Here is a 57671-nt window from a genome sequence, read left to right as displayed (position 1 = left end):
TACCCGTTCGACTATGTACTGTACTGATATCGCGAAGATGGTACAGGCTCCAATTTTCCATGTTAATGCTGATGACCCAGAAGCGGTTGCATTCGTAACGCGCATTGCATTGGATTATCGCAACACGTTTAAGCGCGATGTAGTGATTGACCTAGTTTGCTATCGTCGTCACGGACATAACGAAGCCGATGAACCAAATGCTACTCAGCCTTTGATGTATCAAAAAATCAAGAAGCATCCAACCCCACGTAAGCTATACGCTGATGTGATGATGGAGCGCGAAGAGATTGGCATCGATACCGCGACGCAGTTGGTCAATGAATATCGTGATGCCCTCGATCATGGTGAAGTGGTGGTCAAAGAGTGGCGTCCAATGGCGATGCACTCGGTTGATTGGTCTCCATATTTGGGCCATGAGTGGGATATCGAATGGGACAATCAAGTTGAAATTGGGCGTCTAACTGAGCTAGGCAAACGCATATGCCAGTATCCAGATAGCCACCAGTTACAAAGCCGTGTAAACAAACTGTATAACGACCGTATATCGATGGTTGCCGGAGATAAACCTCTAGATTGGGGTATGGCTGAGACATTAGCTTATGCAACATTGGTCGATGATGGTAAGCGAGTGCGTATCTCTGGTCAGGATTCTGGTCGCGGAACCTTCTTCCACCGTCATGCCGTTCTACACAACCAAGAAGATGCCAGTACTTATGTACCTTTAGCGCATGTGCATGATAAACAAGGTCCTTTCCAAGTCTTTGATTCAGTACTATCTGAAGAAGCGGTATTGGCATTTGAGTACGGTTATGCAACTGCCGAACCAGGCGGTTTAACGCTTTGGGAAGCGCAATTTGGTGATTTTGCCAACGGCGCTCAGGTTGTTATTGATCAGTTTATTTCATCGGGTGAGCAAAAGTGGGGCCGTTTATGTGGCATTACTATGTTGCTTCCGCATGGGTACGAAGGACAAGGCCCTGAGCACTCATCAGCACGTTTAGAGCGCTACCTGCAATTGTGTGCTGAGCAGAATATTCAAGTGGTGGTGCCATCAACGCCAGCTCAGGTATATCACATGCTACGTCGCCAAGTGGTTCGCCCAATGCGTCGTCCATTGATTGTTATGTCGCCTAAGTCGCTACTGCGCCATCCAATGTGTACTTCTAGCTTAGAAGACTTAGCGCAAGGCAACTTCCAGCCATGTATCAATGAGATTGATGCGCTTGATCCAGCTAAGGTTCGTCGCGTGGTATTTTGTTCGGGTAAGGTCTATTACGACTTGCTTGATGAGCGCCGCAAGCGTGAGATTGATGATGTCGCGATCGTGCGAATCGAACAGCTGTACCCATTCCCATTGGCAGATGTTCGAGAAGCTATCTCCATCTATACCGAAGCGAAGCAATTTGTGTGGTGTCAGGAAGAGCCTCAGAACCAAGGTGCTTGGTATTCTAGCCAACACAACTTCCGTGCGGCTACACCATTTAACACAACCCTAAGTTATGCTGGACGCCCTGCTTCAGCATCACCGGCGGTAGGTTATATGTCTGTGCACTTGAAACAACAAAAGGCGCTTATCGACGAAGCGTTAACTATTGATAAAGAACTAGAAGAATAAGGAATCCCGACAAATGACAATTGAAATTCTGGTTCCAGATTTACCTGAATCTGTCGCAGACGCTATGGTTGCAACTTGGCACAAGCAACCTGGTGAAAGTGTTGAACGTGATGAGATCTTGGTTGATATCGAAACCGATAAAGTAGTGTTAGAAGTACCGGCTCCAGAAGCGGGTGTTTTGGAAGAGATCATTGAACAAGATGGCGCAACGGTTCTTAGTAAGCAATTGATTGCCAGACTAAAACCAGGCGCAGTTGCTGGTGAGCCAACCAAAGATACTACCGAGCAAACCCAAGCGTCTCCAGACAAGCGCCATAAGGCTGCTTTAACGGAAGAGAACAACGATGCACTAAGCCCAGCTGTACGTCGACTTTTGGCAGAGCACAGCCTGCAAGCGTCAGATGTAAAAGGTACTGGAGTGGGCGGTCGTATCACTCGTGAAGACATAGATGCACACCTGAGTAATGCCGCTAAGCCAGCGAGTAAGGCCGAAGCACCTCTACAGCAAGACCTCGCAACGCCAGCGCGCAGTCAAAAACGTGTGCCGATGACACGCCTTCGCAAAACAGTAGCTAATCGCCTATTGGAAGCGAAAAACAATACTGCGATGTTGACCACGTTCAACGAAGTAAACATGAAGCCAATCATGGAGCTTCGTGCGCAATATAAAGACTCTTTTGAAAAGCGTCATGACGTGCGCCTAGGCTTTATGTCTTTTTATGTGAAAGCGGTAACAGAGGCTCTAAAACGCTTCCCAGAAATCAACGCATCGATCGATGGCGATGATATCGTTTATCACAACTACTTTGACATCAGTATGGCGGTTTCAACCCCACGCGGCCTTGTTACTCCAGTACTCAAAGACTGTGATACGCTAGGTTTTGCAGATATTGAGAAAGGTATCAAAGAGTTAGCGATAAAAGGTCGTGACGGAAAATTGACAGTTGATGAGCTAATTGGTGGTAACTTTACCATTACTAATGGCGGTGTGTTTGGCTCTCTAATGTCAACACCAATCATCAACCCACCACAAGCAGCCATTTTAGGCATGCATAAAATCCAAGACCGCCCAATGGCAGTAAACGGTAAGGTTGAGATTTTGCCAATGATGTATCTGGCACTTTCTTATGATCACCGCTTGGTTGATGGCAAGGAGTCAGTGAGCTTCCTAGTAACCGTTAAAGAGTTACTTGAAGATCCAGCTCGCTTATTGCTAGACGTATAAAAGGGTCTTAAGACCCTAAAAATTGGGGGAGTTACTTCCCCCAGTTGAACCTTTAGGTTCACAAGCTCGAGAGTACCCTACACCTGTTAAAGGTTTGCCTTTAGCTCAAGGATAATCTGTGTCGGAGTTGTCTGATACAGGATGAAGATGGAAGAAATCAATGAATTTGCATGAATATCAAGCGAAGCAGCTCTTCGCAGAGTTTGGATTGCCAGTACCAGAGGGTTATGCCTGTGATACTCCACAACAAGCTTTTGAGGCTGCTGGTCGTATAACTACCCCCAAAAAAGTTGTTAAGTGTCAGGTTCACGCTGGTGGCCGTGGCAAAGCTGGTGGTGTTGAACTGCATGACACTAAAGATGGTGTTAAAGAGTTCGCGCAAAAGTGGTTAGGTAAAAACCTAGTGACTTACCAAACAGACGCTAACGGTCAACCGGTAACTAAGATCCTGGTTGAAGAAGCGTCTAATATTGCCAACGAATTATATCTTGGTGCGGTCGTTGACCGTGCAAGTCGTAAGATCGTGTTTATGGCGTCTACTGAAGGCGGCGTTGAGATTGAAAAAGTAGCTGAAGAGACCCCTGAGCTCATTCACAAAGCTGCAATCGATCCACTAGTTGGTCCTCAAGGTTATCAAGGTCGTGAGTTAGCATTTAAGCTGGGTCTTAAAGGTGATCAAATTAAGCAGTTTGTGAAGATCTTCATGGGTCTTGGCAAGATGTTTGAACAGTACGACTTAGCGCTACTTGAAATCAATCCACTGGTTATTACTGCCGAAGACAACCTTTTGTGTCTAGATGGCAAGATTAACATCGATTCAAATGCACTATATCGTCAGCCTAAATTACGCGAAATGCACGATTTGTCTCAAGAAGATGAGCGTGAAGCGTATGCTGCGAAGTGGGAGCTGAACTATGTTGCTCTAGATGGCAATGTTGGCTGTATGGTTAACGGTGCGGGTCTGGCGATGGGCACAATGGATATCGTTAATTTGCATGGTGGCAAACCGGCAAACTTCCTAGACGTAGGTGGCGGTGCAACTAAAGAGCGCGTTGCTGAAGCCTTTAAGATCATCCTATCAGATGACAATGTAAAAGCGGTTCTAGTCAACATCTTTGGTGGTATTGTACGCTGCGATATGATTGCAGAAGGCATCGTTGGCGCAGTTAAAGAAGTCGGTGTGAATGTACCGGTTGTAGTACGTCTAGAAGGTACTAATGCAGACCTAGGTCGTAAGGTACTAGCGGGTTCCGACGTTGATATTATCGCGGCGGAGTCACTTACAGACGCGGCACAAAAAGTTGTAGCTGCTGCGGAGGCTAAATAATGTCAGTATTAATTAACAAAGACACTAAAGTAATCTGCCAAGGCTTCACTGGCGGTCAAGGTACCTTCCATTCAGAGCAGGCAATTGCCTACGGTACGCAGATGGTTGGTGGAGTTTCTCCTGGCAAGGGTGGACAAACACATCTAGGTCTACCTGTGTTTAATACTGTGCGCGAAGCAGTCGAAGTAACAGGTGCAACGGCAACCGTAATCTATGTTCCAGCCCCTTTTTGTAAGGATGCCATCCTAGAAGCTATTGATGCAGGCATCGAGCTTATTGTGACGATTACCGAAGGTATTCCAACAATAGATATGATCGATGTGAAGGTTAAGTTAGACGAAGCAGGCGTACGCATGATCGGTCCTAACTGCCCAGGTGTAATTACTCCGGGTGAATGTAAGATCGGTATTATGCCCGGCCACATTCATAGAAAAGGCAAGGTAGGGATCGTATCTCGCTCTGGTACGCTAACCTATGAAGCGGTTAAGCAGACAACAGATGAAGGTTTCGGTCAGTCAACTTGTGTTGGTATCGGTGGTGACCCTATTCCGGGTTCAAACTTCATTGATATTCTTAAGCTATTCCAAGAAGACCCAGAAACTGAAGCTATTGTTATGATTGGCGAGATCGGTGGGACTGCAGAAGAAGAAGCGGCAGAATATATCAAGCAGCACGTCACTAAACCGGTTGTGTCGTACATTGCAGGGGTGACAGCACCTCCTGGAAAACGTATGGGCCACGCGGGCGCGATTATCTCTGGTGGTAAAGGTACTGCTGAAGATAAATTCCAAGCTTTGGAAGCAGCTGGCGTTAAAACGGTGAAGAGTCTGGCCGAGATTGGTCAAGGCCTTCGTGAGATAACCGGCTGGTAATAATCCGCCTCCGTATAGTAAAAAGGTTCACATTAGTGAACCTTTTTTTATGTCCAAATTGTGCGGTTAGCTGACACAGTGCAGCAAGCGTTTACCGCTTAGACCTTTTTAAACTGAGCCAATATAAAGCAGAAAGTTGCGCTAACCACCACCGATGGACCGGCTGGTGTATCATAAAACCACGATAAACTAAGCCCACCGAGAACACATAATGCACCGATTGCGGCGGCGAGGATAGCCATCTGTTCCGGCGTTCGTGCAAAACGGCGCGCCGTTGCGGCTGGAATGATGAGCATAGAGGTGATGATTAACGCACCAACAAATTTCATCCCTACCGCAATCACTAGGCCAATCATTAGCATAATAATTAAACGCATTAGATGAATATTCGTTCCCTCAATTGCAGCCAGCTCTTCATTGACGGTACTAGACAGAAGCGGTCGCCAAAAAGCGACCAGGGTTATCAAGATTGCAAATACACCAAGGTAGATAAACATAACATCTTGATTGGATACCGACAGCAGATCACCGAATAGATACCCCATGAGGTCTACGCGAATATTATCAAGAAAGCTTACGGCGATTAAACCTAACGATAGGGAACTGTGGGCTAAAATGCCGAGTAGTGTGTCAGTTGCAACGAGCTGTTGCCTTTGCAATGTCACTAAGATAATTGCAAGACTCAGACAGACAACAATTAGCGCAAAATATAGATTGATATCTAATAAAAAGCCTAGCGCTAATCCCATTAATGAGGCGTGTGCAAGGGTGTCACCGAAATACGCCATCTTGCGCCATACTACAAATGAGCCTAAAGGCCCTGCAACGATGGCGATACCAATGCCCGCAAGAATAGAGGGTAATAAGAACTCAATCATGTTTGTGTCCGTGTGAATCATGTTGACACCCATCACTTTCATCCTCGACTGTATCGCCAGAGAGGTCATGGTGGTGATGTTGATGCTGATGTTGATAAAGGGCGAAGCTGGATTGGTCGATATTTTTTTGGCCAAACATTGCTATGTAGTTTGGGTGTTCAGCGATAACGGTAGGAGTGCCTGAGCAACAGATATGATGCTGTAAGCAGATAACATTATCTGTTTTTGCCATCACAAGGTGCAGGTCATGGGACACCATAAATATGGCGCAGCTAAATCTGTGTCTAAGGGTATCGATGAGATTATAGAGTTCAACTTGTCCTTGGACATCAACCCCTTGTGCGGGTTCATCTAATACCAACAGTCCGGGACGACTCAATAGTGCTCTGGCCAATAATATGCGCTGGGTTTCGCCCCCTGACAGGCTATGTACGTCTGAGTGAATTAGATGGCTTGCACCGACTAAATTTAATGCATCTTGTCGCTCTTGTTGGCTGTATTTGCCAGCAAGTTGCAAAAATTTATTCACATTAAGTGGCAACGCATCATTGAGATGGAGCTTTTGTGGTACATAGCCAACACGGAGTTTTTTGTCGCGAACTACCTTGCCACTGTATTGGGTATTTAGCCCAAGAAGCACCTTAACTAAGGTCGACTTACCTGCGCCATTAGGGCCGATAAGGGTGGTTATTTCAGATTGTTTGATTGTTATGCTGACGTTATCTAGCACCTTTCGTTGGCCAAATTGAACGCTAATATTTTGCAGTTCGATGAGTTGTTTCATAATTGTTTCTATAAATGCCGTTTGTGGTTTTTATGTGATAGATAGGTTTGCATTAGCGAAGTGTTATAATGTAACATTTGCATCCCGTTATCTCTATAGTCAAGGTCAGTGGTTTAATGAAACGTATTTTATTGTGTTTAGCATGTTTGGGGTTTGTGTCTTCTGCTCAAGCTATTGAAGTACTTAGTAGTATTAAGCCTATCCAGCTGATTACTCAAGAAATTACCCAAAATTCAGCAAAATCTCAGGCATTAGTCGGCTCCGCTATGTCTCCCCATGACTATGCATTACGCCCTTCCGACTTAAAGAAGATTCGTTCTGCTGATCTTGTTATTTGGTACGGCAACGACCTAGAAGCCTTTATGGCAGCAACTGTCGAAGGGCAACAAAATGTGCTTACTATTAGCGAAATTCCGCAATTAGAGCGTAGGGCGTTTGCCGAAGAACATGCTCACGCACATGAAGGGCATGACCATGGTACACACGATCCACATGTGTGGTTAGGGCCAAAACAAGTTGCTGTGATCGCCACAGCCATCGCACACAAGCTTTCCGCTATGGACCCAGACAATGCGGTGCATTATCAGCAAAATCTAGATCAATTCTTGGTTCAATTACATAAAACTGTACTCGATATTGATAGTCGCCTGTCCCCTCTAAAAGCTAATGGCTATTATGTGTTTCATGATGCATATGGATACTTTGAAGAGTCTTTTGGCTTGAATCATCTTGGTGCATTCACGGTGAGTCCAGAGAGAAAGCCTGGCGCACGAAGCCTGATACAGATTAAGACCCGTCTTGCTAAAGGTGACGTAAAATGTGTGTTCAGTGAGCCGCAGTACCAACCTGCAATTATTGAAACGGTAACGCGAGGTAGCGCGGTTAATCGTGGTGAGTTAGATGCGCTTGCCTCTCGCATTGAGGTTAAACCCGGAGCGTATTTTGATTTTCTTAATCAGCTAAGCCGCCAGTTTGAGACTTGTCTAAAATAACCTTTCATTTATGGAAAGTAATTTCCCACAAAAGCACCTGTAGAGGGTGCTTTTTTTTGTCCCATTCGAGGTTTGTGTAGGGTACAGTATGCTACATTAACTCAAATGATAATTATTGGCATTTAGATTATGAAACTGGCAGACATCCCTTTAGGGCAACAAGCAACCATAGTATCCATGCAGCAATTGGATGGACAAACGCGTAAAAAATTAATGGTTATGGGGTTATTGCCTAATACCCAAGTGACCGTTGTTCGTGTTGCACCCTTTGGCGATCCCCTGCAGATTCGCGTGCGTGATGTGAGTGTCGCATTACGCCAATCTACTGCAAAACAAATCGATGTAGAGGTTGCATAATGAACTATTCAATCTTAACCGTAGGCAACCCTAATAGCGGAAAGACGACACTATTCAATGCCTTCACCGGTTCTAATCAAAGAGTTGGTAACTGGGCTGGTGTAACAGTAGAGAAAAAGACAGGTTATTACTCACTAGCTGGCGATGATTTTGATCTAACGGATCTGCCGGGTATCTACGCGCTAGATAGTGGTAACGATGCCAACAGCTTAGATGAAACCATTGCAGCTCGAGCGGTGTTATCTTCGCCAGCTGATTTGATAATAAACGTTATTGATGCAACCTGCTTAGAGCGCAGCCTGTATGTCACCCTCCAGTTGCGTGAACTTGGCCGCCCTATGGTAGTGATCCTAAACAAAATGGATTCGCTGGAAAAAGAAGGGCAAAAGATAAACCTTAAGGGGCTTAGTAAGGCGATTGGTTGTCCTGTCTTAGCGGTAAGCGCAACCAAGCAGCATGAGGTCGATACCCTTAAATCTGATCTGCACAAGATGCTTGCTCAAGGGGTGAAAGTTGAACCTTTGAACCTGGATTACGGTGAAGAGTGTGAGCGTTACCTTGATAACATCGCAAGCCTATTTGATTATGATCTAGTGGCTAATCGCGCGATTGCGATACGTGCACTTGAGCAAGACCAGTTGGTGTTAAATAACGCGTCTGGTGAAGCAAGAGATGCAGTTATGGCAACCTGCCGTGGTAGCGATCTAGATATAGAAATGCACACCGCTGATGTAAAATATTCATTTTTGCATCAGGTAACAAAAGCCAATCGTGCTCAGGTTGGAAGAGTGACGCGTAGTGTAACTGAGCGCATTGACGCAGTTATCCTAAACCGCTGGTTAGGTGTGCCTATTTTCTTCGCCGTTATGTATTTGATGTTTATGTTTTCCATCAATGTTGGTACTGCGCTACAAGACTTTTTCGATATCTCATTTGGCGCAGTATTTGTTGGCGGTACACACCATCTTTTAGATGGGGTTCTCCCAGCTTGGATAGTGACGATCCTTGCAGACGGTATTGGTGGAGGCATACAACTTGTTGCTAGCTTCGTGCCTATTATCGGCGGTCTATATCTGTTCTTGACCCTGCTCGAAGGGTCGGGCTATATGTCTCGCGCAGCGTTTGTGCTTGATAAAGTGATGCAGAAAGTAGGGCTTCCGGGTAAGGCTTTTGTACCCTTGGTGCTTGGTTTTGGCTGTAACGTCCCAGCAATTATGGCAAGTCGTACCCTAGATCAAGAGCGCGAGCGCCGCTTAGCCGCTTCTATGGCACCTTTTATGTCCTGTGGTGCTCGCCTGCCGGTTTATGCCTTATTCGCAGCCGCATTCTTTCCTGAATCGGGACAGAACGTAGTATTTGCGTTGTATCTATTGGGTATTGTAGCGGCGGTCTTCACCGGCCTAGTGCTGAAGTACACCATCTATCCAGGTAATAGCGATAGCTTTATCATGGAAATGACAGACTATGAAATACCACAACTAAAGAATGTAGTTATTAAAACCTGGCACAAGCTAAAGCGTTTTGTATTTGGTGCGGGTCAAACCATCGTAGTGGTAGCGGCTATCTTGACCTTTATTAACTCAATCGGTGTTGATGGAAGTTTTGGCAACCAAGACAGTCAAAATTCTGTTCTTTCTAAAGTTGCTCAGGTGGTTACACCGGTATTTGCGCCAATGGGAATTGAACAAGATAACTGGCCTGCGACGGTAGGTATTGTGACGGGCATCTTCGCCAAAGAAACAGTGGTTGGAACACTAAATAGTCTCTACATGACCACAGCTGAAAAGTCAGATGAAGAATACGATTTGATGGGAAGCTTGCAAGAGGCTGTGATGTCTATCCCTGAAAATCTAGCCGGTATTAACCCAACGGACCCATTAAACCTTCAGGTTGGTGATGTTAATGATGCTGGTGCTGCAGCGCAGGAGCAAGATGTAGATGTATCGGTGTTTGCTAACCTGAGAAGTAAGTTTGGCTCAGCGCATACCGCATTTGCTTATTTGATTTTCATCTTACTATACACCCCATGTGTGGTAGCTATGGGCGCATATGTTCGTGAGTATGGCGCTAAATATGCTCGCTTTATTGCAGTATGGACCTTTGGTTTAGCGTACAGCGGTGCGGTGCTATATAACCAGGTGGTGCACTTTGCTGATAACCCTGCTTATAGCTCAATGTGGATCGCTATTATTATCGGGTTTGGGTTAGCTGTCTTCTATAGCTTGAAGCGACAAGCCAAGAAACAACAACTGCTTGATGCTGAAAACTTAGCCTAGCGAGTGCGATTATGATTTTACAGCAGTTAAAGCAATACCTAGAAACAAATGGTACCTCTGAGCGCAAGGTATTAGCCAATCACTTCGGTCTGTCTGAAGATGGGGTGGATGCTATGTTTGAGCGTTGGATTCAGCGTGGAGAGGTAATGCGTATCGAGGACACCTTAAATGGAAAACTGTCGGGCGTACGATACGCACTTAATAAAGGAATTGGCATCTCAGTGAAGATGTAATTCAATTTAGCTAAAATTAGCTTGGTGAGAACTGTGCGTTTTCATCAAGCTTTTGTTTTATCTGGGCTAGCATAAATTGCTGCTCTTCATTACTGCGTTCTATGCCAGTGGTGTTTCCCCATACTGGTCCAGGCCAAGCGGCATCATCTTTAAAGCGTGCAATATGGTGAATGTGAAGCTGCGGAACCATATTGCCTAGTGCGCCAAAGTTGAGCTTATCTGGGCTATATAAGGCTTCTAAACACTCCATTACCGCTTGAGATTCAATAAGAAACTGCTGCTGATTTGCACCTGTCATATGGTGGATTTCGGCTAGACTCTCCAAGCGCGGCACTAAGATAACCCAAGGAACCGTGCTGTCTTTGTGCAATAGCGCGACCGATAGCGGAAAGTGACCAATAACATCGGTATCTTTTTGTAGTTGGTGGTGCAAAGCAAATGTCATATAGGCTCCTATTGAACTGCATTGGTAGTTTGTGAATTATGAGTATTGGGCTCACGACTTAGCATTAATGCACCGCCGATTAGCATAATAGCACCGAACATCTGCGGAATAGTTAAGGTGGCATCAAATACGTACCAGTTGATTGCCACAGCAGAGACAGGGAAGAATAGCTCTGCTATGGTGCCGTAGCGCGCAGGAATGCGCTCCAGCCCTTTATAATAGATAAACATACCCAGCAGACCTGACAGCAACACCATATAAACCAAAGAGCTTAAACTGCCTTCTGATAGTGAGACCTGCTCTGTGCTATATCCCATCGCAAAACATAAGAAAATCAACCCAAGAGCAAAGCGGCCCGACATGATTTGCACACTACTGTAACCTGTTAGCGATAGCTTACGGCCATAAACGGTTGACGCGCCCCATGCAATAACAGCAAGTAGTGCACAGCCGTACCCACTTAAGATTGCAATTACCTCTGGCGTATAATGCCAGGTTGCTTCTTCATGGAGTAGAGCCAGTATATCGGGCGCAATCATCACGATACTTCCCAATAGGCTTACTGAAGACCAGAGTAAGAAGTGCTTTTGCAGTTTCTCTTTGAGCAATATAACCGACAGTGATATTGCCACTATCGGCTGCAATTTCTGTATCAAGATGACAATAGTAGGGTTCATTAAGCTAAAGGCTTTGGTAAAGGCTAAGGTGCCGATTGCCGAGCCAAATATGCCAATTAGAACAAAACCAAATAGGGTTCCTTTAATGTAGCTAAAGCGCCATTTAGGAACAAAGATCTGAATTGCAGCGAGTATCAGCACTAGAATTAGGTGCTCATAAAATACAATCTGTAGGGTGCTGTTATGTTCTAACAGCGGATAACGAAATAGGGTGTCAGCGGCCCATAGGGTAGCTGCTAGCATAACGAGTATGATTCCTGTCACGATGATCTCCGAGTATTAAGTCAATTCGTAGCAGGGGCAAAAAAGAGGCACAGCTTGCTGCACAGAAGATACTATCCAGTAGATACTGAATTGAATGTTTCTGCTCAACAATACTTACGCTAGCTTGAGGCTAGTGTGATTTACTTCTTTCATCCGGACTATAACCGTCGGCTCTGGGTTTACACCAGATCTGCTGACCCTTCGGTATTCGAAGGCGCTCGTGGGCTCAAGCAATGCTTTTACCACCGGTGGGGAATCTCACCCCGCCCTGAAGTGTGTCTTGCGACGGGCATACGGTATCAAATTGGTTACACAGTGCAAGTCTAATTCATATTAATAATAGATGTATTGCAGTGCTCAGCTCATGCATATGAATGATGTTTGTTATGTTTTTTGGGGTGGCGTAATATCGTATAGCGATAAGCCATAGGTTTTGGTAGATCTAGCGATTCAAACTGCCTGAGTTGGTGTTTGAGTGGGGAGATGGGTTTTTGTCTGGTGAAAGCCCCTAACTACTGGCTGGATGGCCGTATATTAGGGGCTTTTTGATTGGTATCAGGTTTCTAGCATCAGCCAAGTGAAATTGCTTAGCATAGCGAGAGCCTTTTTAGTTAACCCTTAGTTTAAAAGCGCTTAGAAAAGACCGCGGTCAATCCGATAATCGCAATAGCAAGGATCATGATTGGTCCCTTGCCGCTATCAAAGCCGCTTAGGATACCCGCACATGCAACAACTGCAACCGCAACTGGAATGACGAATTTAACCAGGTTGTACCAAAGGCCGAATAGTGGAAATGAAATCTTACTGTTATTGGTGATCTCTTTCTCAAGGTCAACACGGTTTAGACGCCAGCCAGCAAAGATACAGATAAGCATACCGCCTACAGCAAGGAATACTTTATCGGTTAATAGGTCAAAGATATCAAATACGCCAGTATCGAATAGCTTAGGACCAAGCCCACCTAGAGATAGTGAAGCAAATACACACATTACTGCCATTACCGCACTTGCACTAAGAACAGCGTTGACGCGTTTCATGCCTTTCTCATCGATAAGGTAAGAAACCACAACCTCTAGCAGAGATACAGACGAGGTCAGAGCTGCCACAGTTAGGCCGATAAAAAACATCATCGCAAACACTAGCCCAATGCCACCCATTTCAGCAAATAGCTGCGGAACAACCACAAACACTAAACCAGGACCTGCGGCAGGTTCCATATTGAAAGCAAACATAGCCGGGAACATAGCAATACCAGCTAGAAGAGCAACTGCTGTGTCCATACCTACAACCATACCTGTAGTTTGAACAAGGTTTTCTTTCTTCTTCAGGTAGCTACCGTATGTGATCATACAACCCATACCCAAGCTAAGAGAGAAGAAAGCTTGCCCTAGAGCGGCCAGAACCACATGGCTATCGACTTTTGTGAAATCTGGTTTGAATAGGAACTCAAGACCGGCACTTGCGCCTGGAAGTGAAAGCCCTTTTACTGCCACCACGATTAAAATGATAAACAGCAGTGGCATAAGGATCTTGCCTGCTTTTTCTATACCACCAGAGATACCTTTGCTCACAATGATAATATTTAGCACTAGGTAAGCGGCCATCCACATAAGTGGTTGAATTGGATTAGAAATAAAGCCACCGAAGCTGTCACCAATCGCGTCTGGGGTATTTAGAAGACCAGAGGCTATCTTAGGAATATAAGCCAGAGCCCAACCACCAACAACAGGATAGAATCCCATAATTAATAGGCCACTCAATACACCAATTACACCAACAAAGGTCCAGCGCTTGTCTGTAGTCTTGAAAGAGCCAACAGCGGCACGACTGGTGTGTCGACCAATAGCAAACTCAGTTAGCATGACACTAAAACCAATTACAATCACAAATGCTAGGTAGATAAGAACAAACGCACCGCCGCCATTTTCACCCGCTGTATATGGAAATTTCCAGATATTACCAAGACCGACAGCCGATCCTGCCGCTGCCATTACAAATCCTAATCTTGAGCCCCAATTATCACGAGGGGATGCTGTTGGGTTACTAGTCGCCACAATTACTCCGTTAATTTATATTGCTTATTTCTTTTAAGTGCTATGTGTATAGATTCATATACACTTTTGAAATGTTTGATTTATGTCTTAATCAGGGGAGTTAAACAATTTTTTATGCAAGTTAAAAGACTATAAAAGTGATTAGTGAGGGGTAGATCAATCTATGAAATTTAACTGTTGTTAAATTGAGCAATACGGCCAGTTCTCCCTGCAAACTAATCGTTACATCTAACATCTTAATAACATTGATTTATTGCTAGCATAAATGAGATTTGCGACTTGAAATAAAAATTAGACATAAAAAAACCCACGCGAGGCGTGGGCTATATAAAGCGAATTAAGCGATGAATTACATGCGCTCTAGGGTATTAATACCGAGTAGAGATAGGCCTTGCTTAATTGTTTTTGCAGTAAGGGCTGCCAGTTGCAAACGGCTTTGCTTAGTGGCTTCTTCTTCGGCGACTAAGATAGGACACGCCTCATAGAAGCTAGAGAATTGACCTGCAAGCTCAAATAGGTAGCTACACATAATGTGTGGCTGGCCTTCACGAGCAACCGCTTGAACTGCCTCTTCAAATTGAAGTAACTTAGCGATTAGCGCTTTCTCTTTCTCATCAGTAATGATGATGTCGCCTTTAAGCTCATCCATATTGATGCCAGCTTTAGCAAATACTGATGCTACGCGAGTGTATGCGTATTGCATGTAAGGTGCGGTGTTACCCTCAAATGCCAACATATTGTCCCAATCGAACACGTAGTCGGTTGTACGGTGTTTAGAAAGGTCAGCATATTTCACAGCTGCCATAGCTACTGTGTTCGCGATCTTGCTCTTCTCTGCACTTTCTAGATCTGGGTTTTTTGATTCAATAAGCTTAGCTGCACGCTCTTCTGCTTCATCAAGAAGGTCAGCTAGACGTACTGTACCACCGGCACGGGTTTTAAATGGGCGACCATCTTTACCCAGCATCATACCGAATGCATGGTGCTCAAGAGAAACCTCTTCAGGTACATAGCCTGCTTTGCGGACAATGGTCCAAGCTTGCATTAGATGCTGATGCTGGCGTGAATCAATGAAGTAGAGCACACGGTCTGCGCCAATTTTTTCAAAGCGGTATTTTGCACAAGCGATGTCGGTTGTGGTGTATAGGAAGCCACCATCACGTTTTTGGATGATAACACCCATAGCGTCGCCATCTTTATTCTTATATTCCTCTAAGAATACAACCTGAGCACCGTCATCCTCTACTGCTAAGCCTTGTTGTTTAAGGTCTGCAACAATACCAGCAAGCATGTCGTTGTACATGCTTTCACCCATGACGTGCTCACGAGTAAGTGAAACGTTTAGACGGTCATAGTTGCGCTGGTTTTGTACCATAGTGATATCAACCAGTTTTTTCCACATTTGCGCGCAGTATTCATCGCCACCTTGCAGTTTAACTACGTAGCTACGTGCTCTAGCCGCAAAATCTTGGTCTTCATCGTAAAGCTTTTTGGATTCACGATAAAAAGCTTCTAGGTCAGAAAGTTCCATAGAAACTTCACCAGATTCTTTTTGAACGCGCTCAAGGTTGGCAATCAACATACCAAATTGAGTACCCCAATCACCGATATGGTTGGCGCGAACTACTTTGTGGCCTAGAAACTCTAGGGTACGAACTACCGCATCACCGATAATAGTTGAGCGAAGGTGACCTACGTGCATCTCTTTGGCAACGTTTGGTGCAGAATAGTCAGCCACAATAGTTTGTGGTGCTTCTTGCGCCACACCTAAGCGTGAGTCAGCTAAAGCCAGTTGCGCTGATTTTGCTAAGAATTCTTCGCTAAGGAAGATGTTGATAAAGCCTGGGCCTGCAATCTCAGTCTTGCTGGCGATCCCGTCTAGGTCTAGGTTTTCAATAACTTTTTGCGCGAACTCTCGAGGGTTAGTTCCCAGTCGTTTTGCTACGCCCATTACGCCGTTAGCTTGGTAATCACCAAATTGTGCTTTTGCTGATTGACGTACTGCGGCAGGGCTTCCTGCTGGTGCGCCCGCAGCTTCGAGTGCTTGGGAAACTTTGTCGTTAATAAGTGCTTGGATATTCACGCGCTAATCCTTCATTCAAGGAGTGTCATGAAGGCGATGCTCGCCTTCTTGTCTAAAATTAGAAAATGGCGTTTATAATACCAATTAAACGGCGATGAATCGAGAGTCTTGAGCTATTCATATTTGCAGTTACAATCACGCAGTTAATTACAATAACTAGGCAAGGGTAAGATTCCGTTGAACAGATTACAGCAAGAGAAGTTACATCCGGTTCAGATGCTACAGCGCGTTAGTGATTTTATGCATAAGGTCGAAGCCTTAGCTCAGGAGTTAGGGCTCCCGATTGACGCGTTTCAAGCCGATCACCTTGCACTGCGCATTAACGATTGGGAGGTGGCTAGCTTAGCTCATCAGGCGTGGAAAGATTATGGACGCACTATCTCAGAGGCCAATATCAATGGTCGTCCAATTGTGGTGATGTTGCTTGAGAATCCGATTAAGTATAAAAACTGGAACATTGAATGCCTTGAGTTGCCTTACCCGGCTAAACCCTATCCCAATCAAGATTGGGAGCATGTTGAGTTTGTTATTCCATCAGATGCGCTGGTGGCAGAGGATTATCTAGCAGAATTATGTCAGCGGTTTTGTGGCCTAGCAGGCGCGTTAGACAATCAAGGTTACAAGGTTAAGCTTTCAAGCCCAAAAGGGGAGGGAGAGCGCCTAGCAAACCCAACTGTCGCCATTAAAAAGCAAGGGGTGTGCATTAAGCTTCACCCCCATCCATTAAAAGCTGTAGTTGAGTCAGAACAAGGACTATAAGATAACGGTCTTATTACCGTTAACAAATACATTGTCATTAACGACTTTATTTAGTGCTTTACTGAGAACGTTTTTCTCTACGTCGCGTCCTGCTTGTGCCATGTCTTTTGCACTGAAGTTATGGTCGACTGGGATAACGTCTTGCTTAATGATTGGGCCTTCATCAAGATCATCGGTAACAAAGTGCGCGGTGGCACCGATGATTTTAACGCCACGCTCATATGCCTGCAGGTAAGGTTTAGCCCCAATAAAGGCAGGTAAGAAACTGTGGTGAATGTTAATGATGCGATGCCTATATTGAGCCACAAAGCCTGGATTTAATATGCGCATGTATTTTGCTAACACTAAATAGTCAGGTGCATATTGGTCAATAGCGGCGGTGATCTTGGCTTCGTGTTGTTCGCGGGTTAACCCTTCATGGCTAACATGACAAAATGGGATATCAAATTTTTCCGCAAGGGGTTGCAGGGTGTCATAGTTGCCTATAATAGCGGCAATATCGATATTGAGAGAACCATCGAAGGCCTTGATTAGGATGTCACCCAAGCAGTGAGCTTCTTTGGTGACTAATATAACTACCTTCTTTTTGGAAGAATCTACTAAGGATTTACTCGCGCCTTTAGGCAGCGCTAACTCTAAGTCTTCGAGTAATACGGCATCATTGAAGTTACCCTCAAGTTCCGTGCGCATAAAAAAATGACCGCAAGTATTATCAACAAACTCATTGTTATGGATAATGTTTAGCTGATGCTTGTAGCAGATATTGGTGATCTTGGCGATAAGACCCGGCTCATCAGAGCAATGGGTTAGAAGTGTTTTTCTTTCCATGAAAAGGATTCCTTTAAAGAACTAATGCCACCACTATACTCAAGAATAGTTTTGATTCCAGCCGAAATGATGGAATTTTTAGGGAAATTAACATCCCATTAAAGGAAGTAAGTTGAAGATTAATAAGGTGTTTTCTGTTGATGGTGCGCTTGGTAAAACCATTCAAGGCTTTTTACCACGTGATGCCCAAACAGAAATGGCGCAAGCAGTTAGTGATGCCATTACCCAGCAACAGCAACTTGTGATCGAGGCGGGTACCGGAACGGGAAAAACCTTCGCTTATTTAGCCCCGGCGCTGCTTAGTGGCAAAAAAGCAATTGTGTCTACTGGTTCTAAGAATCTGCAAGAGCAATTGTTCCATCGTGACCTTCCGTTAATGGTGGACGCTTTAGGCTTTACTGGGCGAGTAGCTTTGTTAAAAGGGCGCTCTAATTATTTGTGCTTAGATAGATTGAGCCGCCAGATGATCGAGAGCCATGGACAGCATGCTGATCCTCTATTGCTCAGTCAGTTAGTTAAGGTTCGTAACTGGTCATCTTCTACAAAATCGGGTGACTTGGGCGAGTGTGAGTCACTGCCTGAAGACAGTCCTATAATCTCCGACATAACCTCTAATAACGATAATTGTTTAGGTAAAGAGTGCCCGAGCTATCAAGAATGCTTTGTATTTAAAGCCAGAACCAGAGCCCTAGAAGCGGATCTGGTGGTGGTGAACCATCACCTTTTTTTAGCGGATTTAGCCGTAAAAGAAACCGGGTTTGGGGAACTGCTTCCTGAGGCGGAGGTATTTATTTTTGATGAGGCGCACCAGATCCCAGATATTGCCAGCCAATATTTTGGTCAGTCTTTAAGTTCGCGCCAGATAAACGATCTAGCCAAAGATATAGAGATTGCGTATCGCACCGAAGCCAAAGACATGCGTCAGCTGCAAAAGGTGGCAGACAGGCTAGTCAGTTGCGCTGCCGAATTGCGCATAGCGTTAGGTGAACCCGGCTTTCGAGGTAACTGGCGCGAGAGCTTAAAAAGCAGTGATGTGCAGCGCAATGTGACGCGTCTTTCTGAAGGGTTACAGCTTACCCGAGAGGTGTTAAAGGTTGCCTTAGGTCGCTCGCAACTACTCGATACGGCTTTTGACCGAGTTACGCTATTACAGAATCGCTTACAGCGGGTATGCGATACTGCAATTATGGGGTACTCCTATTGGTTTGATTGTACTCGGCGCCATTTCTCTTTGAACATCACTCCGCTTTCGGTTGCAGATAAATTCAAGCAACAGGTTGATGAGCAAGGAGGTAGCTGGATATTTACCTCGGCTACGTTATCGGTTTCTGACGACTTTAGCCATTTTACCTCTCGCCTCGGATTGATACCCAAGCAGCAAATGGCACTTAACAGTCCCTTTGATTATCAAACTCAAGCTACGCTATGTGTGCCGCGTTATTTACCTGAGCCCAATAGCCCGTTGATGGCGCAAAAACTGGTATCTATGCTAGCGCCTGTCATTGAGATAAACAGAGGGCGCTGCTTCTTTTTATGCACCTCACATGCCATGGTAAAAAACCTCACTGAACGCTTTCGTGAATGCTTAACCCTACCGGTACTGATGCAAGGTGAAAGTAGCAAGCAGGCGCTATTGCAAGAGTTTGTTGAGTTGGGGGATGCCTTGCTCATTGCCACAGGAGCATTCTGGGAGGGGGTAGATGTTAGAGGTGACACCTTAAGCTGTGTTATCATCGACAAATTACCCTTTACCGCCCCGGATGACCCACTACTTAAGGCTCGCATCGAAGATTGCAAGCTAAGTGGCGGTGACCCATTCTATGAGGTACAACTGCCGGATGCGGTTATCGCACTTAAGCAAGGGGCAGGGCGATTAATTCGGGATGCAACCGATCGTGGTGCGTTGATTATTTGTGACAATCGCTTGGTAACTCGGGATTATGGGAAGTGGTTTTTATCCAGTTTGCCACCGATGCCAAGGACTCGCAGCATCTCAGCGGTAAAAGATTTTCTACAGGCTTGCGACAGTGATCGCAAGTGATATTGAACGGGCCTTTGTGCCCAATGAAGACATTGAGAGTAACATGAGCGCTAAAATTTTAGCTTTGGATACCTCTACTGAGTTCTGCTCGGCAGCACTTTGGGTAGATGGCGAACTGTTTTATCGTGGTGAGGTGTCGCCTCGCGGACATACGACCAAAATCCTACCTATGGTTGATGAGATTTTGGCTGAGGCTGGGCTGTCGCTCAAGCAGCTAGACGGTTTAGCGTATGGACAAGGTCCTGGCAGTTTTACGGGTGTGCGTATTGGCATTGGTGTTGCTCAAGGGCTGGCGTTTGGCGCTGATTTACCTATGTTAGGCGTATCAACGCTTAAAGCTATGGCGCAAGGCGTTCATCGCACTTTAGGCTCTAATAATGTGGTAGCCGCAATCGATGCCCGTATGAGTGAGATATATTGGGGGCGCTACAGTAAAGACACCACTGGCCGCTGGATTGAAGTGGATGAAGAGTGTGTAATTCCACCTTTAGAGCTTGTAGAACAGACCAAAGCCGACGATAAAGCGTGGATGCAAGCGGGAACCGGTTGGGAGGCATATAAAGATGGGCTTGAAGGGTTGGCGTTATCTACTACCGAAAGTGGTGTGCTATATCCTGAGTCTCAAGACATTGTCACTATCGCCGTGCAAGAGTGGGATAGCGCACCCTTGGTAAGCGCCGAAGAGGCAGCTCCGGTATACCTTAGAGATAAGGTGGCATGGAAAAAACTACCAGGTCGCGAATAACGACTTAACCGCAAGAGGTTCCAATGGCAAAGGCGCTAGTGTTATTCATTTCATTGTTTGTAGCAGGTTGTGCTTCTTTGCCTGAACCTATCGATAGCCAAGACATAAATATCACCACCGATTATCAAGGATGGATAAACACAGCGCCACAAGAGGTAACGAGTGTGCGTTTAGGGGGTGTGATAGCTAAGGTAAGTAACGAGGCTAATCGTACTCGCTTGGAAATCGTCAATCTACCAATATCAAATAATGGCAAACCGAACCTCAATATTGAGCCAGAAGGGCGCTTTGTCGCCTATATCGATGGCTTTGTGGACCCAGTGACCTATGCCAAGGGGCGCTTGGTGACTGTATTAGGAGAAGCCTCCGGTTATGAGCAAGGTATGGTGGGTAAGTTTGAGTATCGATTCCCCGTCCTAAAAGTATCGGGTTACCATCTATGGAAGATAAAAGAGACGGTTATCATCGATGATAGCCCATCAAGTATGTTTCCTTGTCGCTCATTGTATTGTCGAGAAGTAAGGATCGGCCCATCCACTGGACAAGTTATTCAACAGGTGGAGTAAGATGGATATTGTTTTAGCTGAACATAAGTTAAAGGCGCTACGCTTTGCACCTGACGCACCAACAGCGACGGTATTATTGCTACACGGTTGGTTGGACAACGCCGCGTCATTTGAGCCCTTAATTGAGAGTATGCAACGCATTCAGCCTCAATTTGAGTACATTGCTCTTGATTTGCCTGGGCATGGACTGAGTTCACACTCCCAATCTGGCTTTTATCCCTTTCATGATTATCTAGATGTATTGCATCAAGTAATAGGCAAGCTTTCTCGTCCAGTTCACTTAGTTGGACACTCCCTTGGGGCATTGATTGCCAGTTGTTATAGTGCGACATTTCCTGAACATGTTGCTAGCCTTACTCAGATAGAGGGGTATGGGCCAATGTTTGAGGAGGAGTATCACGCAATCTCTCGCCTTAAAAAGGGCATACAGAGTCGGCAGCGCATTGTTGATAAACCTGCGCGTTATTTTGCAGATATTTCGCAGATGATAACACTTAGGGCTACCACCACAGGCCTTGCTAAAGAGTTGGTTGCTCCGATTGTCTATCGGGATGCTGTCGAGGCCAAATATGGCTGGCAATGGCGCCACGATAAAAAACTAAAAGCGGATTCACTGTATCGAATGCCACCACAACACGCCAAGCAAGTGATCGCCCACTTACCGACTAAAAACCTGCTGGTATTAGGCAAACAAGGCTTTGCGGAATTACCCCATCGCTTTGTAGATAATCCCAACCCCAACACCCAGTTAATTGAGCTTGAAGGGGGGCACCACTGTCATATGACATCTCCAGAGCCACTTGCTCGCGCATTTTTCGAGCTATTAGCCCAGTAAATTTTTACTTTTGTGAACGTAAAATGAACTCAGGGCTAATTTTCGGCTAACCTACTTATATTAATACGAAATCAGTGCTATTAGACGCTGACGAAGCCCCAATTGGGGTATATAATGCGCCCCTATTTTTTCAGGAGTAATGTAGTGAATAAACCTTGGCTCTCCCGTTATCCTGCTGACGTGCCAGAAACTATCGACCCAGATATTTATCCCTCGTTAGTAGAGATGTTTGAAAACAGTGTTCGACGTTTTCCCGATCAACCCGCTTTCCTAAATATGGGTTCGGTGATGACTTACCGGAAGCTGGAAGAGCGTAGCCGAGCATTCGCAGCCTATCTTCAGAATGAACTAAAGCTAAAAAAAGGTGACCGCGTCGCCTTGATGATGCCAAACCTGTTGCAATACCCAATCGCACTATTTGGTGTGTTGCGAGCAGGCTGTATTGCGGTGAATGTCAATCCGCTTTATACCCCTCGTGAGCTAGAGCATCAGCTTAATGATGCAGAAGTAGAGACCATAGTTATTGTGTCCAACTTCGCTAATACCTTAGAGCAGATTGTAGATAATACCAGAGTCAAAAACGTGATATTGACTAGCCTAGGACAAATGCTTCCAACCGCTAAGGGTACCTTAGTTGACTTTGTGGTGAAGTATGTCAAAGGTATGGTGCCTAAATATGACTTGCCGGGAGCGATTTCGTTCAAGAAAGCCTTACATAAAGGGCGTCGCCTGCAATACGTTAAGCCATTTATGAGTGGCGAGGATATCGCATTCCTTCAGTATACCGGCGGTACAACCGGTGTTGCTAAGGGCGCTATCTTAACCCATACCAATATGGTTGCTAATGTCATGCAAGCTAAGGCGGCATATGGTGCCAAGCTCGAAGAAGGGCGAGAGCTAGTGGTTACTGCGCTACCTCTGTACCATATATTCGCTTTAACCGTAAACTGCTTACTGTTTTTGGAGCTGGGTGCCCACAACCTTCTTATTACCAACCCTAGGGATATCCCAACCTTTATTAAAGAGCTGAAGAAGGTGCCATTTACTGCCATAACAGGTGTAAACACCCTATTTAATGCCTTGGTAAATAACGAAGATTTCCAAGAATTAGATTTTAGCCGTTTGCAACTGGCAGTTGGTGGGGGCATGGCAGTACAAAAAGCCGTGGCCGAAAAATGGAAAAAGACAACCGGTGTATTCTTGCTTGAGGGCTATGGTCTGACTGAGTGTTCGCCTTTGGTATCAGGTTGTCCACACGATATGACCGATTACAATGGGTCGATTGGTGTTCCGGTACCTTCAACTGAAGTGCGCATCGTCGATGATGAAGGCAATCCTCTAGCTATGGATCAGGTCGGAGAACTGCAAGTTCGTGGGCCACAGGTTATGCAAGGCTATTGGAAGCGTGCTGAAGCGACTCGAGATGTTATCTCCCAAGAGGGCTGGTTATCAACGGGTGATGTAGTTCGTTTTGATGATGAAGGCTTCCTACACATTGTCGATCGCAAGAAAGATATGATTTTGGTGTCGGGCTTTAACGTGTATCCTAATGAGATAGAAGATGTTGTAGCACTGCATGGTAAGGTACTTGAGGTTGCTGCAATAGGGGAACCGCACGAGGTTTCCGGCGAGATTGTTAAGATATGTGTTGTGAAGCGTGATCCTTCTTTAACCAAAGAAGAGTTGATTACGCATTGCCGTCAACACTTAACTGGATATAAAGTGCCTAAGATAGTGCAGTTTATGGAAGACTTACCTAAGACGAATGTCGGTAAGATCCTGCGACGAGAGTTGCGAACTGAACAAGATCAAAAAGCATAATCCTAAATCGCCCTTAAAGGGCGATTTTAATTTTTGTGAGAATATTTTGAATTATCAAATAGTGACTAGCAACGATGTGTTGCAAACAGTGTGTGACGCTACCCGTAGTAAAGCAACGGTAATGTTAGATACAGAATTCGTTAGAACCCGCACATTCTACCCACAACTGGGATTAGTGCAGATGTTCGACGGTGAGGTTTTGTCGCTGATTGATACCAATGTGATTACCGATGTCACCCCATTTGTTGACCTGTTACAAGATCAGAGCGTGATGAAGGTATTGCATGCCTGTGGTGAAGATATCGAGGTTTTCCAGCATCATTTTCAGGCTCTGCCACAGCCTATGGTTGATACGCAGGTTATGGCGGCATTCTTAGGGCACGGTTTATCAACGGGCTTTGCAGCGTTAGTAAATGAGTACCTTGGGGTTGAACTCGATAAGAGTGAGTCGCGTACCGATTGGCTGGCAAGACCGCTAACCCAAAAACAGCTCGACTATGCGGCGGCGGATGTATTCTATCTGCTCCCTATGTTTGAAAAGCTACAAAACAAGATTGAAGAGCTAGGGTATTGGCAACAAGCATTGCAAGAAACCGCTTTGCAACTGGCTAAGCGAGTGCGCAATACTGACCCGCAAATGGCGTATAAAGATATTAAAGGTGCATGGCAGTTAACGCCTAAGCAACTGAGTATCCTTAAGCCTTTGGCAGCGTGGCGATATGAGCAAGCAGTGAAAAAAGACCTAGCCTTAAACTTTGTATTTAAGGAAGCCGATTTGCTTACCATTGCTCGATTTGAAGTCACTTCATGGCGTGAGATGGAGCGCCGTGACTGTGATGTTCGCTCGGTAAAACGTTATGGTCGTGTGATTTCTCACATGGTAGAAAGTGCTCAGCAGACGCCAGAATCTGAATGGCCAGACAAGATAGAGCGTTTGGCTGACGCAACGGGCTACAAACAGATCTTTAAAGTTTTAAAAGATGAATTAAAGCTGGTGGCGCAAACTACGGAGCTTGCCAGTGAGTTCTTAGCCTCTAAGAAGCAAATTAATCAGCTTATCTCTTGGGTGTGGCGTAAGAATAAAGATCCACAATCTATTCCTGATTTAATGCAGGGCTGGCGAGAGCCTTTAGTGGGTAAAAAACTGTTAGCTCGTTTAGAGAGCTAAGCGTAGAAACAAAGCATAAAAAAAGCGACTTCAAAAGTCGCTTTTTTGTGGCTCAATTTTCACTGTGCAAATCGGTAATTAATTATCGTCATCTGGCAGTTTTACATTGAGCTCAAGCACGGCAATATCATCATGCTTTTGCTCAAAGCTAACATCAACCATGTTCGGATCAACATCTACATACTTACTTATCACGCGTAGAATATCGGCTTTTAGCTCAGGCAAATATGCCGGTGCTGGGTCATCTTGGCTACGACGCTCAGCAACGATTATCTGTAAGCGCTCTTTGGCAAGGTTAGCCGTTGATTTCTTTTTAGGACGGAAAAATTCTAGTAGTGACATAACTTAACCTCCAAATAGACGCTTGAAGATGCCTTTTTTCGGCTCGGTAAGAAAACGAAACTCAATGGTTTCACCCAGTAAGCGTTGCACAGTGTCATCGTATGCCATACCTGCATCTGATTGGTCATCAAATATAACAGGGACCCCTTTGTTCGATGCATTGAGTACTGCTTGGCTTTCAGGGATAACACCCAACAAGTTAATGTGTAGGATCTCTTCAACATCCTCAACGCTAAGCATTTCACCTTGCGTTACTCGAGCTGGATTGTAGCGAGTTAACAGCAGGTGTTGCTTAACAGGCTCAAGGCCAAGTTCAGCACGGCGAGATTTAGAATCAAGAATGCCTAAAATGCGGTCTGAATCACGCACAGACGAGACTTCAGGGTTAGTTGTAACCACGGCTTCGTCAGCAAAGTATAGCGCCATCAACGCGCCTTGCTCGATGCCAGCAGGGGAGTCACAGATAACAAAGTCAAATCCCATTTCATCTAATTCATCTAGTACTGCTTGTACCCCTTCGCGAGATAGAGCATCTTTATCACGAGTTTGAGAAGCAGGCAGGATGAAAAGGTTTTCAGTGCGTTTGTCTTTTATCAGTGCTTGGTTTAGTGTCGCTTCGCCATTAATAACATTGACAAAATCGTACACTACGCGGCGTTCACAGCCCATAATAAGGTCTAGGTTTCGTAGACCAATATCGAAATCGATAACTGCGGTTTTTTTGCCTTTTAGGGCAAGTCCCGAAGCAATAGCGGCACTAGAGGTGGTTTTCCCTACGCCGCCTTTACCTGAAGTAACAACAATGATACGTGCCATCATTTTTTCCTTTATTAAATTTTAAGTAGTTCGCTATTTAGAGTTTCATCCTTCAAACTCAATATCACTCGCTCTCCCCAATGATCGGAGTCGATTTGCTCGCTAAGCCAATAGTTCCCAGCAATAGAAACTAATTCTGCTTGCATATTATGGCAGATGATAGTGGCATTTTGACCGCTGGCACCAGCAAGGGCGCGACCACGTAAAGTGCCATAAATATGTATGCTTCCATCCGCAATAACCTCAGCGCCTGCGCTGACACTATTTAGAATTATTAAGTCGCAATCCTTAGCATAGACTTGTTGTCCGGAACGCACCGGAGTACGAATGATTCGACTCGGTACAATAGGCTCTGGCGCTTTGTCTGGACGATTGGTTCCCGTCATAACGGCCAACCCGGCTTCTCGGGCTGCCTTTTCGAGTTGTTTATCGTTACACTCAGTAACCCCAACAGGTATCATTCCTACATTTTCTATGCCCTGTTTGAGGGTTGATAGGTTTAAATCTGGCGACGCATCGGATAGATTAATCACTAAGGGAGCGGATTTAAAAAATGCAGGCGCTTTCGATACTTTTTCATCAAGATAACGGATAGCAGACTGAGAGTCATGCTGGTGCATATGAAGTACTGTGAGTGGAAAGCTACTGCCTTTCAAGTCTGGAGATTGAGACATCGAACCTAGCCTTGGCATATAATCTGATTTAATTCTCCTCATGTTATATTTCATTACGAGGGGCGACAAGTAATCTTATTGTCAAAATATGCTTTTGGCTTCAAAATCCCCAATAAGCGGTGTTTTTAACACTTTTGTATTGTTTATTTTAGACAATCACTCGATAGATCAAGGGATCTTATGATTTGCGCAATTTATAGAAGTAGTAAAAAAGCAGGTATGTACCTCTATGTCCCTAAGAAGGACGATTTTAGCCAAGTGCCTGATCAGCTTATGCAGATGTTTGGCAAGCCAGTTGTTGTGATGATGATCAATTTAGCGACACGTTCTTTGGCACTTGTTGACACAGACAAGGTCAAACAATCATTGGTTGATGATGGTTATTTCTTACAGTTGCCACCACCGGTGGAAAATGAACTGGAAAAACACAAGAAAAGAAATAAACAAGGCGGAACGCCGACGGAGTAATAAATGGACTTTGCAATGAGAACAAGGACGTTCGCATGCCTACTGGGCCTATTTTCAATCCCTGTGTTTGCACAGGATAGTTTGGTCGATAGAGACATTAGTTTTGAGGCGTATGTTGAGACGCTAAAAACGCAAGCTATTGAGCAGGGGATACGTCCCAATACCGTAAACCAAGCCTTCGATAGCATCGAATTTAAACATCATGCTGTAAAAGCTGACCGCTCTCAGCCTGAGCACAAAATAACCCTCGAACAATACCTGCCTAGAGCAGTACCAGGTTGGAAGATTAAGCAAGCGAACAAGAAATACGCCCAGCATCGACAAGAGCTAGACCGAATCGGTGCGAAATACAGCGTTCAGCCTCGCTTTATCGTGGCACTGTGGGGCGTTGAAAGTAACTTTGGTTCTTTGACGGGGGGCTTTGGGGTTATTGATGCACTCACTACTATGGCATTTGAAGGGCGCAGAGAGACGTTCTTTCGCAATGAGCTAATGCATGCGTTGACCATCTTAGATGAAGGGCACATCACCGCTGATGATATGAAAGGCTCATGGGCCGGTGCTATGGGGCAGCCTCAATTTATGCCTAGTTCGTTTTTGAAGTACGCCGCCGATGGTAACGGAGATGGCACTAAAAATATCTGGGGCAATGAGAGTGATGTATTTGCTTCAGCGGCTAATTATCTAAAACAATCAGGCTGGGATCACACCTACACTTGGGGTCGTGAGGTTAAAGTTAGTAAACCGTTAGCAACTGAGTTATATGGGCGACAAAAGGGACAGGCGAAAACCTTAACTCAGTGGCAAGCATTGGGGGTTAGAAATCAGCAAGGACAGGATTTACCCGTGCTTAAGTCTGATATCGATGCTTGGTTGATTGCACCTGATTCGCCATCAGGGCGCACCTATCTGGTATACAATAACTATCAGGTATTAATGAAGTGGAATCGCTCGTATTACTTCGGGCTGGCAGTGAGTCAGCTGGCGGACTCGATACGCTAGGTGTGCTGTAGGTTGATTACGTTGAATTTCCCTAGTACAAAGAGCAAAAGCCTTGGTACTAGGGAATGAATCACGACTTATTGATTACTATATTGCTCGCAAGCAATCAGTGTATTCTCAATTAGTGAGGCTACTGTCATTGGGCCAACGCCACCAGGGACAGGGGTAATAAACGCCGCATTTTCTTTCGCTACGTCGTACTCTACATCACCAACCAGCTTACCGTTGTCTAGACGGTTGATGCCTACATCGATAACCACTGCGCCAGGCTTGATCCACTCACCAGGAATGAAGTTCGGTTTACCTACCGCAACCACCACAACATCGGCTCTACGAACCTGATCTTCAAGATCATTGGTGAATCTATGACAGATGGTTGTAGTACAGCCTACTAGCAGTAATTCAAGTGCCATCGGGCGACCAACAATGTTTGATGCGCCAACTACGGTTGCATTCTTACCGTGAGTAGGGATGTTGTAGCGTTCAAGTAGGGTAATAATACCCTTAGGAGTGCATGAACGTAGCTTAGGCATACGTTGCACTAGACGACCCACGTTATATGGGTGGAAGCCATCAACATCCTTTGAAGGATGGATGCGCTCCAATATAGGAGTAGAATCAATACCGGCAGGAAGCGGCAGCTGAACTAGAATCCCATCAATTTCTGGATCTTGGTTTAGCTCATCAATAAGCGCAAGAATCTCTTCTTCAGTCGCCGAGTGAGGTAAATCGTAAGAACGAGATAAAAAGCCCACCTCGTCACATGCGCGGCGCTTACTACCCACGTATACTTCAGAAGCAGGGTCTTCGCCTACCAATATAACTGCTAGTCCTGGCGCTCTTAAGCCTGCATCAGTTCTCGCTTTTACTCGAGCTGCAACTTCAGCGCGAACAGTTTTAGAAATCAGTTTTCCATCAATATTTTGAGCAGTCATACATCCTCGTAAGTGTTACAGTCCAAAATTTTTTTGCATTGTCGCAAATATGCACAAGTTTTACTACAGAGCAATCGTTTGCCTAGAGTGAAATTTATTGATTTTTGCTGTTTCTGATTTAATTTTCAGCACTTGATACAGAATGAGGCATAAACACGTTGACCAATGAAATCCAGAGCCTATAATTCTTTCCTTGTAGCGCGCCCTTAGCTCAGCTGGATAGAGCACGTCCCTTCTAAGGATGTGGTCAGAGGTTCGAATCCTCTAGGGCGTGCCATATTCTATAAGGCCTGACGACTTTTTAAGTTGTCAGGCCTTTGTCGTTTTTGGGGTTTATTCTTTGTACGTCATTGGGATTCCAAGAAAAAAACGAAACATTGCGAACATCAGAGCTATGCATGATGGAAGCCACCACCGGTGATGATGTTGCTTTCCAGGTTGTAGCTAACGGTTCTGAGTTTGAGTTCTTTATATTATTTCGTGACCAATTACGCTCGAACGATTCTCTAGTTCGACAGTACAATGAGCTTAAAATGTCCTGTAAAGGGTATTCTCAAGAGAAGTACCGCAGAAAAAAGTCGGCCTTTATTGAGCAAATATTAGCACAGGCATAGCATACAATTATCCGATTTGATGTGGTAGCTTGCGCTCATTTCATATAACGGTTGGTATTGTTTGAAAACGATAACTGATGGGTGTCCGGTTTTTATTTGTTTTCGCAGAACCTAAATAGATAGCCATTTGGGTCTTGGGCGATAAACTGCTTTTGTACAGCTAATTGGGCATTACATTCGTAGGTTTTAGTTTCCAATTCCATGTAAATTGAACCAGGTAATATTGATTGAACTCGCTGATAAAGTTTTTCAATATTAATAGTATCCCATTGGAAATTGACACCTCTCCCAAACGGGACTTCCATATTCCCTGTTAACCAGTGCCTTTCGGCAGTACCCAAACCTTCTAGCATTAAATCGACGCCGTCTAACGTGAGAAACAAAAACTGCTCTTCCGGACGTTCATACTTAATACTAAAACCAAGAACATCGATATAAAAGTGCTTACTTTCGTTGATATCAAGACAATAAAGCTCGGGAACGACTCTTAATCCCATTTCAACCTCCCCCGTATAACGATTTCAATGTCGTGCCAGCACGAATACATACATTCAGCATATCTTAACTTATCTAACACATTTTAATCCTAAAGTGCGGTAGAAATACATGATACAGGTCTTACCTAGTTTTATCTGATTTCACGTATTAATTTATGCTTACTTCATATAACAGTTGAGTATCGTTTGAAAACGATAATTGATGGGTGTCCGGTTTTTATTTGTTTTATGAGTATTTAAAAGATGCGTTAATTTTGATCAGCGAGTAGTGATAGGCCGACAAAATAGCCGGCCTTTGTATCTGTTTATTTAAAGTGGTAGGTAACGTTTAGATTGAAACCATCTCCTCGAAAATTAACTCCGGGAGTTTCAAAGTCATCATCGAACCTTCGGGTCCATTCGAACCCAACCCCAAAGTTGGACGATTTACCGCCCATTACCCCGATACCAACGCCGTATTGTAGTCCATCTGAGGTTTCCGATAAGTCTCCTATTTTGCCTTCAACTTGCCCATAGCCCACGAGACCATATACCTCAAAGTACTGATCAATGCTGTACACAGGCTTCAACAAAATCGAAAAATCCCTTGATATCTTGGCGCTAACACCTAACTCCTTACTATCATTGAGATTACCGTACCCTCGAAATTCGACCGCCGCATATTCGTAAAATCGATAGCCTAGAATGCCGCCTAAAAGTCCGTTTTCAATATCTTTACTCCCAAAGCCATCCACAGATACTTTAGTATTAATCTGAGTGTAGCTAATTCCGATATATATGTTAGGTGAGTAAGAAGTATCTTCTGCGAGCGCTGGTGTCGTATAGGTGAGCGAGGTAGCAAGGGCGCAGGCGATTGCGCTAGCTTTACCAATATTCTGCATTATAAGTCCCTTTAATGTAGTTTAGCTGACGTTGCCTGTAAATTATGGTTGTTTTTGCTGATGTGGCTGGTTCTGGGGCTAGTTTTTGGTTCTAGGTGTGAGGAAGATCACTATTGGTGCTTAAGCTGGATCTTCATATTCACCGAATTAAAACTTTGTATGTTGTAATTCTTAAAACACCGGACACCCATCACAGTGCTAATACATCCCAACTTAAAAGTTCGCTAGAAACACATGGCGTAATATGCCTATTTTTTAGTTTTTACTCCCTTAATATCTACTACATCGACAGCGAGTTGAATCGCCAAATTATGTAGAGGTATCACCACGAAAAAATTACTATTAGCTACCGCCATTGCCGCATTATCAACGTCTTCATTTGCATCTATAGAGACGAAAGATTGGCATGAGTTTGCTTCTCCAAAAGCGCAAGATTTTGTAAAAGAAACCTTGGTGTTAGATTTCTATGCATCACCGAGTGCAGTGGGGTTTACTGCTGATTCTGAGGTAGCAAAGTATATTGATTTGGCTCATGAGCGCGGCGTGACAGGGGCTTCGGTTACTATCGCTGCGCCACATACTCCTAATATGTTTGCCTTTAAATCTGAGCATGCAAAGTGGACTGCTGCCTCCTCTTCGGCAAAAACGCCTATTCGTTATGTGAATAGTGTGGTCGCGGTGACGGCTACCGAGTTTATGATGGATGGGGTTTGGCCGGAAGACATCTCTCCAAAGCAGTTCGCTGAGATGATAGATGGCGCGGTAAAAGTTGCGGGGATTGATCACGTTGGGATTGCGACCGATGACATGATGACAACCGCTAAAGTTGTGCCGTTTGCGGTCAAAAATGCAGACAAATATGCAGATAATGGATACATGGTAGACGCCTTTGGTAAGGGTGCGACTGGTTGTGCAGAGTTATCTAAGCATATTGCCGGTGTCGTAGATGAGTTATGGAAAATGGGTTATTCAAATGAGGACTTGTCGAAGCTGTTTGCAGGTAACTTAATGCGTGTTTATCAGCAAACGTGGCTGCCAAAAGCTTAGATATTAAAAGCCCAAATACTAAAGCTGAGTCAGCACTGCAGTGGCCAGGGATATGATGTAAGTAACTGGCCTCGATGATAGAGGCCTTATAGCTTTTTCCCAAGGGACAGATATGTATCTTGATGATTGTTTAACCACAGCTCATGATCTTCCATAACCTTTGAAAACATCTGGCTTTGCAGATGGCAATTTAGCCATTCTCGCAGTTTGGGGTAGGGGCTTTGTCTAAACCACTGTTTTTCAACCCGAGCGAATTTTCGTACAAAAGGCAGCACGCCGATGTCGGCTAAACTTTGCTGGTTAGAAAATAAGTAGCTGTGCTCGGTTAATCTTTGTTCCAGTTTATCTAAATAATACTCACAGGTAGTGCGCAGTTGGATAAGCTCTGGTTCGTGATAGCGCTTGGCGCAGCTATAGGCATTGAGTCGGGGAATAAACTCTTGTTCAAATTGTGCAATAAAGTCGAGCATTGACGGCAAGGCGTTAGCGTCCTCAAGGTGCAAAAGGTTGTTAGGGTCATGCCTAGTAAGCGCCCATAACATTACCTCTATGCTTTCTTCTATAACCTGAATCTGTGATGAGTTGGCGCTTTCTATTACCAGCACTGGCACACTACCTTTTGGAGAAGCAAGTAACATCTGTTTGGGTTTATTATCTAGCTTAATCGCCCGAATCAGCACGGCTTGCTGGGCTTTGAATAGCGCCATGCGTGCGCGCATAGCATAGGGACAGTTTTGTAGTGAATACAGTATGAGTGTATGAGGCATATTGTCTGCACAACCTTTCTTAGTCATGGCTTTGCTGGGGATTACCACAGCGCAGCACCAACATGTGTTGCGCCTTGCTCATCTTGCGGATTGTAGAGATGGCACTTACTCATTGATAGACAGCCACAGCCAATACAGTGATCCAACTTCGAATCTAATTTATCTAACAGCTCTCGTTTTTGTTGTAGGCTCTGTTGCCAGATAGAGCTGATATCTTGCCACTGTTTTGCCGTTGGCGCTTTGTGTTTGGGTAAGGTATCAAGGGCTGCCTTTATCTCTTCCAAAGATAACCCAATCTGTTGTGCAACCTTGATAACCGCAATACGTCGTAATACATCTCGGGAAAATCGTCTTTGGTTGCCTTGATTACGAGTCGAAATAATTAATTGTTTTCTTTCATAAAAATGAACTGCAGAGACGGCAATACCTGAGCGCTTGGCTACTTCTCCAACCGATAACATAAATTCAAATTCCTTATTGACCTCAACCTATGTTTAGGTTTTAGGCTGTATTGCATCGAAAGTCAAATCACAACAACAAGGGAAGTTATGACTAAGTTAGAACACGCCAATATCACAGTTCCAAGCATTGATGCTGCAATTGATTTTTTTAAGATTGTGGCGCCAGATTTTAACGTAAGAGCGGATAAATATAATGTGAAAGGAGAGTATCGCTGGGCTCACGTGGGCAACAATGACAACTATATCGCGCTTCAAGAAGCCAGCCAAAAACAACAGCCCCAAGATAACCGTACCCCCTATTTTGATTATGGGGTGAATCACCTAGCTTTAACTGTGAGTGATATCGACGGTATCTGCGCTGCGCTATTGAAAAGAGAGTATATTCGCAATGGCGAGTTATCTGATGAGATAACTCGTAAGCGCGTCTACTTTTTTGATAAAGCAGGGTTTGAGTGGGAACTGGTTGAGTACCTCACTCAAGACCCTAAGCAACGTTATCGCTATGACGAGCAAGCTTAGTTAAAGCGCCATGCCACAAATCGGCTCAGCTTTTGCCCTTGCCCCATATCAATCACCTTGGTTTCAATGGCGTTAAGGGCTTTTAGTTGTTTGGTAAGCTTGGTGACGTTTTCTTTTTTAGATATCAAGGTACTAAACCATGCAACCTGTGTTGCAAATAGCTTGCTCTCTAGCGCCATATTTTTGACAAAGGCTTCTTCGCCACCTGCGCACCAAAGCTCTGCTTTTTGACCGCCAAAATTTAGCCCACTGTTTGAGGACGCTTTTTTAGGCTGGTTGCCACGCTTTAATTGGTTGGCGGCGAGGTTGCGCGCCTTACGTTGAGTGCCTTGCTGGGCCTCTTGCAGGGATTTATGAAATGGGGGATTACACATGGTGAGGTGATAGTACTCACCCGGCTGAATGATGTCTTTGAAGATGTGTTTGGGTGACGACTGCAAGCGACAATCGATACGGTTATTTAGGCGCGCATTATGTTTTACGATAGCTTGCGCAGATTTTACAGAGATAGGGTCAATATCGCTGGTGACAAACTGCCATTTATATTCAGTTGCGCCAATGATGGGGTAAATGCAACTGGCTCCAGTACCGATATCGAGTACGGTTACGTTGTTTTGATCTTTGCTTACAAGCTCTGACAGTCGGTGCACGTAATCAGCGCGCCCAGGAATAGGTGGGCACAGAAACCCCTGTGGCAGATCCCAAAAGGTGATGCCATAGTGATGCATCAGTAGCGCTTTATTTAGTAATACCACAGATTCACCATCAGTAAAGTCGATGGTTTGTTCACCTTTAGGGTTGAGCTTCACCTTAGCTTTTAGATCAGGGAGAGCCTTGCACAGCGCAGCAATATCATAACGCCCTTGGTGCGGGTTATTGGGGTGCAAACCGGGAGAAACTTGTTTTTTCATAGGGTTAGTAACAAAGATATTTGTCAGGAGTTTAGCGCAGTTTATTTTGTTTTAACACAGTGTTGGAAACTTGAGGCAAAGGCTGATATTGTCGCGCATCTTTTCGATTTGTGAACAATATCTAATTATTTATGTCTAGCCGCCATATTCAAACCGCCATATTACTTCTGGTACTTGCCAATTTAATGGCCGCATTCTCGGATGTTTCGCTTAAGGTATTAAATGGGGAAGTGCCAACGTTTGAATATGTATTGATCCGCCAGCTAATGAGCTTGGTGTGTATCACTCCATTGTGGTTAAGGTTGCCTAAAGCTCAGCGTATGGCGGGCTGCTGCAAGTATAATTTTTGGCGGGCGCAATTCATTTTAATTGGCAGTGCCTGCGCCATGATTGCAATTACTCACCTGCCATTGGCAACCGCAAATGCGATGTTCTATGTTGCGCCACTGATGATGTTGCCTCTATCAGCCTTGTTCTTAAAAGAAGTGCCACCTATGACCAAGATCGTCGCGACTGGAGTGGGTTTTGTGGGGGTATTAGTCGTGCTGCGGCCTGATAACTTTCACTGGGCAGCAATTATTGCATTAGGCAGTGCGTTGGCAATGGCAGTGGGCAATATATTGATTCGTAAGCTTCCACAGCAACAATCTGTGGTGGTGACACTGTTTTGGACAACGATTTTAACTCTACCCGGCGCATTGATATTGGCCTTGCTTAATTGGCAGTCGATTGAGCTTCATCATTTAGCATGGATTGCGGCAATAAACTGCTTTGTATTGTCTTATCATGCGTTGGCGGTTTTTGCATACCGTAAGGCTGAAGCGGGTCAAATCGCATTGGCGGAATATTCAGGTCTGGTCTTTGCAACAATTTTCGGCGTGCTTTGGTTTAATGAAGTGCCAGATGTATTAACTAGCCTAGGTATCTTGTTGATAGTCGTACCCTTGATGCCGATACGCTGGAAGAAACAAGCCAAGCCGCATTTAACAGTCGAAGAGTCCGTTTAAGGAAAAATAGCTAATGCTCCTCTAAGCTCAACAGAGCGATAAGAAGGAGATACTACCTTGAAGATTATTCTGATGATGATATCCCACACCCTTATGCTCGGTGTGGGGTTTGCCCTAGGCATTTACCTGCTACCTATCTTAACCGCACCACCTGCGCCTACCGAGCAGATTATTCGCCACTTTGATAGTGCGCAGTTTACTGCCAAATTCAGTAAACAGCGTCAAGACAGTGATTTCTTTCATTGGGGGGAAGGCAAGCTCAATATTAGCACCTCGCAGATAACCTTCATGGGGGATCTGGCTCCGGGGCCGGACTATCGGCTCTATCTTTCACCGCAGTTTGTTGAAACTGAAGCCAAGTTTAATCAACTTAAATCAAAGATGGTGCAGGTTGGGGATATCAAAAGCTTTTCTGGGTTTAGCGTAAACCTAGATAGCTCGGTGGATATTAATAAGTTCAATACGGTGGTGATTTGGTGTGAAAGCTTTGGTGAATTTATTACCTCAGCGCAATACAAAGAGTAGCGCTGAGGTAATTGGCTAGCTTATGGAAACTCGCTTATGGAAACAGGGTGCGTGAAATAAGCTTTTTAAGCAGTAATAAAAACCCGATCGGTAGCAAAATGGTTTTTAGGACAAACAGCGCCATTATATCGAGCAGGTTTTGTACTAAATCTTCCATGCTATTTTGCAGGTGTTCAAACCTTTCACTAAAGCTTTGCTGAGCGTCTGCGCTATCGGGCGTGCTTTCAAACATCTGTGACGCTTCATGCGATAACTGCTTGGCTTTGCTTGCCATTGAATCCCAAAACCCTTGTTCTTCAGTTGCACTTTGGGGTACCTCTGAGGATTCAAGCTGTGGATGTGGATTCGGTTCAGTGTAGATATGCTCCATACCGGGGATCTCACTTTGAAATTGCTTCACATCGGCTTTAATTAGCTGGGTATGTGCGGTTAAGGCTTGAGCTTGATTGTTTAAAAATAACGAATCAATAGCGCCGTTAAGCAGCAGTGCCAGTACCAGGATAAAACGGGTGAGGCAGATAACCACGAAAGAGGTGCGAATAATAGCAACGCTAGCGCCTGAAAGCGGTCGCCATAGGGTTAAGATAAAACCCGCGCCAGAGATGGCAACTAGAATATTAAATATATCCTTAGACACCAGCTGTAACAGGATTTTTTGTAAGCCAAGTGATGCCAAAGCGGTAGTTAACACGGTAGAAGCTGTCTCTAAAATCTCAGTGGCAGGTGATAGTAATTCACCGATACTGACATTGATGATAGCAACGTGAACTTCAGTGCCTTCTAGTAATGAAATGATGGCATGCAGGCCTCGAATTGATGCAAAGGCTACGACGCCTTGATGAAGGGAGGCATCAATCATCTGTTCGGTATAGCCATCAATTAGGCGCAGTGATGCGACAAACATAATCACTATCACTGATAGGGTGATGCCTATCTTCTGGTTGTGGGTTAAAGACTCGAGATCTAGCTTCATGGAACGCCCTTTAGTACGGCATTGGGAATTGTTTAATAACGTCACCTATTTTAGTTAGGGTGTCGTTGTCGAGAGTGATGTCAAAGGCGCTAATGTCTTCTTCAAGCTGAGTCAGGTTCGTGGCACCAATAATGGTTGAGGTCACGCCATCAACCTGGTTACACCATGCCAGAGCAAGCTGCGCTGGGGTGATATTGAGTGAATCCGCAATGCGTATATATTCCGCGACAGCGTTGTGTGAGGCTTGGGTATTGCGGAACAGACCTTGTCGCTGTGCGAGAGTCCAACGACTTCCCTCAGGGCGAGCACCATTGGCATATTTACCACTTAGAACGCCACCACCTAATGGAGACCATGGCAGATAAGCGATATCTTCATGGATACATTGCTCGATAAGATAGGGCCAATCTTTAAGGTTGAGTAAGCTAAATTCATTTTGAATTGAAACCATCTTCGGCAGGTCGTATTGCTGAGACAGTTTAAGGTAGGTAGCAATTCCCCATGGCGTATCATCAGATAACCCGCAGTGGCGTATTTTGCCTGCTTTCACACACTCAGATAGCGCTTGTAGTATCTCTAGCATCTGAGAAGTTTGTTGTTTTGAGTCTTCATCGGAGAAGGTGATCATACCCGGCCATTGCTTACCAAAGTGGGGAGATGTGCGATTAGGCCAATGCAATTGGTAGAGATCCATATAGTCTGTTTGAAGTCGCTGTAAGGAGTTATCTACTGACTGGATAATAGCTTCACCCGTTATTGGGCCGCCGTCACGTATCCAGCTCAAACCTGCGCCTGCTATCTTACTGGCAATAATCAGATTTTGTCGTTGATTGCGGTTTCTCGATAACCAATCACCAATGATAGCTTCTGTCTTACCATAGGTTTTTGGTGAAGGGGGAATGGAATAGAGCTCAGCGGTGTCAATAAAATTAACCCCTTGATTAAGAGCAAACTCTATTTGCTGATCCGCGTCTTGTTGATTATTTTGTTGGCCCCAAGTCATGCTGCCAAGGCAAACGCGGGAAACGTTCAGGTTGCTACTTCCTAGTTTGGAGTATTCCATATGTTATCTCTGTCTTATTTTAGGGCTTCATTAAAGCAAAATTTGTGTAAGGTGTAACCCCCAGACTACAATGCGATAGTCTGCTTGGTTTAATAAGGTTTCCCCTTGATACGTATCGCGAGTCTTAATCTATTCAATTATTTACAGCCACCGGCGTCTTATTATGACTTTGAAAATATCTATACTCAGCAACAATGGCAAGATAAGCAAGCGTGGCTCACTCGAACCTTATTTCAATTAGATGCTGATATTATAGGGCTTCAAGAGGTGTTTAGTGTCGAAGCGCTAAAACAACACCTTTATTCTATTGGTTATGGCTACTTCTATGCGGCTGATGAGCCGAAAGTTGAAGGGGGATATATCTATTCCCAACCGACGGTAGCGATAGCGTCTCGTTATCCAATTGTTGAGGCTAAACCCTTAGAGGTTGACCCTATACTAAAACAGCAGGCCCACTTTGAGTTTAATCGAACGCCTTTGCTAGCCACTATCGCCACCCCTGAACTAGGTAAACTTGACTGCACTGTCGTGCACTTTAAATCGCAAAGGCCGATGGAATTTGATGTGTCGGACATCGCGTCAAGGCATGGACTACAGCAGGTTGAACGTTGGCGCTCTACTGCGCAAAGAGGCATGGAGTCTCGTTACTTGTTGCATCTAATGGCAAAGCAAATGCGAGAGCAAGGGCAACCTCAGATAATAATGGGCGATTTCAATAAAGATATTCACAGTGAGGAATTGAAGTGCTTACTGACTGATGAGGTGGTACGTTTTTTTGATGTCAAAGACTTGATGGCACCGCGCCTAGATACCGCAACCCACTATTATGGAGAGCACGGCAATATCCTCGATTACATTTTGGTTTCAGAAGCGCTGTCATCTAGCAGTGCGCTACAAGTAATCGAAGCCACTAATTATCAAGTATTGGATCAGCATTTAGTTAGTCCTGATTATGCCAAAGATTATATGTCCAGTGACCATGCGCTAATTAGTGTGGATCTAAATGCAATTGAAGTGGGTTAAATTTGGGCTAGCTTAAAAATTGAGCAATCTTACATTGCATGAATGTCCCTTGCCTGCCTATGGATACTCACCTAGATTATTGGGTAACGGTGATGGAGTTCCACCTAATTGAACCGCCAAACAGCTTTGATATACGTTATCAAAAAGCCTTGTTTGGATAATGACTCCTACTAAAATCGAAAACAGCGTTACCCTTTTACTCAAATAGAAAAGGGGGGCATTGGCAATATTGCGCATTCGATTTGGTAGGAAAAGTCGCCAAATCATATCAAACTATCGTTTGAACACTCGCCTTAAGCTGTTTTCCCAAGTTTTAAACTAACCGAGCGGAAAACAACATGCATTACACCGACGAAATTCAATCAATGTGCCCGATTCAACGTGGCGACCTTCATGCATCCTCTCCTATCCCTGTTGAGGGAAGAATGATCAACCCGAAAGAGGTTATCGCAATCTCTGGCCTAAGCCACGGTGTTGGTGCTTGTGCGCCGCAACAAGGCGCTGCAAAGCTGACTCTAAACGTTAAACAAGGCATCATTGAAGAAGTGCTAATCGAAACGATTGGTTGCTCAGGCATGACTCAATCTGCGGCAATGGCGTCTGAAATATTAACGGGTAAAACCATCCTTGAAGCAATGAACACCGATCTCGTGTGTGATGCAATCAACGTTGCAATGCGAGAAATCTTCCTTCAATTTACGTATGGCCGTTCACAATCTGCTTTCTCGGAAGGTGGCTTAGAAGTAGGTGAAGCCCTAGAAGATCTAGGTCAAACCCTACGTAGCCAAGTGGGTACAAGCTATGCCACTAAAGCTAAAGGTGTACGCTACATGGAGATAGCGGAAGGCTATGTGACACGTATGGCACTAGACGAGAACGATGAAGTTATCGGCTATGAATATATGAACTTGGGTAAATTTATGAAGGCAATCACTGCCGGCGTTGACGCAGACACTGCTCTACAACAAGCATCAGGCACCTACGGTCGCTTCGATGAAGCAGTGAAAACCATTAACCCACGTCAACAGTAATTCTAAAGAGGATTGAATCATGAACCAAGCAACTCAAGCTCTACTAGCCGAAATGAACATGAACTCTTTAGAAGAAGCGTTCGCATATTGCCAAGAATTTGGTATTGATACTCGCACTCAAGTAATGGAAACCCAACCGATTGCCTTTGAAAGTGCCGTTGAGGCTTATACCCTTGGCACTGCATACGCACTATTTACCGACTGTCAGTCATCTATTGAAGCGGCAGAAGCGATAGGTAAAGGTCTACAGGCTTCTTGTAAACCAGGTAGTGTTGCCGACCAACGCCAGGTTGGGATTGGACACGGGGCACTGGCGGCACGTCTACTTGATGAAAAGAGTACTTGCTTTGCATTCCTCGCCGGTCACGAATCTTTTGCAGCCGCAGAGGGCGCTATTAAGATTGCACTTAACGTGAATAAAGCACGTACTGCACCCCTTAAGGTTATTCTTAACGGCTTAGGTAAAGATGCGGCGTATTTGATCTCGCGCATCAACGGTTTTACCTATGTACGCACTCAATATGACTACGATACTGGCGAGCTTAAAGAAGTTGAACGTCGCCGTTTCTCACAAGGGCCTCGCGGCGAGATTGATTGCTACGGCGCTGATGAAGTACGTGAGGGTGTGGCTATCATGCGCCGTGCTGGTGTGGATGTCAGTATCACAGGTAACTCAACCAACCCAACCCGCTTCCAACATCCGGTAGCAGGTATCTATAAAGCCGAATGTAACCGTGATGGACTGCCTTATTTCTCGGTAGCATCAGGCGGTGGTACTGGTCGTACTCTACACCCAGATAACGTAGCGGCAGGTCCTGCTTCATACGGTATGACTGATACTATGGGCCGTATGCACGCTGACGCTCAGTTTGCGGGTAGTTCTTCGGTTCCAGCCCACGTCGCCATGATGGGCTTTATCGGTATGGGCAATAACCCTATGGTAGGCGCATCTGTTGCTTTAGCCGTGACCGTTGATGAGGTACTTCGTGCTAAGCGAGCTGCTTAATAGCGTTAAAGAAGGGCTTAGGCACTTGTAAATATAATGAGTCGCAGCTGATGAGCATTTAAGTCGGTCGAACCTTTGGGTTCGGTCGGCTTTTTTCGTTTAAGCGTAGAAAAATACGCCATAATCGATAGGGGAACTATAAAGTAAGGGATGACAGTGGCGCAACAGCAAGCGAAGTTTGTCGAAGGCTCTACCATGAAGCATATCTTGACCATGTCGGGTGCAGGTTCAATTGGTTTGATGTCGCTGTTTATTGTTGATCTAATAGACATGATGTTCATTAGTATGTTGGGACAGGTAGAGCTTGCCGCCGCGGTGGGCTTTGCCGGTACATTGATGTTCTTTTCTACGTCTATCTCCATTGGTACCTCTATAGCCATGGGTGCGCTAGTATCAAAAGACCTTGGAGCCAAACGGGTTGATAATGCGCGTCAGCTCGTGACCAACGTGTTAGTTACTGCGTTTTTAGTTAACGCCATAATTACTGCTGTGATGACCTACTATATCCCTGAAATGCTGTCTTTAATTGGCGCTAAGGGTGAGGCGTTAGCACACGCCAAAGACTATATGTATATCTTACTTCCTACTACCCCCGCGATTGCACTAGGTATGGCGGCGGGGGCGGCGCTTCGAGCCGTAGGAGATGCCAAGCGATCGATGATGGCTACCATATGGGGCGGGGTTGTGAATGCAATTCTAGACCCGATATTTATCTTCTTGTTTATGTGGGATGTGCAAGGCGCGGCGTTTGCATCTGCGATTTCACGTTTTACTGTATTGGCTTTTTCATTGTGGCCCTTGATTCGCCAGCATGATTTAGTGGGACGATTTGATTTTTCGCAGTGGCTAGTCAGCCTAAAGCCGGTGGGCTCCATTGCAATTCCAGCGGTATTTACTAATATCGCAACCCCAGTTGGGAACGCTATTGTTACTAGCGGTATTGCTAAATTTGGTGAAGATTACGTAGCAGGCTTTGCGGTTATTGGGCGGCTGACTCCAGTGGTATTTGCGGTTATTTTTGCTTTATCCGGCGCGGTTGGGCCGATCATAGGTCAAAACTATGGGGCGAATCGTGTGGATAGGGTTAAGGAAACGCTATTAAACTCCTTGCTGGTAGTGACGATCTATTGCATAGCGGTGAGTGGGATCTTGTATCTTCTACAATCACATATTGTGTCTGGATTTAACCTAGTCGGGGATGCTGACTTAATAGTGCGTGTATTTTGTACCTATATTGCGATTACATTTGTGTTCAATGGCGCGCAGTTTGTTGCTAATACCTCATTCAATAATCTAGGAAAACCACTTTACTCAACGGCTCTAAATGTAGGAAAAGCAACCATTGGGACGATTCCATTTGTCTATTTTGGTGCGCAGTGGTTTGGTGCAGTTGGGGTGCTATACGGTCAAGCACTTGGCTGTGTTGTATTTGGTATTATTGCTTTGATAGCCCTTAGATACCATATCTATCAGTTGGATTGCTCAGCTTGCAGTAAAGATGAGTTAGATGAAGGTTTGCAAAGCGTTAATATGCAGCCGTTTTGTACCCACGATGCGACGGTAATGGAGGAGTTAGCGAAAAACGACTCGGCACTACTTGAGGAATCTAAGGTATACCATAAATAGCAATTATAGATAAAAAAATACCCAACACTGGGTTGGGTATTGATATGGATTTAGCCGGCGAGTATATCGGTCACCACTTTATAATTCGGGTCTTCTTTGACGTTGATCTCTACTAGGCTTCCAGCCTTATCAAGTAGCGCTCGACAATCTTGGCTGAGGTGACGAAGGTGGAGAGTCTTACCCACTGCGGTATAACGCTCAGCAAGGGTCTCAATCGCCTCAATAGCAGAGTGGTCGGTAACCCGAGAGTGAGCGAAGTCTACAATGATATCTTTTGGATCGTTGTGCGCGTCAAATAGGTCAAGGAAGTTGGCTGCTGACCCAAAGAATACGGGGCCATTAACATGATATTCTTTTGAACCCTCATCATTAATATGGCTCGTTGCATAGATGTGCTTGGCATGATTCCACGCAAACATCAGCGCTGATGCGATAACACCTACCGCAACCGCAATGGCGAGATCGGTCAGCACGGTGACCACGGTAACCAGTATGATAACGAAAAAGTCTTGCTTAGGTACGCGCTTGGCAAGCTTAAAGGTTGCCCATTCAAATGTGCCAATAACAACCATAAACATCACCCCAACTAATGCCGCCAGTGGGATCATCTCAATCAGCGCGGAAGCAAATAGGATAAAGCATAGCAAGGCTAATGCAGCAACTATACCGGACAGACGCCCACGACCACCTGAGTTTACGTTGATCATTGATTGACCAATCATCGCACAACCACCCATAGCACCGAATACAGAGCAACTGAGGTTCGCAATGCCTTGACCAACACACTCACGATTACTTTGGCCACGGGTATTGGTCATTTCATCGAGTACGGTAAGGGTTAATAACGACTCTATGAGTCCAATAGCGGCCAGTACAATAGCGAACGGTAAAATTATCTTTAGGGTTTCGAAGGTTAATGGTACCTGCGGCAGGGCAAATGTGGGCAGATTGCCAGCAAGGGTTGCCGCATCGTTGCCCGACATAGAGCGTAAGAAATCGACTACGGTACGCGTCTCTAACCCTAGAGCATGTACTAAAACGGTCACGCTCACTATGGCAACTAAGGAAGAGGGGACCGCGGTAGTGAACTTAGGTAGAAAAAAGATAATCGCCATGGTCAGTGCAACTAGGCCAAACATGATGCTCAGCTGATCGCTTGGTAACCATGTCATTACGCCAGCAATATTTGGCGCCTTAAATTGCCCCAATTGCGCAAGGAAGATAACAATCGCTAGTCCGTTTACAAAACCAATCATAACCGGATGTGGCACAATTCGAATAAACTTACCAAGTTTAAATACCCCCGCTAGGACTTGAAATAGGCCAGCGAGCATAATGGTGGCGAATAAATATTGCACCCCATACAATGCAACTAGGCTAACCATAACCACGGCCATTGCGCCGGTTGCACCAGAGATCATCCCCGGACGTCCACCAAAGATGGAGGTCACAAGTCCAACGATAAATGCCGCGTATAGACCTACCATAGGGTCAACGCCGGCCACAAATGCAAAAGCTACCGCCTCAGGGACTAAAGCAAGAGCAACGGTTAAACCAGACAAAATATCATTTTTGATGCTCTGGCGAGAGAACTGCGGAGATTCAAACATTAATGTATCCGTTTTTACAATAATTCAGTTAAACCATAGCGTTTTCTATGACTTAACAAGGTGAAATTTCATTCTGTTACAAAATGATATAGTTGGCGGATACTAGCCGAAAGTGTGAGCAAGTGCAATTGATTGCTGTATCAATGTTTTCAGATATGAACGTATGAAGGGCATGGACCACTAACATCGTGGACAAAATGTGTTGTTTTAATGCATGGGTAATCATTGGCAAAAAAAAGAGTCAACCCTAAGGTTGACTCTTTAAATCACAGTAAATAATTATACCATTATTTTAGCTCATGGTTTTCGCCATTGCTGAGCCTGCTTGACTGGTCGCCGCTTGGCTACCTGCGCCTTTGACTTGATATTGAGAGTCACGCAATGGCGCGGCTTCTATTTCAATGTCTTTAGCGAAGTCAGGTCCAGATGCTTTGGTCATTGGAGACTGGGCATGACCTTTAACCGTCATTGAAGTCTTAACCTTAGCGACTGGAGCAGGAGCCTTAGCTGGTGCAGGTTTCGCTGCGGGTGCCGCGGCTTTAGCTGGCGCTTTTACAACTGGTTTTGCAACTGCTTGGGTTGCAACTACAGGTTGAGCCGGCGCTTTAAATTGAGCGACAGACTGTACTACTGCAGGGATAATCAGTTTTGTTTCCGCTTTAGGGGCGTCGACAACTTTTGCTTTGAGCGGAGCATTTGCTAGCGCCTTGCTAAGGATAATAATCTTACCCATAGCCATTTCAGGCTTAGCGACACCACTAAAGATAGACTTTGACTTGTTAGGGCGACGCTTTCTGCCTTTGTACAGGTCATATTTAGGTATTACTTTACCCATTGCCATCTCAGGAGAGGCAACCCCACCCTTGCGTAGGCGGAATGGGTTTGGTCTGCGATCACGACCACGGCGACGACGTTGTCCACTGGCACGTAGGTGGCGCGGTGAGCGACGGTTACGGCGTTGTTTATTGCCTTCACCTTTAGCTTGAGTTTCAGCCTCTGGTGATTTTGGCGCTTCAACTGTTGCTTCCACAGATTTCGCTTCAACGGGTTTTGTCTCGGCTACTTGTGGTTGCGCAGCGACTGGTTTTTGCTCAGTTGCTTGTTGGTCTTTAACGCGTACTTGACGTTTTAACTGACGACGTTGGCGACGCTGCTTAACCTGACTTGTTTTAACTTCAGATGCATCTTTGTTGTCAGTTGCTTCAGGGCGCTCAGCAGCTTGTTTAGCAAGTTGTTTGCCTTGCTCTTCCACTTTGCTGGTTTGAACTGGTTTCTTCTCGTTGTGATTCTTGCGCTTGTTATCAGTGCGCTTGTCTTTACGAGGAGCCTCTTTACGAGAATCAGAGCGTGTAGTGTCAGTTGAACGAGTATCTTGTTCACCGTCTTTTTCAGTATTACGGTTACGATTGTTGTTCTTACGACGATTATCACGAGTGTTACGACGGCGATTGTCATTGCGATCGCGACGTTGTCTCTGCGGTCCGTTCTGCTTCGGTTCAGGTTTTTCTTCTTTCACTTCTTCTTCAGAGCTAAATAGCCCTGCGATAGCTGAAATGATACGAGAGATAAGACCCGGTTTTTCCGCTTTTGGCTGTGCCGCTGCAACTTCTGCTTTTGGAGCCGGTTTCGGCGCAGGAGCAGGAGCAGGAGCGTTTTGAGATGGAGTTGCAAAGCCTTGCAATGCTGGCTGCTCGATTTTCTTCGGTGCAGCTTCAACTTCTGCAGGTTCACGAGCTTCCGCTTCTTTCATTGCTTCTAGCTTGCTAGGTAGCAGGTATGAAAGTAGGTTTTGCTCTTCACCATCACGAACACGGATAACCTCAAAGTGAGGGGTTTCCATATCCGAATTTGGAACGATAGTAACCTTAACTTCTTGCGAGCGCTCAATGTGGTTAACACTGCGACGTTTCTCGTTCAATAGGTAAGATGCGATAGAAACAGGAACCACAGCTAATACTTGGCAAGTGTTATCTTTTAACGCTTCTTCTTCGATAAGACGAAGTACTGATAGAGCTAATGATTCGTTATCACGAACCACACCTGTGCCGCTACAACGAGGACAGATGTGGTGGCTTGCTTCAGCAAGAGATGGGCTCAAGCGTTGGCGTGACATCTCTAATAGACCAAAGCGAGAGATTCGACCAATCTGAACACGTGCACGGTCAAGGCGCGCAGCTTCACGGATACGATTTTCTACTTCACGCTGGTGGCGAACAGGCGTCATATCGATGAAATCGATAACCACTAAACCACCTAGGTCACGTAGACGTAATTGACGAGCAATTTCATCGGCCGCTTCTAGGTTAGTATTTAGGGCTGTTTCTTCAATATCGCTGCCTTTGGTTGCACGAGCAGAGTTGATATCGATTGAGGTCAGTGCTTCAGTAGGGTCAATAACGATTGAGCCACCAGAAGGAAGACGAACTTCACGCTGGAAAGCAGAATCGATTTGGCTCTCAATTTGATAATGGCTAAATAGTGGTACTTCACCGTCGTATTTTTTAACACGGTTGACGAAGTCTGGACGCACTAGTTGGATGTGTGCGCGAGCACGCTCAAAGATGGTGTTGCTATCGATAAGTATTTCACCGATATCACGGCGTAAATAGTCACGAATTGCACGCACAATCACGTTGCTTTCTTGGTGGATTAGGAAAGGTGCTTGACTCGCATCAGCCGCCTCTTTAACCGCTCTCCAATGGTTTAGAAGTACGTTTAGATCCCACTCTAGTTCTTCGGCACTTTTACCTACACCTGCTGTACGAACAATTAAGCCCATACCTTGAGGTAACTCAAGGGTGTTAAGTGCAGCCTTAAGTTGAGTACGCTCTTCACCTTCGATACGGCGAGAAATACCGCCAGCACGAGGGTTATTTGGCATTAGAACTAGGTAACTACCGGCAAGAGATACGAAGGTTGTAAGAGCAGCGCCTTTGTTACCGCGCTCTTCTTTTTCTACCTGTACAATTACCTCTTGGCCTTCTTTAAGCACTTCTTTAATGCTTGGACGACCTTGGTAGGTGTAACCTGCTGGGAAATAATCTTTAGCCACTTCTTTAATAGGAAGGAAACCGTGTCTTTCAGCGCCGTAATCAACAAATGCAGCTTCTAGACTTGGTTCTATGCGGGTGATACGTCCTTTGTATATGTTTGCCTTCTTAGATTCATGGCCAGGGCTTTCGATATCGAGATCGAACAACTTCTGTCCATCAACGAGGGCAACACGCAACTCTTCTTTTTGAGTAGCGTTAATCAACATTCTTTTCATTAAATATCTCGTTGTATTTCTTTCAGTGTTTTTAAGTTCGTCGCTGAAATCTTTCGATGGTGCTGATCCCGTGGTTAACTGTGCAACCTCACGGCTGGAAGGGATGCTCATAGGCACTTTTGTCATCATATTCTCGTGTAATTAAGGATATGATCTGCGAAAAGGTGCAGTCGAACTCTGCATCGAAAGGTTGAGGTCGCGCGACATGTCTGTTCAATTTCAATGTCTTATGCCTTCGCAGCACTGAATCAGAGAACAATCGACCTCGAACTTATCATTCAATAAATGGCTAGTTAATCTACAGATTTGTTATTAGCCTAGATACTGATTGACGAACTATAACAGTGTCACTAATGCACAGCAATCAGCTTTAGGGTAAAGCGGACTAAAAAAACTAAAAAATGATAAATAATGTGCTGTATGTGTTTGATTTATAGTCGTTAGTGAGCCAGCTGTCAGAAACAAATAAATTATCGCCGAAAGTTGTACACAGCTTTTCAAGTATTTGTTCTACCGCGCGGGGGGTAAGTAAATTAGTTTCGGATTGAAAAATGTGAACTCCAACACGGTTGAGTGATAGACTACCCAGATGAGTGATATAAGAACCCAAGTTCAGTTTGTTGAAATCGATGACGACATGGCTGGACAGCGAATTGATAATTTTCTTCGCAATCAATTAAAAGCGCTACCTAAAAGCATGGTTTATCGAATCGTGCGCAAGGGAGAAGTGCGTGTAAATAAAAAACGCGTTAAGGCTGAATATAAGTTACAAGCTGGGGATACGGTTCGTATCCCGCCTGTGACTTTGCCTAAACAAGAAGAAAACGCTGCGGTAAGCACCAAGCTAAATAAAGTGGCTGAATTAGAATCATGCATCGTATTTGAAGACGAGCACATATTGGTGCTCAACAAACCTTCAGGGACAGCGGTGCATGGCGGTAGTGGATTGAAGTTTGGCGCGATTGAAGCGCTGAGAGCCTTACGCCCACAGGCGCGCTTTCTAGAGCTGGTGCATCGTATTGATAGAGACACATCTGGCCTGCTATTAGTCGCTAAGAAGCGTTCAGCTTTGCGTCACCTGCAAGCCCAGTTTAGAGAAAAGACCGTACAAAAATACTACTTTGCTTTGGTTATGGGTGAGTGGAAGCCGAGCATGCGCAAGGTGACAGCACCCTTATTAAAAAACGAAGTAAACAGTATTGTCCGTGTTAATCCTAATGGGAAACCGTCAGAGACACGCTTTAAGATTATAGAAAAGCTTAAACAGGCTACCTTAATTCAGGCGAGTCCCGTAACTGGGCGAACTCATCAGATCCGTGTTCATGTTCAATATACTGGTCACCCTATCGCTTGGGATGACAGATATGGCGATCGCCGTTTCGACGCATACACGGCAAAGGTTGGGTTAAACCGTTTGTTCTTACATGCTGCGCATATTAAGTTTGTGCATCCAGGCAGTGGGGAGACCATGGAGCTCAAAGCGCCAATGGAAAAACGGCTATTAAAGGCAATCGAAGGGCTGCGTTAGTTTAACGCTGGCGTTGTTTACTCAGGGTTACAGCGCCACTGTATTTTAGATTGAATCCGTTACTGCATATCAAGGATAGGTTTTTAATACCTCAACCCCGGTATCTTCCAACATCGCGATTAAGTCAATTAAAGGAAGCCCGATGAGCGTATTCGGGTCTTTGCCTTCAAGGGCGCTAAACAAGGCAATGCCAAGTCCTTCACTTTTAAAGCTTCCGGCACAGTTAAGAGGCTTTTCTATGTCGACATAGGCTTCTATTTGCTGCTTGGTCAGGGTTCGAAAGTGAACCACAAAGGTATCAACGCAGGTTTTGCACTCGCCAGTCGCAGTATCAAATAGCGCTAATCCGGTATAGAAGGTGATAGATTTGCCACTTTGCGCGCTAAGTTGTTGTATCGCTTTTTCGCGGGTATGGGGCTTACCTAATATTTGGTCATCAACCACACATACCTGATCTGAACCGATAATTAGATGGTCGCCTGCGGGGAGCGAGCAAGATTGAGCTTTACCACTTGCCAGTCGGGTAACCAATACCTGTGGTGATTCTCCTTGCAGTGGTGTTTCATCAAAGTTTGGTTTAACACAGCTAAAGGGAAGGGGGAGCTTTTTAAGGATCTCGGCCCTAAATGGAGATGTGGAAGCTAAAATCAGTGATTTGACAGTCATTGCTACTATTCTGGTCTGTTTTATTTTGTTGTACAAACTAGCAGATTTTTCAGCGCGTTGTAGTAGAATTAGGAAGCTTCCTGTTAGGAAAGCTAAAATAGGTGGGTTAGGTAATTACTTAACTCTTAAATCATGCTCAATAGAATGTACAAAAAATGAGTAATTTTTTGTTGTTTTCCTTTGACTAAATTCAATTTCAAAGATAATATTCGCGCCCTATGCAAAAGGTAAAAATACCGCGAACGGTTGACCCCGGTAAAGCAGCTCAGAAACGATTGGACTACGATGGCATCATCCAAACCAGTCTGCTTAAGCGCTTAGCAGAGTCAGTCGATGGCGTAAAACGCAACGCAGAAGTCACATTGTCATTTGACCTAGATGAACAACGATTGGTCGTTATCTCTGGTAAAGCTAACGTCGAAGTCGATTTAGAGTGTCAACGCTGCAATGGGATTTTCACACACTTGTGTGAAGTTCAATTCGTCTACACCCCTAATAAAGGGGAAAAGACCGAGGAGAACGCACCGGAAGAGTACGATTTGGTAGATCTGAACGAGTACGGTGAATGTAATCTCATACAGTTAGTTGAAGACGAGTTCATTCTAAACTTGCCTCAAATTGCAATGCACGACACATCTGAATGTAGTGTTGATTCAAATAACTTGGTATTTGGTGAGCTTCCTGAAGAAATTGAGGATGATAAGCCAAATCCGTTCGAAGTTTTAAAAAGCTTAAAAGCAAAGACAAAGGAGTAGGGTCAATGGCCGTACAAAAGAGCAAAAAATCACGTTCAATGCGTGGCATGCGTCGTTCACACGATGCGCTAACTACAGCTGCACTATCTGTAGACGCAACTTCAGGTGAAACTCACCTACGTCACAACGTGACTGCTGACGGTTACTACCGTGGCAAAAAGGTAATCAACAAGTAAGGTTGCCTTTTGCGAACGATTACCGTTGCACTTGATGCAATGGGCGGGGATTTCGGTCCCTGCACAACAGTGCCTGCCGCCGTGCAGGCATTGTCTATTCTCCCAGAGCTGAAAGTCATTTTAGTTGGGGATCATTCCCTTATATCTTCTCAACTCTCTTCTATTGGGGCTTATCCCAAAGACCGCATTCAGATCCAGCATGCTGATAAAGTCATTTCAGACGAAGAAAAACCGTCGAAATCTTTACGTCATGGCAAGGGCAGTTCAATGTGGGAAACCGTCGATCTTGTTGAATCAGGTCAAGCTCAAGCTTGTGTAAGCGGTGGCAATACTGGCGCTTTAATGGCTTTATCTCGCTATCGCTTGAAATTACTTCCAGGTATAGAACGCCCCGCATTGGTTTCAGCGCTGCCTACACGCAGTGGTCAAAAGGTGTGGTTGCTCGATCTTGGCGCAAATGTGTCAGTTGAGGCTGAACAGTTGTTTCAGTTTGCGATTATGGGACAAGCACTTGCAGAGCAACACCTCAACCGCGAACCAAGGGTGGCTATCCTGAATGTCGGGGAAGAAGAGGTAAAAGGGAATGATTTAGTTAGATCTTGCGCTGAAAAATTAACGAATACACCGTCTATTAATTATACTGGTTTTGTAGAAGCACACCATCTCCTTCAAGATGAAGCGGATGTCGTGGTTTGTGATGGGTTTGTCGGAAACGTATGTTTAAAGGCATCTGAAGGTGTGGCAAACCTGTTCCTTGAACAGCTGCGCCGACACATGTGTCAGTCTAGAATAAAATCATGGTTGGCAAAAATATTCTTTGGTGGGTTAATTTCTGACCTTAAAAAGATGAACCCCGACCAGTATAACGGTGCAAGTTTGCTAGGATTGCGCGGCATTGTCATCAAAAGTCACGGAAGTGCGGATAAAACTGCTATCATCAATGCAATTCTAGAGGCAGTTCACGAAGTCAAGCGACAAATACCAAGTCGTATTAGTGATCGTTTGGAAACCGTTTTACTCGAGAGGCAACAATAGTCTTCATGTATAGCAAAATATTAGGCACAGGCAGCTATTTGCCTTCACAAGTACGCACAAATGCGGATTTAGAAAAAATGGTCGAGACCAGCGACGAGTGGATCGTTGCTCGTACGGGTATCAAAGAGCGTAGAATCTCAGCGCCAGATGAATCTGTTGCCGACATGGGCTTTATTGCCGCTCAAAATGCAATTGAGATGGCTGGTATCGATAAAAAAGATATCGATCTCATCATTGTTGCTACCACAAGTAGTAGCCATGCTTTCCCATCTTCTGCTTGTCAGATTCAAGGTATGCTGGAAATTCCAGGCTGTGGTGCATTTGATATCGCCGCTGCGTGTACCGGTTTTGTATATGCCCTATCTATTGCAGACCAGCATATTCGTTCAGGTATGTGTAAAAACATCTTGGTAGTCGGCGCTGATGCCCTGTCAAAATCTGTAGAAGATATTGACCGTTCAACCGTTATCTTATTTGGTGACGGTGCTGGTGCAGTCGTGGTGAGTGCAAGTGAAGAACCAGGCATTCTATCTACTCATTTAGGGGCCGATGGCCGCTACGGTGATTTGTTAAGTTTAGAGATGCCAGTTCGTGGTGGTGAAGTTGATAAATGGCTTCACATGACAGGCAACGAAGTATTCAAGGTCGCGGTAACTCAGCTCTCACGTTTGGTTACCGATACCTTAAAAGCCAACGACATGCAGAAGGAAGAACTGGATTGGTTAGTACCACATCAAGCCAACCTTCGTATCATCTCGGCAACAGCGAAGAAGCTGAAGATGTCAATGGACCAAGTGGTTGTCACCCTTGATCGCCATGGTAATACTTCAGCAGCGACAGTTCCGACTGCTCTTGATGAAGCAGTTCGTGACGGCAGAATTAAGCGTGGCCAAACCTTACTACTAGAAGCGTTTGGTGGCGGGTTTACATGGGGTTCAGCCCTAGTTAAGTTCTAACTAATCTGATACCAATGATTTGGTAAAGAAGTGCTTCGGCACTTCTTTTTATATACAGGAAAAATTATGAGCAAATTTGCAGTTGTTTTCCCAGGACAAGGTTCTCAAAGCCTGGGTATGTTAGCAGAGTTGGGTGAGCAACATGAGGTTGTAAAACAGACTTTTGCACAAGCTTCTGAGGTTCTTGGTTATGACCTATGGGCACTAATTCAAGACGGCCCAGCGGAAGACCTAAATCAAACCCAACGTACCCAGCCAGCTCTTTTAGCGGCATCGGTTGCGATTTGGCGTGTATGGAATGAGCTTGGTTTAGAAACCCCTGAGCTTATTGCTGGCCATAGCCTTGGTGAATACTCTGCACTAGTATGTGCAGGGGTTATTGATTTCGAACAAGCAATAAAATTGGTTGAGCTACGTGGCAACCTAATGCAAGAAGCCGTACCTGCGGGTACTGGAGCTATGTACGCAATCATTGGCTTAGGTGATGAAGAAATCGCTAAAGCATGTACTGACGCGGCACAAGGTGAAGTTGTATCTCCTGTTAACTTTAACTCACCTGGTCAAGTCGTTATTGCGGGCAATAAGGATGCAGTAGAGCGTGCTGGTGCACTTTGTAAAGAAGCCGGTGCCAAACGTGCATTGCCACTACCTGTTTCTGTACCGTCTCATTGTGCATTAATGAAGCCTGCAGCAGATAAGCTTGCAGTAGCCCTAGAAGAGATTGAATTTAACGCTCCATCACTGCCTGTGATTAATAACGTTGATGTGATTGCTGAAACAGACCCAGCTAAAATCAAGCATGCTCTTGTTCGCCAACTGTATAGCCCAGTTCGTTGGACTGGTACAGTACAATCTATGCATGAGCAAGGCGTAGAAAAGCTTCTTGAGATGGGACCAGGTAAAGTATTGACGGGCTTAACTAAGCGTATCGTTAAGTCTTTAACCGCAGCACCAGTGAATGACGCAGCGTCTTTAGAGGCTGCTAAGTAAACCAATTTTTTGGAGAAACAGATGAATCTTGAAGGTAAAATTGCACTGGTTACTGGTGCAAGTCGTGGTATCGGTCGCTCTATTGCTGAGACTTTAGTTGAGCGCGGTGCTACCGTTATCGGTACAGCAACCAGCGACAATGGTGCTGCGGCAATCTCGGAGTATCTTGGTGAAAACGGTAAGGGTATGGCTCTGAACGTGACAGATCCAGAATCTATCGCGGCTACGCTTAAAGCCATCAACGAAGAGTTTGGCGCATTAGATATTTTGGTTAACAACGCAGGTATTACTCGCGATAACCTATTGATGCGTATGAAGGACGATGAATGGACTGACATCATTGATACTAACTTAACTTCTATCTTCCGTTTGTCTAAAGCCGTACTACGTGGCATGATGAAGAAGAGATGTGGCCGTATTATTAATGTGGGCTCGGTTGTTGGTACTATGGGTAACCCTGGTCAAACTAACTACGCTGCAGCGAAAGCGGGCGTTATCGGTTTTACTAAGTCTATGGCACGTGAAGTTGCGTCTCGCGGTGTAACAATTAATACCGTTGCACCAGGATTTATTGAAACTGATATGACTAAAGCACTTAACGATGAGCAACGTGCTGCTACACTATCATCAGTGCCAGCAGGTCGTTTAGGTGATCCTCGTGAAATAGCAACAGCAGTGGCGTTTTTAGCGTCTCCTGATGCGGCATATATCACAGGTGAAACACTGCACGTTAACGGCGGCATGTACATGGTTTAATTTTGTGCATTATTGGCATGATATAAGTCAATAATGCATATAAAATCGGTCATAATCACAAGATTTGTGGTTAGACCAGCAAGGATAACCTTGCAACTTTCTTACTTTCGAATAAACTACGCAAAACATCGCATTAGGCGACTTCTTGTATAGGAAATAAAAAATGAGCAATCTTGAAGAACGTGTAAAAAAAATCATTGTTGAACAACTTGGTGTTGACGAAGCTGAAGTTAAAAACGAAGCATCTTTCGTTGATGATCTTGGCGCTGACTCTCTAGACACAGTTGAGCTAGTAATGGCTCTAGAAGAAGAGTTCGACACTGAAATCCCAGATGAAGAAGCAGAGAAAATCACTACTGTTCAAGCTGCTATCGATTACGTAACTAGCGCTCAGTAAGTTTATCCTCAGGCGGTCTACCTTGACCGCCTGATTCTTCCAAGTTTTCCTTTCACTGTTTTATCTAATCCCTCTCAATCAATAATCCGGAGTATTATCGTGTCCAAGCGTCGTGTCGTTGTTACTGGTATGGGTATGTTGTCACCGGTCGGCAACAACGTAGAATCTTCTTGGAAAGCCCTGCTATCTGGTCAAAGTGGTATCTCAAACATTGAGCATTTTGACACAACCAATTTCTCTACACGCTTTGCAGGTCTGATTAAAGATTTTAACTGCGAAGAGTATATGTCTAAAAAAGAAGCCCGTAAGATGGATTTATTTATCCAATACGGTATCGCAGCAGGTGTTCAAGCTTTAGATGATTCTGGCCTAGAAGTCACAGATGAAAACTGTGCACGCGTAGGTGTAGCTATCGGTTCTGGTATCGGTGGTCTTGGTTTGATTGAAAATGGTGCCAAAGTGCTTGAAGAAAGAGGACCACGTAAAGTAAGTCCGTTCTTCGTACCTTCGACTATCGTAAATATGATTGCAGGTAACCTGTCTATCATGCGCGGTCTTCGTGGCCCTAATATCGCCATTTCAACAGCTTGTACTACTGGTCTACATAATATTGGCCATGCAGCACGCATGATCGCTTACGGTGATGCAGATGCAATGGTAGCTGGCGGTGCTGAAAAAGCGTCTACGCCTCTTGGTATTGCAGGCTTTGGTGCAGCTAAAGCGCTTTCTACCAACAACGAAAATCCACAAGCAGCGTCGCGTCCATGGGATGCAGACCGCGATGGCTTCGTTTTGGGTGATGGTGCCGGTGTTATCGTATTAGAAGAATATGAATCAGCGAAAGCTCGTGGTGCAAAAATCTACTGTGAACTAGTTGGTTTTGGCATGAGTGGCGATGCTTACCACATGACCTCTCCAAGTGAAGATGGTTCAGGTGGTGCGCTTGCAATGGAAGCGGCGATGCGTGACGCAGATATTACGGGTGAACAAATCGGTTATATTAATGCTCATGGCACTTCAACCCCTGCTGGTGATGTAGCGGAACTTAAAGGCGTTAAGCGTGCATTAGGTGAGGCTGGCGCAGCTCAGGTTAAGGTTTCTTCTACTAAATCTATGATCGGCCACCTACTTGGTGCTGCTGGTTCTGTAGAAGCGATCATTACGATTAAGGCACTGATTGATCAGGTGGCTCCACCAACAATTAACCTTGATAACCTTGACCCAAGAGTTGAAGAACTAGGTATTGATGTGGTTCCAAACCAAGCTAAAGAGCTAGATACTGAATATGCTCTTTGCAACTCATTTGGTTTTGGTGGCACAAACGGCTCTTTAATCTTTAAAAAGATCTAAACCCGAAAAAATTCACTAGAATTATATAGGTCAGACTCAATTTCCTCGGAAGTTGGCTCTGGCCTTTTTTTGTTTTTGAACTTCGCTGTTTTGGGAATGAACCGGATGATATGGATCAATGGTCAAGTCGCCGACAAAATTGACGCCTCTGACCGCAGCTTTAATTATGGTGATGGTGGCTTTACCACTATAAAAACCTGTGATGGCAAACTTGAGCATTGGCCTTTGCACATTACAAGAATGCAAGACTGTTTGGCACTATTAAGGATTGCTCAACCCGATTGGAAGCAGGTACAGGGCTGGCTTGAACATGCGGCGACAGACCGAGGTGAGGGAGGCGTCAAGCTGCTCATTAGCCGGGGTAGTGGCGGCAGAGGGTACAGCCCTAAAGGGGTTGATGTACCGACGGTGGTTATCAGCTCCTTTAATTATCCTGCACATTATTGTCTGTGGCAAAATCAAGGCGTTGAGCTGGGTGTGGTAGAGCCGAGGTTAGGTCTTAATCCGCTATTGGCAGGCCACAAACACAATAACCGTCTTGAACAGGTAATGATGAAAGCGGATATGGATCAGCAAGGCTTTGCTGACGGTGTGGTTCTAGATATTAATGGTCATATCGTGGAAACCACTATGGCTAACCTGTTTTGGGTTTCAGATAATATCTTGTATACGCCTAGTCTTGAACAAGCAGGGGTGGCAGGTATTGGGCGGAGGTTGGCCATCAAATACGCTCAAGAGATGGGGATTGATGTCGTTATTGGGCAATTTGACCTAAAAAGGGTGTTTGAGGCGCAAGAGGTGTTTATATCGAATGCGTTACTGGGTATTGCTCCAGTAATAAAAATCGCCACAAATTCATTTTGCATAGGTATAATCACTCGCAATCTACAGGAGAGGATTCATAGTGTTTAAAAAGTTTCTGTTACTTTGCGTTTGCATTTTAGTTGTGGCATCCGCAGCTATCTTTTATGTCAAAAGCGAACTCGATAGCTATCTAAGCCAAACTGTACGTATTCAAGAGCCCACCTTAGTGACGATCAAGTCAGGTACATCTGTAGGCTCGTTACTGAATCGCTTTGAGCAGCAGCAATGGATTGATTCAAGCATTTCAAAAAAATGGATGCCTAGACTAATTCGTCGCTTACATCCAG

Annotated in this window: 56 protein-coding genes, 1 tRNA gene, 2 pseudogenes and 2 riboswitches (2 of these 61 only partly in view); of the genes and pseudogenes, 38 read left to right on the top strand and 21 right to left on the bottom strand. The window is 44.9% G+C overall.

Features of this window, described 5'->3' with window-relative positions:
• The 4 genes from sucA to sucD all read left to right on the top strand — a co-directional run.
• Positions 1-1615, top strand: the 3' portion of a protein-coding gene (gene sucA, locus OCU28_RS07990) for a 2-oxoglutarate dehydrogenase E1 component (protein ID WP_261815683.1). Its footprint begins 1211 nt before the window's first position; only the last 1615 of its 2826 coding nucleotides appear in the window; its start codon lies off the left edge, out of view; it ends in the stop codon at positions 1613-1615.
• 13 nt (positions 1616-1628) lie between these two features.
• On the top strand, positions 1629-2840 hold the full coding sequence (odhB, locus tag OCU28_RS07985) for a 2-oxoglutarate dehydrogenase complex dihydrolipoyllysine-residue succinyltransferase (protein WP_261815682.1): 1212 nt from the start codon (positions 1629-1631) through the stop codon (positions 2838-2840).
• Positions 2841-3000: 160 nt separating this feature from the next.
• On the top strand, positions 3001-4167 hold the full coding sequence (sucC, locus tag OCU28_RS07980; RefSeq protein ID WP_261815681.1) for an ADP-forming succinate--CoA ligase subunit beta: 1167 nt from the start codon (positions 3001-3003) through the stop codon (positions 4165-4167).
• Positions 4167-5039: a succinate--CoA ligase subunit alpha gene (gene sucD, locus OCU28_RS07975; protein ID WP_261815680.1), complete on the top strand. Its 873-nt coding sequence runs from the start codon at positions 4167-4169 to the stop codon at positions 5037-5039. The genes sucC and sucD overlap by 1 nt, the downstream gene beginning before the upstream one ends.
• 98 nt (positions 5040-5137) lie before the next feature.
• Here the strand turns inward: sucD and znuB are convergent, their stop codons facing one another.
• Together znuB and znuC are read right to left on the bottom strand one after the other, a co-directional pair.
• Positions 5138-5917 carry a zinc ABC transporter permease subunit ZnuB gene (gene znuB / locus OCU28_RS07970; protein WP_261815679.1) on the bottom strand — a complete coding sequence of 260 codons (780 nt, stop codon included), beginning with the start codon at positions 5915-5917 and terminating at the stop codon, positions 5138-5140.
• Positions 5910-6701, bottom strand: a complete 792-nt coding sequence (gene znuC, locus OCU28_RS07965; protein WP_261815678.1) for a zinc ABC transporter ATP-binding protein ZnuC — start codon at positions 6699-6701, stop codon at positions 5910-5912. Before znuC ends, znuB begins: the two co-directional genes overlap by 8 nt.
• A gap of 116 nt (positions 6702-6817) precedes the next feature.
• On the opposite strand from znuC, the gene znuA reads away from it, so the two are divergent.
• The 4 genes from znuA to OCU28_RS07945 all read left to right on the top strand — a co-directional run bounded on the left by znuA (position 6818) and on the right by OCU28_RS07945 (position 10559).
• The gene (gene znuA, locus OCU28_RS07960; protein ID WP_261815677.1) at positions 6818-7693 is read left to right on the top strand and encodes a zinc ABC transporter substrate-binding protein ZnuA; all 876 of its coding nucleotides are present in this window, start codon (positions 6818-6820) and stop codon (positions 7691-7693) included.
• A gap of 129 nt (positions 7694-7822) precedes the next feature.
• On the top strand, positions 7823-8050 hold the full coding sequence (locus OCU28_RS07955; protein ID WP_261815676.1) for a FeoA family protein: 228 nt from the start codon (positions 7823-7825) through the stop codon (positions 8048-8050).
• On the top strand, positions 8050-10326 hold the full coding sequence (feoB, locus tag OCU28_RS07950) for a Fe(2+) transporter permease subunit FeoB (protein WP_261815675.1): 2277 nt from the start codon (positions 8050-8052) through the stop codon (positions 10324-10326). The genes OCU28_RS07955 and feoB overlap by 1 nt, the downstream gene beginning before the upstream one ends.
• 11 nt (positions 10327-10337) lie before the next feature.
• Positions 10338-10559, top strand: coding sequence for a FeoC-like transcriptional regulator (locus OCU28_RS07945; protein WP_261815674.1), 222 nt, complete (start codon positions 10338-10340; stop codon positions 10557-10559).
• A 16-nt stretch (positions 10560-10575) separates the two neighbouring features.
• Here OCU28_RS07945 and OCU28_RS07940 read toward each other — a convergent pair whose 3' ends face one another.
• The 4 genes from OCU28_RS07940 to argS form a co-directional block, all read right to left on the bottom strand.
• Positions 10576-11004 (bottom strand): HIT domain-containing protein, encoded by a 429-nt coding sequence (locus tag OCU28_RS07940; protein ID WP_261815673.1) that lies wholly within the window; start codon positions 11002-11004, stop codon positions 10576-10578.
• A gap of 8 nt (positions 11005-11012) precedes the next feature.
• Positions 11013-11945 (bottom strand): DMT family transporter, encoded by a 933-nt coding sequence (locus OCU28_RS07935; RefSeq protein WP_261815672.1) that lies wholly within the window; start codon positions 11943-11945, stop codon positions 11013-11015.
• A 137-nt stretch (positions 11946-12082) separates the two neighbouring features.
• Positions 12083-12225, bottom strand: a riboswitch (FMN riboswitch).
• Between the two features lie 343 nt (positions 12226-12568).
• Positions 12569-13999, bottom strand: coding sequence for a sodium-dependent transporter (locus tag OCU28_RS07930; RefSeq protein WP_261815671.1), 1431 nt, complete (start codon positions 13997-13999; stop codon positions 12569-12571).
• A 349-nt stretch (positions 14000-14348) separates the two neighbouring features.
• Positions 14349-16082, bottom strand: coding sequence for an arginine--tRNA ligase (argS, locus tag OCU28_RS07925; protein ID WP_261815670.1), 1734 nt, complete (start codon positions 16080-16082; stop codon positions 14349-14351).
• Between the two features lie 177 nt (positions 16083-16259).
• Between argS and OCU28_RS07920 the strand changes: the two genes are divergently transcribed.
• Positions 16260-16841 carry a VOC family protein gene (locus tag OCU28_RS07920; protein ID WP_261815669.1) on the top strand — a complete coding sequence of 194 codons (582 nt, stop codon included), beginning with the start codon at positions 16260-16262 and terminating at the stop codon, positions 16839-16841.
• Here OCU28_RS07920 and purU read toward each other — a convergent pair.
• On the bottom strand, positions 16836-17669 hold the full coding sequence (purU, locus tag OCU28_RS07915; RefSeq protein WP_261815668.1) for a formyltetrahydrofolate deformylase: 834 nt from the start codon (positions 17667-17669) through the stop codon (positions 16836-16838). The two genes, OCU28_RS07920 and purU, sit on opposite strands and share 6 nt — an antisense overlap.
• Positions 17670-17781: 112 nt before the next feature.
• Between purU and OCU28_RS07910 the strand changes: the two genes are divergently transcribed.
• The 6 genes from OCU28_RS07910 (at position 17782) to rnd (ending at position 24845) form a co-directional block, all read left to right on the top strand.
• The gene (locus tag OCU28_RS07910) at positions 17782-19710 is read left to right on the top strand and encodes an ATP-dependent DNA helicase (protein WP_261815667.1); all 1929 of its coding nucleotides are present in this window, start codon (positions 17782-17784) and stop codon (positions 19708-19710) included.
• 43 nt (positions 19711-19753) lie between these two features.
• Complete coding sequence (gene tsaB, locus OCU28_RS07905) at positions 19754-20455, top strand: tRNA (adenosine(37)-N6)-threonylcarbamoyltransferase complex dimerization subunit type 1 TsaB (RefSeq protein ID WP_261815666.1); 702 nt, start codon at positions 19754-19756, stop codon at positions 20453-20455.
• A gap of 23 nt (positions 20456-20478) precedes the next feature.
• Positions 20479-21021 carry a Slp family lipoprotein gene (locus OCU28_RS07900; protein WP_261815665.1) on the top strand — a complete coding sequence of 181 codons (543 nt, stop codon included), beginning with the start codon at positions 20479-20481 and terminating at the stop codon, positions 21019-21021.
• Between the two features lies 1 nt (position 21022).
• Entirely contained in the window at positions 21023-21856 is an 834-nt protein-coding gene (locus OCU28_RS07895) for an alpha/beta fold hydrolase (RefSeq protein WP_261815664.1), read from the top strand.
• A gap of 144 nt (positions 21857-22000) precedes the next feature.
• Complete coding sequence (fadD, locus tag OCU28_RS07890; protein ID WP_261815663.1) at positions 22001-23677, top strand: long-chain-fatty-acid--CoA ligase FadD; 1677 nt, start codon at positions 22001-22003, stop codon at positions 23675-23677.
• Between the two features lie 46 nt (positions 23678-23723).
• Entirely contained in the window at positions 23724-24845 is a 1122-nt protein-coding gene (gene rnd / locus OCU28_RS07885) for a ribonuclease D (protein WP_261815662.1), read from the top strand.
• A 78-nt stretch (positions 24846-24923) separates the two neighbouring features.
• On the opposite strand, the gene minE is transcribed toward rnd, so the two are convergent.
• The 3 genes from minE to minC are packed head-to-tail and all read right to left on the bottom strand — an operon-like array spanning position 24924 to position 26677.
• The gene (gene minE / locus OCU28_RS07880) at positions 24924-25187 is read right to left on the bottom strand and encodes a cell division topological specificity factor MinE (protein WP_261815661.1); all 264 of its coding nucleotides are present in this window, start codon (positions 25185-25187) and stop codon (positions 24924-24926) included.
• Between the two features lie 3 nt (positions 25188-25190).
• Complete coding sequence (gene minD, locus OCU28_RS07875) at positions 25191-26003, bottom strand: septum site-determining protein MinD (RefSeq protein ID WP_261817464.1); 813 nt, start codon at positions 26001-26003, stop codon at positions 25191-25193.
• Positions 26004-26017: 14 nt separating this feature from the next.
• Entirely contained in the window at positions 26018-26677 is a 660-nt protein-coding gene (minC, locus tag OCU28_RS07870) for a septum site-determining protein MinC (RefSeq protein WP_261815660.1), read from the bottom strand.
• A gap of 180 nt (positions 26678-26857) precedes the next feature.
• Here minC and OCU28_RS07865 point away from each other — a divergent pair, with 180 nt between their 5' ends.
• Positions 26858-27145, top strand: coding sequence for a YcgL domain-containing protein (locus OCU28_RS07865; protein WP_261815659.1), 288 nt, complete (start codon positions 26858-26860; stop codon positions 27143-27145).
• A 15-nt stretch (positions 27146-27160) separates the two neighbouring features.
• The gene (locus OCU28_RS07860; RefSeq protein WP_261815658.1) at positions 27161-28147 is read left to right on the top strand and encodes a lytic murein transglycosylase; all 987 of its coding nucleotides are present in this window, start codon (positions 27161-27163) and stop codon (positions 28145-28147) included.
• Positions 28148-28224: 77 nt separating this feature from the next.
• Here OCU28_RS07860 and folD read toward each other — a convergent pair whose 3' ends face one another.
• Positions 28225-29082: a bifunctional methylenetetrahydrofolate dehydrogenase/methenyltetrahydrofolate cyclohydrolase FolD gene (gene folD / locus OCU28_RS07855; protein ID WP_261815657.1), complete on the bottom strand. Its 858-nt coding sequence runs from the start codon at positions 29080-29082 to the stop codon at positions 28225-28227.
• A gap of 200 nt (positions 29083-29282) precedes the next feature.
• Between folD and OCU28_RS07850 the strand changes: the two genes are divergently transcribed.
• Together OCU28_RS07850 and OCU28_RS07845 are read left to right on the top strand one after the other, a co-directional pair.
• A tRNA-Arg gene (locus OCU28_RS07850) sits at positions 29283-29359 on the top strand.
• 67 nt (positions 29360-29426) lie between these two features.
• Positions 29427-29696 (top strand): annotated as a pseudogene (locus tag OCU28_RS07845) (GrpB family protein); the annotation flags it as partial.
• A gap of 92 nt (positions 29697-29788) precedes the next feature.
• Here the strand turns inward: OCU28_RS07845 and OCU28_RS07840 are convergent.
• Positions 29789-30193 (bottom strand): bleomycin resistance protein, encoded by a 405-nt coding sequence (locus tag OCU28_RS07840; RefSeq protein ID WP_261815656.1) that lies wholly within the window; start codon positions 30191-30193, stop codon positions 29789-29791.
• A gap of 305 nt (positions 30194-30498) precedes the next feature.
• Positions 30499-31074, bottom strand: a complete 576-nt coding sequence (locus tag OCU28_RS07835) for a porin family protein (protein WP_261815655.1) — start codon at positions 31072-31074, stop codon at positions 30499-30501.
• Between the two features lie 675 nt (positions 31075-31749).
• Here OCU28_RS07835 and OCU28_RS16190 point away from each other — a divergent pair.
• Positions 31750-32100: pseudogene (locus OCU28_RS16190) on the top strand (membrane dipeptidase); the annotation flags it as partial.
• A gap of 107 nt (positions 32101-32207) precedes the next feature.
• On the opposite strand, the gene OCU28_RS07825 reads toward OCU28_RS16190, so the two are convergent.
• Both OCU28_RS07825 and soxR read right to left on the bottom strand, forming a co-directional pair.
• A complete protein-coding gene (locus OCU28_RS07825) occupies positions 32208-32888 on the bottom strand; it encodes a glutathione S-transferase (RefSeq protein WP_261815653.1) in 681 nt (226 codons plus the stop codon).
• 41 nt (positions 32889-32929) lie between these two features.
• The gene (gene soxR / locus OCU28_RS07820; RefSeq protein WP_261815652.1) at positions 32930-33349 is read right to left on the bottom strand and encodes a redox-sensitive transcriptional activator SoxR; all 420 of its coding nucleotides are present in this window, start codon (positions 33347-33349) and stop codon (positions 32930-32932) included.
• 87 nt (positions 33350-33436) lie between these two features.
• Here soxR and OCU28_RS07815 point away from each other — a divergent pair, with 87 nt between their 5' ends.
• On the top strand, positions 33437-33868 hold the full coding sequence (locus OCU28_RS07815) for a VOC family protein (protein ID WP_261815651.1): 432 nt from the start codon (positions 33437-33439) through the stop codon (positions 33866-33868).
• Here the strand turns inward: OCU28_RS07815 and rlmF are convergent.
• Entirely contained in the window at positions 33865-34779 is a 915-nt protein-coding gene (gene rlmF, locus OCU28_RS07810; protein WP_261815650.1) for a 23S rRNA (adenine(1618)-N(6))-methyltransferase RlmF, read from the bottom strand. The two genes, OCU28_RS07815 and rlmF, sit on opposite strands and share 4 nt — an antisense overlap.
• Positions 34780-34910: 131 nt before the next feature.
• Here rlmF and OCU28_RS07805 point away from each other — a divergent pair, with 131 nt between their 5' ends.
• Both OCU28_RS07805 and OCU28_RS07800 read left to right on the top strand, forming a co-directional pair.
• A complete protein-coding gene (locus OCU28_RS07805) occupies positions 34911-35786 on the top strand; it encodes a DMT family transporter (RefSeq protein ID WP_261815649.1) in 876 nt (291 codons plus the stop codon).
• A 72-nt stretch (positions 35787-35858) separates the two neighbouring features.
• Positions 35859-36311, top strand: a complete 453-nt coding sequence (locus OCU28_RS07800) for a DM13 domain-containing protein (RefSeq protein ID WP_261817463.1) — start codon at positions 35859-35861, stop codon at positions 36309-36311.
• Between the two features lie 34 nt (positions 36312-36345).
• Here OCU28_RS07800 and OCU28_RS07795 read toward each other — a convergent pair whose 3' ends face one another.
• Positions 36346-37284 carry a hypothetical protein gene (locus OCU28_RS07795; protein WP_261815648.1) on the bottom strand — a complete coding sequence of 313 codons (939 nt, stop codon included), beginning with the start codon at positions 37282-37284 and terminating at the stop codon, positions 36346-36348.
• Between the two features lie 10 nt (positions 37285-37294).
• The gene (locus OCU28_RS07790; protein WP_261815647.1) at positions 37295-38347 is read right to left on the bottom strand and encodes an aldo/keto reductase; all 1053 of its coding nucleotides are present in this window, start codon (positions 38345-38347) and stop codon (positions 37295-37297) included.
• Positions 38348-38452: 105 nt separating this feature from the next.
• On the opposite strand from OCU28_RS07790, the gene OCU28_RS07785 reads away from it, so the two are divergent.
• The 4 genes from OCU28_RS07785 (at position 38453) to OCU28_RS07770 (ending at position 43033) form a co-directional block, all read left to right on the top strand.
• Entirely contained in the window at positions 38453-39370 is a 918-nt protein-coding gene (locus OCU28_RS07785; RefSeq protein WP_261815646.1) for an endonuclease/exonuclease/phosphatase family protein, read from the top strand.
• A gap of 79 nt (positions 39371-39449) precedes the next feature.
• A riboswitch (Fluoride riboswitch) is annotated at positions 39450-39547 on the top strand.
• Between the two features lie 161 nt (positions 39548-39708).
• On the top strand, positions 39709-40401 hold the full coding sequence (locus OCU28_RS07780; protein ID WP_261815645.1) for an iron-sulfur cluster assembly scaffold protein: 693 nt from the start codon (positions 39709-39711) through the stop codon (positions 40399-40401).
• Between the two features lie 19 nt (positions 40402-40420).
• Positions 40421-41407, top strand: coding sequence for a GGGtGRT protein (locus OCU28_RS07775; RefSeq protein ID WP_261815644.1), 987 nt, complete (start codon positions 40421-40423; stop codon positions 41405-41407).
• Between the two features lie 156 nt (positions 41408-41563).
• Positions 41564-43033: an MATE family efflux transporter gene (locus OCU28_RS07770; RefSeq protein ID WP_261815643.1), complete on the top strand. Its 1470-nt coding sequence runs from the start codon at positions 41564-41566 to the stop codon at positions 43031-43033.
• Between the two features lie 50 nt (positions 43034-43083).
• Here OCU28_RS07770 and OCU28_RS07765 read toward each other — a convergent pair whose 3' ends face one another.
• Together OCU28_RS07765 and rne are read right to left on the bottom strand one after the other, a co-directional pair.
• Positions 43084-44643 carry a SulP family inorganic anion transporter gene (locus OCU28_RS07765; RefSeq protein ID WP_261815642.1) on the bottom strand — a complete coding sequence of 520 codons (1560 nt, stop codon included), beginning with the start codon at positions 44641-44643 and terminating at the stop codon, positions 43084-43086.
• 292 nt (positions 44644-44935) lie between these two features.
• Entirely contained in the window at positions 44936-47911 is a 2976-nt protein-coding gene (rne, locus tag OCU28_RS07760; RefSeq protein ID WP_261815641.1) for a ribonuclease E, read from the bottom strand.
• A gap of 589 nt (positions 47912-48500) precedes the next feature.
• Between rne and rluC the strand changes: the two genes are divergently transcribed.
• Positions 48501-49439 carry a 23S rRNA pseudouridine(955/2504/2580) synthase RluC gene (gene rluC / locus OCU28_RS07755; RefSeq protein ID WP_261815640.1) on the top strand — a complete coding sequence of 313 codons (939 nt, stop codon included), beginning with the start codon at positions 48501-48503 and terminating at the stop codon, positions 49437-49439.
• Between the two features lie 69 nt (positions 49440-49508).
• Here the strand turns inward: rluC and OCU28_RS07750 are convergent, their stop codons facing one another.
• Positions 49509-50105 carry a Maf family protein gene (locus OCU28_RS07750; protein WP_261815639.1) on the bottom strand — a complete coding sequence of 199 codons (597 nt, stop codon included), beginning with the start codon at positions 50103-50105 and terminating at the stop codon, positions 49509-49511.
• Between the two features lie 218 nt (positions 50106-50323).
• Between OCU28_RS07750 and yceD the strand changes: the two genes are divergently transcribed.
• The 10 genes from yceD to mltG form a co-directional block, all read left to right on the top strand.
• A complete protein-coding gene (yceD, locus tag OCU28_RS07745; protein WP_261815638.1) occupies positions 50324-50860 on the top strand; it encodes a 23S rRNA accumulation protein YceD in 537 nt (178 codons plus the stop codon).
• Between the two features lie 5 nt (positions 50861-50865).
• Positions 50866-51036: a 50S ribosomal protein L32 gene (gene rpmF, locus OCU28_RS07740; protein WP_017051312.1), complete on the top strand. Its 171-nt coding sequence runs from the start codon at positions 50866-50868 to the stop codon at positions 51034-51036.
• A 9-nt stretch (positions 51037-51045) separates the two neighbouring features.
• Positions 51046-52071 (top strand): phosphate acyltransferase PlsX, encoded by a 1026-nt coding sequence (plsX, locus tag OCU28_RS07735; protein WP_261815637.1) that lies wholly within the window; start codon positions 51046-51048, stop codon positions 52069-52071.
• A 5-nt stretch (positions 52072-52076) separates the two neighbouring features.
• On the top strand, positions 52077-53027 hold the full coding sequence (locus OCU28_RS07730; RefSeq protein ID WP_261815636.1) for a beta-ketoacyl-ACP synthase III: 951 nt from the start codon (positions 52077-52079) through the stop codon (positions 53025-53027).
• A gap of 66 nt (positions 53028-53093) precedes the next feature.
• Positions 53094-54017 (top strand): ACP S-malonyltransferase, encoded by a 924-nt coding sequence (gene fabD / locus OCU28_RS07725; protein WP_261815635.1) that lies wholly within the window; start codon positions 53094-53096, stop codon positions 54015-54017.
• A gap of 21 nt (positions 54018-54038) precedes the next feature.
• A complete protein-coding gene (gene fabG, locus OCU28_RS07720) occupies positions 54039-54773 on the top strand; it encodes a 3-oxoacyl-ACP reductase FabG (protein WP_261815634.1) in 735 nt (244 codons plus the stop codon).
• Between the two features lie 163 nt (positions 54774-54936).
• Complete coding sequence (gene acpP, locus OCU28_RS07715; RefSeq protein WP_004737381.1) at positions 54937-55170, top strand: acyl carrier protein; 234 nt, start codon at positions 54937-54939, stop codon at positions 55168-55170.
• Positions 55171-55269: 99 nt separating this feature from the next.
• Positions 55270-56520, top strand: a complete 1251-nt coding sequence (fabF, locus tag OCU28_RS07710) for a beta-ketoacyl-ACP synthase II (RefSeq protein WP_261815633.1) — start codon at positions 55270-55272, stop codon at positions 56518-56520.
• A 105-nt stretch (positions 56521-56625) separates the two neighbouring features.
• Positions 56626-57432, top strand: a complete 807-nt coding sequence (gene pabC, locus OCU28_RS07705; RefSeq protein ID WP_261815632.1) for an aminodeoxychorismate lyase — start codon at positions 56626-56628, stop codon at positions 57430-57432.
• Positions 57425-57671: the start of an endolytic transglycosylase MltG gene (gene mltG, locus OCU28_RS07700; protein WP_261815631.1), read on the top strand. Its footprint extends 782 nt past the window's final position; only the first 247 of its 1029 coding nucleotides appear in the window; the start codon lies at positions 57425-57427; the stop codon falls past the right edge of the window. Before pabC ends, mltG begins: the two co-directional genes overlap by 8 nt.

The sequence above is a fragment of the Vibrio gallicus genome, assembly GCF_024346875.1.
Taxonomy (GTDB): domain Bacteria; phylum Pseudomonadota; class Gammaproteobacteria; order Enterobacterales; family Vibrionaceae; genus Vibrio; species Vibrio gallicus.
The sequence above is the reverse complement of the archived record's forward strand: the minus strand, read 5'-3'. Positions and strand labels throughout refer to the sequence as shown.

What these genes read in the sequence shown, in the direction of transcription:
- acpP (WP_004737381.1), top strand. Translation starts at nt 54,937, where the DNA reads ATGAGCAATCTTGAAGAACGTGTAAAAAAAATCATTGTTGAACAACTT.
- rlmF (WP_261815650.1), bottom strand. Translation starts at nt 34,779, where the DNA reads ATGAAAAAACAAGTTTCTCCCGGTTTGCACCCCAATAACCCGCACCAA.
- OCU28_RS07900 (WP_261815665.1), top strand. Translation starts at nt 20,479, where the DNA reads ATGGCAAAGGCGCTAGTGTTATTCATTTCATTGTTTGTAGCAGGTTGT.
- minC (WP_261815660.1), bottom strand. Translation starts at nt 26,677, where the DNA reads ATGTCTCAATCTCCAGACTTGAAAGGCAGTAGCTTTCCACTCACAGTA.
- pabC (WP_261815632.1), top strand. Translation starts at nt 56,626, where the DNA reads ATGATATGGATCAATGGTCAAGTCGCCGACAAAATTGACGCCTCTGAC.
- znuA (WP_261815677.1), top strand. Translation starts at nt 6,818, where the DNA reads ATGAAACGTATTTTATTGTGTTTAGCATGTTTGGGGTTTGTGTCTTCT.
- OCU28_RS07765 (WP_261815642.1), bottom strand. Translation starts at nt 44,643, where the DNA reads ATGTTTGAATCTCCGCAGTTCTCTCGCCAGAGCATCAAAAATGATATT.
- odhB (WP_261815682.1), top strand. Translation starts at nt 1,629, where the DNA reads ATGACAATTGAAATTCTGGTTCCAGATTTACCTGAATCTGTCGCAGAC.
- OCU28_RS07940 (WP_261815673.1), bottom strand. Translation starts at nt 11,004, where the DNA reads ATGACATTTGCTTTGCACCACCAACTACAAAAAGATACCGATGTTATT.
- sucC (WP_261815681.1), top strand. Translation starts at nt 3,001, where the DNA reads ATGAATTTGCATGAATATCAAGCGAAGCAGCTCTTCGCAGAGTTTGGA.
- sucD (WP_261815680.1), top strand. Translation starts at nt 4,167, where the DNA reads ATGTCAGTATTAATTAACAAAGACACTAAAGTAATCTGCCAAGGCTTC.
- OCU28_RS07780 (WP_261815645.1), top strand. Translation starts at nt 39,709, where the DNA reads ATGCATTACACCGACGAAATTCAATCAATGTGCCCGATTCAACGTGGC.
- OCU28_RS07730 (WP_261815636.1), top strand. Translation starts at nt 52,077, where the DNA reads ATGTATAGCAAAATATTAGGCACAGGCAGCTATTTGCCTTCACAAGTA.
- OCU28_RS07955 (WP_261815676.1), top strand. Translation starts at nt 7,823, where the DNA reads ATGAAACTGGCAGACATCCCTTTAGGGCAACAAGCAACCATAGTATCC.
- OCU28_RS07895 (WP_261815664.1), top strand. Translation starts at nt 21,023, where the DNA reads ATGGATATTGTTTTAGCTGAACATAAGTTAAAGGCGCTACGCTTTGCA.
- feoB (WP_261815675.1), top strand. Translation starts at nt 8,050, where the DNA reads ATGAACTATTCAATCTTAACCGTAGGCAACCCTAATAGCGGAAAGACG.
- OCU28_RS07860 (WP_261815658.1), top strand. Translation starts at nt 27,161, where the DNA reads ATGAGAACAAGGACGTTCGCATGCCTACTGGGCCTATTTTCAATCCCT.
- rne (WP_261815641.1), bottom strand. Translation starts at nt 47,911, where the DNA reads ATGAAAAGAATGTTGATTAACGCTACTCAAAAAGAAGAGTTGCGTGTT.
- rpmF (WP_017051312.1), top strand. Translation starts at nt 50,866, where the DNA reads ATGGCCGTACAAAAGAGCAAAAAATCACGTTCAATGCGTGGCATGCGT.
- znuC (WP_261815678.1), bottom strand. Translation starts at nt 6,701, where the DNA reads ATGAAACAACTCATCGAACTGCAAAATATTAGCGTTCAATTTGGCCAA.
- OCU28_RS07945 (WP_261815674.1), top strand. Translation starts at nt 10,338, where the DNA reads ATGATTTTACAGCAGTTAAAGCAATACCTAGAAACAAATGGTACCTCT.
- yceD (WP_261815638.1), top strand. Translation starts at nt 50,324, where the DNA reads ATGCAAAAGGTAAAAATACCGCGAACGGTTGACCCCGGTAAAGCAGCT.
- OCU28_RS07775 (WP_261815644.1), top strand. Translation starts at nt 40,421, where the DNA reads ATGAACCAAGCAACTCAAGCTCTACTAGCCGAAATGAACATGAACTCT.
- OCU28_RS07865 (WP_261815659.1), top strand. Translation starts at nt 26,858, where the DNA reads ATGATTTGCGCAATTTATAGAAGTAGTAAAAAAGCAGGTATGTACCTC.
- fabG (WP_261815634.1), top strand. Translation starts at nt 54,039, where the DNA reads ATGAATCTTGAAGGTAAAATTGCACTGGTTACTGGTGCAAGTCGTGGT.
- OCU28_RS07750 (WP_261815639.1), bottom strand. Translation starts at nt 50,105, where the DNA reads ATGACTGTCAAATCACTGATTTTAGCTTCCACATCTCCATTTAGGGCC.
- OCU28_RS07800 (WP_261817463.1), top strand. Translation starts at nt 35,859, where the DNA reads ATGATGATATCCCACACCCTTATGCTCGGTGTGGGGTTTGCCCTAGGC.
- OCU28_RS07835 (WP_261815655.1), bottom strand. Translation starts at nt 31,074, where the DNA reads ATGCAGAATATTGGTAAAGCTAGCGCAATCGCCTGCGCCCTTGCTACC.
- purU (WP_261815668.1), bottom strand. Translation starts at nt 17,669, where the DNA reads ATGGAAAGAAAAACACTTCTAACCCATTGCTCTGATGAGCCGGGTCTT.
- rluC (WP_261815640.1), top strand. Translation starts at nt 48,501, where the DNA reads ATGAGTGATATAAGAACCCAAGTTCAGTTTGTTGAAATCGATGACGAC.
- OCU28_RS07825 (WP_261815653.1), bottom strand. Translation starts at nt 32,888, where the DNA reads ATGCCTCATACACTCATACTGTATTCACTACAAAACTGTCCCTATGCT.
- tsaB (WP_261815666.1), top strand. Translation starts at nt 19,754, where the DNA reads ATGAGCGCTAAAATTTTAGCTTTGGATACCTCTACTGAGTTCTGCTCG.
- OCU28_RS07805 (WP_261815649.1), top strand. Translation starts at nt 34,911, where the DNA reads ATGTCTAGCCGCCATATTCAAACCGCCATATTACTTCTGGTACTTGCC.
- znuB (WP_261815679.1), bottom strand. Translation starts at nt 5,917, where the DNA reads ATGATTGAGTTCTTATTACCCTCTATTCTTGCGGGCATTGGTATCGCC.
- OCU28_RS07795 (WP_261815648.1), bottom strand. Translation starts at nt 37,284, where the DNA reads ATGAAGCTAGATCTCGAGTCTTTAACCCACAACCAGAAGATAGGCATC.
- OCU28_RS07815 (WP_261815651.1), top strand. Translation starts at nt 33,437, where the DNA reads ATGACTAAGTTAGAACACGCCAATATCACAGTTCCAAGCATTGATGCT.
- OCU28_RS07790 (WP_261815647.1), bottom strand. Translation starts at nt 38,347, where the DNA reads ATGGAATACTCCAAACTAGGAAGTAGCAACCTGAACGTTTCCCGCGTT.
- minE (WP_261815661.1), bottom strand. Translation starts at nt 25,187, where the DNA reads ATGTCACTACTAGAATTTTTCCGTCCTAAAAAGAAATCAACGGCTAAC.
- fabD (WP_261815635.1), top strand. Translation starts at nt 53,094, where the DNA reads ATGAGCAAATTTGCAGTTGTTTTCCCAGGACAAGGTTCTCAAAGCCTG.
- OCU28_RS07840 (WP_261815656.1), bottom strand. Translation starts at nt 30,193, where the DNA reads ATGGGATTAAGAGTCGTTCCCGAGCTTTATTGTCTTGATATCAACGAA.
- soxR (WP_261815652.1), bottom strand. Translation starts at nt 33,349, where the DNA reads ATGTTATCGGTTGGAGAAGTAGCCAAGCGCTCAGGTATTGCCGTCTCT.
- minD (WP_261817464.1), bottom strand. Translation starts at nt 26,003, where the DNA reads ATGGCACGTATCATTGTTGTTACTTCAGGTAAAGGCGGCGTAGGGAAA.
- folD (WP_261815657.1), bottom strand. Translation starts at nt 29,082, where the DNA reads ATGACTGCTCAAAATATTGATGGAAAACTGATTTCTAAAACTGTTCGC.